Raw genomic sequence first — 57671 nt, 5'->3', positions numbered from 1 at the left:
GATGTCGGATCAACCCGGGCGGCGTCGCTGGCGCATACCCGGTCGAACCGCGGTACCTGCTATCCAGGTTCAAGCGCCCCGCCTCGGGCTTTGGGTGGGTAGAATCCAAAGCGCAATTCACGAGAAGCAAGCAAAACCTCAGACCATTCTCCATGGCCGCCTCTGCCGTGCGGTCCCACGGGGAAACCGACAACGCATTCCCGCACACGTCTCGCGGTAAATTTGGTATGCATATGCGAGGGAGAGGGGGAAACAGATGAAACACGATCCTGGCTTGCCGTCCGGCGCGACGTCGACGCTCCTGTTTCCGAAGACCTGATGCAAAAGCAAAGTAAGATCTCATGTCTTCTTCAGATGTGACCGGCTCATCCAGCCCCGCGGGCTGGGGATTGGCTGCAAAGCTGTTTACAACCCTCGTCCTTCTTGGCGCGATCGCAGTCATGGTCTCCGGGGCGCTCGGCTACTTCCGCGCCCGCGACGCTCTCGAAAAAGCAGTCTTCGACCAACTCACGGCCGCCCGTCAGACCAAGACGCGCCAGGTCGAAACCTACTTCCGCACAATCCAGGCCGAACTGCGCCTGCTTGCCGCCTCCAAAATGGTGGTCGATGCGACACGCGAGTTCCGGACCGCGGTCGACCAACTCGACCGGGCAGGCGCTCCGCCTGAACTGCGGCAGAAGGTCGGCGATTGGTATGCTGAGAGCTTCATCCCCGGCATGACGCGCACCCTTGGCAGGGAACCGGCCCTGTCGGACTACCTGCCGGTCGATGGTGCCCCCTACTATCTGCAGTATCACTACATTGTGGAAAATCCCAACCCCGCGGAGCGGCGCAAGCTTCTCGACGACGCCGGCGACGGAAGCGAATACTCCAGGCTGCACGCCATATATCATCCATTGATGCGCGCTGCGGCTACCACGGTCGGCTTTTTCGATCTCATGATTGCCGATCCCAAATCAGGTCGCCTGATCTATACGGTCGAGAAGGAGGTGGATTTCACCACGTCCCTTCAGTCGGGTCCGTACCGCAGCACCAACGTCGCGGCCGCCGTCGCCCGCTGCTCGCAGATCGCAGGCCCGTCAGCCATCTGCCTGGAGGATTTCGCCTCTTATGCGCCATCAGGCGGCGCACCGGTCGCCTTCATGGCAGCACCGGTGATTGCCCAGGGCGTCGTCATCGGCGTGCTGGTCGCGAAACTGTCGAATGATGAGATCGACAACGTCGTCACCGGTAACCGCCGCTGGCGGCAGGAAGGGTTCGGCGACACGGGTGGGGCCTATCTCGTCGGACCCGATTATCTGGCGCGTTCTGGCCCGCGGGCGTTCTACGAGAACCGGGATAGCTTCTTCGCCGACCTCAAATCCGTCGGCGCCTCGGAAGAGGAGATCGCCGTCATTCAGCGTTACGGGACACCAGTGCTGCATCAGCGCATCGACACCAAGGCCTCCCGTGCCGCGCTCGCCGGTGTCGAGGGCACGGGCGAGATCATCGGATACCGTGGCGTCCCGACGCTCGCTTCATGGGGACCGCTTGCGATTTCCGATGTCAAGTGGGCTCTCGTCGCCAAGATCGACAGCGCCGAGGCCTTCGCACCGATCGCCGAACTCCACCGGGATCTGTTGCTCGTCGGCGGACTGGCGATGCTCGTGGTCGCCGCCATCGCCGCCTGGCTTTCGCGCGCGCTGCTCGGACCGCTCCGCGATCTCACTGCCGGAGTGAAACGCTTCTCCGCTGGCGACTATGCGACCAGCGTGCCGGTCCGCACGCGCGACGAGATTGGCGAGCTCTGCTCGGCGTTCAATGGCATGGTTGAGGATCTGCACCAGAAGAATGTCGTGATCGAGAACAAGAACCGCGAGAACGAGCAGTTGCTGCTCAACGTCCTGCCGGCACCGATCGCCAATCGGCTGCGCGCTGGCGAGGAGAAGATCGCCGACGGCTTCGCCGAGGTCACGGTCGCCTTCGCAGATCTGGTCGGGTTCACGGCACTGACATCGGAAATGCCGCCGCACGATGTCGTGATGTTTCTCAACGGACTCTTCACGCGCTTCGACGTTGCCGCCAATGATCTCGGCATCGAGAAGATCAAGACGGTGGGCGACTCCTATATGGCGGTGTGCGGCCTACCCGTGCCGGTGGCCAACCACGCCGAGCGCATGGTCCGCATGGCCATCCGCATGGTCCACATTACCCGCGAGCACGCGATGGAACACAACGTCTCGATGAAGCTCAGGGTTGGCGTCAACAGCGGTCCAGTGGTCGCCGGCGTCATTGGCAAGAGTAAGTACATCTATGATTTATGGGGCGACACAGTGAACCTGGCGAGCCGCATGGAGTCTGGTGGAGTTCCTGACTCTGTTCAGGTGACGCGCCCCGTCTACGAACAGCTCAAGGACCAATTCGTCTTCGAGCCGCGCGGCGCTATCGAAGTCAAAGGCAAGGGAAAAGTGGACGCCTGGGTGTTGAGATTTTAGTTGCGGGGGCAGCTCCGATGCCGGCCTGCCCTCCACCTGTCCGCCGTCAATGGCTTTCGCCGCAGGCGCGACTGGGCGCCCTGAGGGGACCCGAATGTCCGCTTCGCGCCTCATCGCGGCCGTATAAGCCAGCTTTGCGGCTTCCTGAAAACTGACGGCGTAAGCGGCCGCGCTGGAGGTCGTCGTGCACCAGGAGCACACTATGCGAAAGCGAACCTCGCGATCTGCATTGGTCAGCGTTCGGGCAATCCCGCCAGCCTCAGAGCTTCGGCCACCTGATCTGCCCATTCCGGCATGTGTCTAAAGAAGGGCAGCGACCGATATTGGTCGATCGTGAAGCCCGGCTGGGCAGCCAGGAGCTTCCGAGCGGCCCAGCGGGCGGTCTCCAGGTCTCCGTCCATTGCCGACCAGGCGGCGAGGTATCGATAGGACATGATGATGTCTGGATGAGCGCTGATGACCTCGCGGGCGATCGCGACCGCCTGGGAAAGAGAACCTGTCTTGGCCATGGCGGTGGCCATGCCCAGCCTCATGTTGAATGTGAGCGGATCCATTGGGCTCAGTGTCATCGCCTGCTGGAATCGTTCGAGCGAGCGAGCGACTTCGCCCTTGTAGATCGCGATCCAGCCATGGCGGGCCCATGCCCACGCATTGTTTGGATCAAGCTTGAGAGCCTTCTCGATAAAGGTGGTGGCACGCTCCTGGTCGCCGCACATGCTCAAGGCTGAGCCGGCGGCGGTCAACGCGGTTGGATCATCGCTGATCGAACCCGCAGCCTCAACCGCCGCGCGCGCCTTTTCCAGCTCCCTCTCCGGCTGGTCGGTCCAAAGATACGCGGCCTTCGAGGCGTGGCACCATGCCAAAAGCGCATGCGCGCGACCATAGGCCGGATCGATCGTGATCGCCTTTTGCAGCATCTCTATCGCCTGGTTGTTGGTGTCCTTGCGGCGGCCCCAAAGGTTCGGATAGGCGCGCATGACGAGATCATAGGCCCGCAGGCTGGTCGGCGGCTTGCGCTTGGCCAGCTCGATCTCGGCGCCACGGATGGCCGGATGGATGGCGCCGGCCACCTGCGCCGCGATCCTGTCCTGGAACTCGAAAACGTCCTCGGTCGCACCCTCGTAGCGCTCGGACCACAGTTGCGCCCGCGTCTCGGCATCGACCAGTTGCACGGAAATGCGCAGCCGGTCGCCGCCCCGCCGAACAGTGCCTTCGACCATGTAAGCGACGCCGAGTTCTCTGCCGACCTCGCGCACGTCGACGAAGCGTCCCTTGTAGGTAAAGGCGGATTGACGTGCGATTACGAAAAAGTCCCGGATGCGGGAAAGCGCAGCAGTGATCTCCTCGACAACGCCGTCGGCAAAATACTCGTCGTCCGCTCCACCGAGATTGTCGAAGGGCATCACCGCCACCGACGGCTGGTCATGCGATCTGGCAGACACAATCTGAGACGGCTCAGTGTCGTGCACCGCCGCGGTCTGGCGATTTCCAGCCCGCGATTGTAGCAACACCGCCAGTGACTGCGTCTGTGCCTCGGGTTCTACGCCCAGATGCTTCTTCAGCAGCGCACGGCAGGACGCGAACTGTCGCAAGGCCGCGTTCTCCTGGCCCCTCACAGCGTGGATGCGCATCAGCGCTCGATGCGCTGCCTCCGCGGTCGGATCCGAAGCGAGCAGCCTTTCCGCGAGCCGCTCACAAGCCGCTTCGTCCGCGGATCCGGCTTCGGACTGCGCCAAGCTCAGGTGTTCCACCAACTGCATCGCTTTCTGTCGGTATCTGATCTGATACGGGCTGAACCATTCATCTAGACCGTCCGGAATGGCCTCACCCGACAGGACATCACCACGGTAGAGGTCGGCGGCGACGGCGAGGTCCGCCGTACCGCTTTCGGCGAGCTTCCGCTCAAAGAGCCAAATATCCGCCTCGTCCGGACCGGCCGTCAGCGCCACCGTCTCCTGATCCCCCTCGATATAAATGGCCGCGTCGCCGCCGGCGGGAAACCATCGCCTGATGTCGGCCAGGGCCTGGCGCAGACTGTTGCGCGCCTGCGCGTCGCCTCTTCCTGGCCAAAGCCCTTCGGAAAGTTGCTCGCGATGGCGGCCGCGACGACCCGCCAGGACCAGGGCGGCAAAAAGAAGTGCGGATTTGCGCGTTGCGAAGCGGACGGGCTGGCCCCCTCCGGAAGTCACTTCAAGACCGCCAAGCAACCGGATGCGCACAAGCCCTCTCCAGATTTCGAATACGCTAGCAGCAGAATAACATCTTCGGCAGCCGATTTAACGCGGATTTAACGGCGGCCCGCCGGGCTTTCCTCCGTGGTTCACGCCCGGCTGAACAGCCGCAAAGCGCCAGTGTGACAAGCTTCGATCGCAATCTGAAACGGGAGAGCAAGATGACTCACACGCAAGCTCGCGCCGAGACCCGCACATCGAAACGTCAGCTGCCTGGCGTAACCTCGAAAAGCGTGGCAACGGCGGTCGCCGCCTTCATCGCGTGGCGGCGAACCATTGCAGCGCGCAGGGCGATAAAAGACCTGACCCCTGATCAGTTGAAGGACATCGGCTATTCCGAGTCCCCTGCGCCAAAGTTCTTCGTCAGGGTCGGCCTCATGACGGATCTGATGTCGATGAGATAAAGTCGGCGATGATCCACGGGGCGGCGGCGCGGTGTGGCGGTGGTCGTCATCCCTGGCGACGTGGCGATTCAGAATTACGAGGCGCCTTTTCTCGGCGCCGCCGCTCTCGCAATCCGACAGCCGGTCGTCGTTCCTGCAGCCGATCAACTCGATGCGCTCGCCGATCTGTTCAACCGAGCACCGCCCGGAGCCCTGAGTCGTTCTGGCGGAGACGTTCCTCGATCCATTGCGCCGTGCGGTCGTAGGCGTCCGAAAACAACTCGGAATGCCGACTCCAATCCATGAAAGTGCTCGAAACCTGCGGACAGACCAAGACATCCTCGTCGCCGACGGCAATGTCCTGCGGCCCGTGTGCCAGGATACTCGCGGCAATAACCTGAAGCATGCTCGGAACCTGCGGCAGGCGGGCACGGCCGAAAGGGTTCAGCAGGGCGATCGCCAGTTCCGATCTTCCGGGGATGCGGTCATAGTCGATGTGGTATTTTTGCGGTCCACTGGACCCAAAGCTCACGATGACATTGGGGCCGGTCTTGAGTTCCCTCATCTGTTCCAGCGGCAAATTGTTCATGATGGCGCCGTCCACCAGCATATCGCCGTCAGCCGTAAAGAACGGCGGCAGGACACCCGGGAGCGAGCCGGATGCCCGAACGGCTTGCCAGAGTTTTCCACGACGGTGGACATGGGGCTGACGGCTGCTCAGATTGGTCGAAAGCGCAAAGAACGGAACCCAAAGATCTTCGATCAGAACGTCGCCGTATTCCTCCCGAAGGGCTCGATCGAAGGCTTTGTGATCTAGAAGCGCGAAACGCGGCCAGGTGGGGCGCCGAAACGCCCGACTCTTGACAAATATGTTGTGCGTGCCGCGGTCGATCTGCTCGGCGTCCAACCCTCTTGCGAAGCCGGCCATCATCGCCGCTCCGGAACTCGTCCCGCCGAGATAGTCGAAGCGCCCGCCCGCCTCGACGAAGGCCTTGTAAACGCCCAGATGGGCGCTGCCCAGGGACCCACCCCCCGCCGCCACGAAGCCACGTGCCTTGCAGGAAATAAATCGGACCAGGCGCTGGATATCAGACGCGTCCTCCAGCGCAACATGATGATGCTGGCCGACATGGGGGCGCTCATCGAGCCACGCAGAGGTGCCGGAGACCGCAGCCGAGCGATTGTCGTGAATTAACACAAGCCGACCGGTCGATGGTGGATGGACCGATAGCGCCAATTGCTCGGACGTGTTCAAGCGAGGCGAGGAGGACGCGTTCGCTAGCAGCAGGACGGCATCGGCCTGGCGAATGCAGACTCGTGTCCATTCATTAGGTTCTTCATCCGCGACGTAGACAACGAATTCAGCTTGCGCCTCCAGTTCGTTCAACCAGTTAAGGACCGGCTGGTCGTCGATCGGACGACCTGCGAACTTCGCGTGGACGTCAAGCCGGGAAACGAACTGAGCGCGCGTGACCGCGCCGAACTCTTGCTGTAGGTGCCCGATGAAAACCGGTGAGATGCGACTTCCGCCGGCTGCAATGATGGCAAGCGTTCGGATTTTGGCAGGTTTCTGGAGACGTGACAAAACCGCAGATTGCGTGGCGAACCGGCGCGCCAGAGATATTGTGACCGCCTCTCTCAGGTTCGGCAGAGCCTCGGCCGCCTTCTCGAAATGATTACGACTGATTTCAAGGACGATCGAATCGCGCGCTGCAAGAACAGTGGCCGTACGGGGCAGCCCTGCAAAGAAACCAATTTCGCCGACTAGTTCGCCCTGTGCGATCTCGGCGACCGAGCCAATCCGATCTCCCTTGTGTACCGTAAAGCGACCGGACAGTACGACGAAGAACCTGTCCGATGGATCGCCTTCGCGAACCAGGACCTCACCGCGCCTTAGGACCCGACGGTCGGATTCGGCAGCCAAAGCCTCGAGCGCCAGCAACGACGCACGATCGAACATCAATGTCGCCGACAATAATCTCGCGGCGAGAGAATCGGCGGAGGACATTTTGAGCCATCCGGGGAACGCATTCGCTCCGGTAATTGTATCCCGTACCGCTCGTGTTTGCAGCATCGCCGAACCGCAACGTTGCCGGCTGGAGCCCGTCTATGGATCAAAATTCTGATGTGCCGACCTTATGCGAAGCATTGGTTCACCGTGGCGTCCGCGAGGCGTTCGATCCGCGGCAACTGGTGGGGATTCGCCAGACCATCTCGAAGGCGCGCCGTCGCTGCGGACGCTTCTGACTATCCAAGGCCCGAAGCTGCCGGTCCGCTCTCGGCTCAACTGCAGCATTTTCCACTTTGAGGCGAAATAATTCTCAATTATGGTCCACCAGACTGAAGGCATGGGGGATTGCCGATGGTTTTGTCACGCAGGGGTGTCGTGATCGGTGGCCTGGCGCTGGTCGCGGCCAGTGCAACCGGCACTGTTGTTCAAGCCGCGGCGGCGGCAAAATCCTTTTTCGCCGGTACCGCCAGCGACAACAATTTTGTCTATCGCAAGACCAACTTCGCCAAGATCGACAAGAGATGGCATCGCCAGATCGTCAAGTATTTCAGCACCGAGCCGGTCGGCACGGTCGTGGTCGATACCCGCCACCACTTCCTCTACCTCATCATGGAAAACAAGACCGCCATCCGCTACGGCGTCGGCGTCGGCAAGGAAGGCTTCAAATGGTACGGCCGCGCGACGATCGACCGCCGGGCGCTGTGGCCGCAATGGGTCCCGCCCCCCGAAATGCGTAAGCGCAGGCCGGAGCTACCGCCCATGATCGAAGGCGGCGCGCCCAACAATCCGCTCGGGCCGCGCGCGCTCTATCTTTACCGCGACGGCGCCGACATCGGCTACCGCCTGCATGGCACGCTGGAGCCATGGAGCATCGGCACCGACGCTTCCAGCGGCTGCATCCGCATGTTCCCGGAAGACATCATCGACCTCTACCAGCGGTGCCCGATCGGCACTGCGGTGGAGGTCCTGCCGCACATCGCCGACCAGGCGCCCCCTTCCACCACCGTCGAATGATTGGGCGCATCATGAACCGCATGATTGAAAACACGCGCCGGCTGCTCACCGCCAGCCTGCTGGTGCTGACCGCATCCTGCTCGACCAGCAACACGCTGACCCCGCCCACGCCCGACGTCACCAACGCCGAGATTGCCGGCTTCCAGAACGTGCAGCCGGGCAGCGAGGAGGATTTTATCCTCAATGTCGGCCGGCGCACCTATTTCACGAAAGGTTCGGCCGCGCTCGATTCTGTCGCCAAGACCACCCTCGACACCCAGATCGCCTGGTTGTCAAAGTATCCGCGCTGGCTGCTCAAGCTGCAGGGTTTCGCCGACGATCCCGGCGCAAGCGAAACAGCGCTGTCGCAGCAGCGCGCCGATGCAGTGATGAACTACCTCGCCGCCGGCGGCATAGACCGCAACCGCATGTGGGCCAAGGGCTACGGCAAGGACAGGCTCGTCCGCGACTGCCCCGACAACGCCTGCAGGTCGCAGAACCGCCGCGTTGTGTCCAATCTGCGCGATGAGAGGGACGACTCGTAGGGGGCTGCTGTTTTGCTTGTCACCAAATCAGAGTCTCACAACGCGACGGAATTTACCCGTCTCTGCACTCCTGCTTGTATCATTCGTCGCCGCCCGCATTGGCTTCCGGCATAACTTGCAGCAACGGTTGCGGTGATACTGCGATCTCTCCCGTGAAGGGCCGATCGTGCGCGAGAATTAACAGAACGGATGCCGCCACGCCGGTCGCAAAACTTCCAAGAGCGATCGCCGATGCCATTCGGTTATCACTATGAACGACCGCGATCGCGAGAAGAGCACAGAAGGCTTGCAGGATCAGGCAGGCCCACTTCGTGGGGTTGACTTGTGCCGAGCTGACGAGAATCCGTTGGCGACGCGCCTCGAAGGCGTCTTCAAGCCACCTCGTAATCTCGCGCTGCGCGATCTCCTGGCCGGGATTGCTTGGCGCCAAGGCCAGCGTCGTCCGCAGCGCCTCGTTAAGCGCCGGCGGGATTATGGTGAGGGTCGCCGCGCCCTCGGCCATCAGCGGCCACTCCTGGCTCGTCGTTTCCTCGATATAGCTGCGCACTAGCATCCGTAGGCGCGCCTCGGGCTCCCCGGGAAAGCTGCTCGCCAGAACCACGACCGACCGCAATGCACTGGCCTCGCGATTGACTGCCGCATTGGCGTGATCGTTGTCGCTCCAGACCTGAGCCGCGGTGAACGCCACAAATAGGCCAAAGATGATACCGAGCGGCGGCAACATGCCAGGCGAAAGCGCCTTGAATGACCGCGCCGTGGAGCCCGCCGACAGAGCGGCGATGACTTGGTGCAAGATGAACGCGACGATATAGGTGGCCCCGAACACGACGAGAGCCATCCAGGCGAGTGGAAGAGTATGCAACCAGCCACTCATAGTAGCGCCTGCCCCATCCCCGAGAATTCGTCGTCAGGCGTTTGTAGGGCCGTCGTTCCACTCGTGGCAATGCCACTGTGTTCCATCGTGTCGACAAAACTCTATGCACCGGTGCAATCGGCTGACAACCGGCCTGTTACGCCGCGAAGTCGAACCGGCAATGGTCGTGCCGGCCATCGCAGGCGCAGTAGGTCTCCTCGCAGTCGACCGCCGTCGGATCCGCAAGGCCGAGCAGGAACGAGAAGGCACCGGTGACGAAACCTTCGAACATGTAGCAGACGCGCTGTCCGCGTTGGTGCCCGGCTTCGAGCGCGAAGATCGAATTCCTCAGGCTGATGCTGCCGCGACGCCCGGCGATATCCAGAACATCGATCGAGAACTGGCCCCAGCCGCGTTGCGACAGGCGCTGGAAATAGTGGCGGAAGGTTGCCTCGGGATCGAGGCCTTTGCCGCGCACCTGTGCCTCGCACCATTCGATGGCGGATTTCGCCGTCGCTGCGCGCAGGATGGTGCGATAGGCCTCACGGCCGAGGGCTGCCTCGACCGCGAGATGATTGTCCACCAGGAAATGCCTGGGCAGATAGACCATCGGCAGCCCGTCGGTCCGCCAGATGCCGTTTGCCTCATCGACATCGATCGGAACCGCGGGCTGCATTCTGCTCTGGCCTAGGCCGCTTGCCGCTGCGAAGCGACCGACGCCGACTGGTCCTTGTAGAGCTCGCCATCCTTCATGATGACGATGAGGTTCTTCTCATGCACCATCATGTCGAGGTCTTTTAGAGGGTCGCCATTGACCAGCAGAAGGTCGGCGATGAAGCCTTCCTTGACCATGCCGAGCTCGTCGCCAAGACCCATCACCTGGCCGCCGAGCCGTGTGCCGCACTGCAGCGCTTCGCTGGGGGAATAGCCCAGCAGGTCGACGAAGTGCTTCAGGTCGCGCGCGTTGGTGCCTTGCGGCGTCTGCGCGAAACCATAGTCGCCGCCGATCAGCGCGCGCACGCCGCGCTTACGCAGTTCGGTGTAGACCTTGCGGCTGTCGTCGAGGATGCGCTGCATGCCGAACTTCACCGCCATCTCATGGGTAAAGCCGAAGGGCTCGCCCTCATAGAGCGTGCCGTAGATGATGCCGATGGCCGGGCCGACGAAGATGCGGTCCTTGGCCGATTCGAGTGCGTCGAGCGCTTCCTCGTCAGCGGATTCGCAGTGGTAGATGACGTCGACGCCGCACTTCACCGCGCGCTTCACCGAACCGGCGGCGCGGGCATGGCAGTTGATCTTCTTGCCGAAGTCGCGCGCCACCGACACCGCCGTCATCACCTCGGCCTCGCTCATGACGGTCAGGCCGCCGTGCGCCGCGGGGCTGAGATCGTCGCCTGAGATGTTGATCTTGATGTTGTCGGCGCCTTCGCGGCAGCACAGCCGCACCGCCTTGGTGATCTCCTCGACGCCGTCGGCGATCATGCCGAAGCTCTCGTGATACATATGCTGCTGGCGCTCGTCGCCGAGACCGCCGGTGACGGTGATCTCCGGGCTGCCGGCGCGCATGCGCGGTCCGGGCAGGCGGCCGGCATTGATCTCGTTGCGGATGACGATGTCGAGCCTGAGCTTCGACGTGGCGGCGCTGTAGGCGCTGGTGAAGCCGTGGTCGAGCAAGGTCTTGGCGTTGCGCATGGTGAGCAGCAGATGCTCCTCGGGCGGGATCAGGCCGAGATCGGAATCCTTGATCGCGCCGCCGAAGGAGATGTGAGCATGGCCTTCGACGAGGCCCGGCATCAGCGTCATGCCGCGGCATTCCACGGTCGTTGCGCCCTCGCCCGACATTTGTCCGGGCGTACGCGCAATGGTGACGATGCGGCCATTGTCGACCAGCAGATCGGCCGGAAAGGCATCGGCGCCGGTGCCGTCCCAGATCATGGCATTTCGAAACATCACTCTTGTCATGACATCGTCCTTTCGCGTTTGGCGAGGGTTACTGATTGACGGCTTGCCGGGCGGCGACATCGTCGGCCACGACATTGGACAGGATGCCGACGCCTTCGAGTTCGATCTCGCAGACATCGCCATGCTTCATGAACAGTTGCGGCTTGCGCGCCATGCCGACGCCGGCCGGCGTGCCGGTGACGAGAATGTCGCCGGGCTCGAGTGTGATGGCTTCGCTGATGATCGAGATCAGCGAGGCGACATCGAAGATCATGTCGTTGGTCGAGGCGTTCTGGACGATCTCGCCGTTAAGCCGCGTCTGGATGCGCAGGCCCTTGCCGCCCGGCGGCAATTCGTCCGCCGTCACGAAGATCGGTCCGAACGAGCCGGTGCCGTCAAAGTTCTTGCCGACAGTCCATTGCGGCGACTTGGTCTGGAAGTCGCGGATCGAGGCGTCGTTGAAGATGGAATAGCCGGCGACATGGCTGAGCGCCTGCGCCAGCGGAATGTGGCGGCCGGCCTTGCCGATGACGGCTACCATCTCGCCTTCATAGTCGAGCTGGATCGAGGCTTCCGGGCGGCGGATCGCCGCGCCATGCCCGATCAGGCTGCTCGAAAAGCGGGCAAACAGGGTCGGATAGGCCGGCGGCGTAAAACCGCTTTCGATCGAGTGGTCGACATAGTTGAGGCCGACGCAAATGATCTTGCCGGGCGTCGCGATCGGCGGCAGCCATTCGACCGTCTTCGCATCGATCTTGCGACCGCAGGCCAGTTTCTCACCGGCGGCGTGCAGCGCTTGACCACCTTCGGCGATCAGTTCGTCCAACCATCCCGGAAACATCGCATCGCTGGCGTCGATGCCGCGGAACTCGCCTGTCGGCAAGACGATCGCCAGCCCAGGTCCCCGCGGCGATTTATAGACTGCAAATCGCACTGGCTATGTCCTCGTTGGTGAAGGCTGGACTTTGTTGAGAAATTATATATCTGTCAACAGAGAATATATTATTTTGCATTCTGATTTCGGGCTGGAATAATGTATCAAGGCTCCTCAATGGACGGATTCGGCCGCGGGCAAGCGAATGGCTAGGGAAGGCTCGATCAATCTCACCCAGGGCGCGTATGAAGATCTGCGCGCCGACCTGTTGTCGTGCCGGATCGCGCCGGGCAGCCGGCTCAAGGTCCAGGAACTCTGCGACCGCCTGTCCGTCAGTCTCGGCGCCATCCGCGAGGCGCTGTCGCGGCTGACCTCTGAAGGTCTTGTCGTGGCGGAGCCGCAGCGCGGCTTTCGGGCCGCCCCGATCTCGGCCGAGGACTTGCTCGACCTCACCAAGACCCGCATCCAGATCGAGACGCTGTGCATCCGCCGCGCCATCGAGGTCGGCGACGTCGCCTGGGAATCGCAGCTGGTCGCCGCGCTTCACCGGCTGTCGCGCACGCCCGAACACACGCCGGACGATCCGGTGCATTCGAGCGACGAATGGGCGACCGCGCATGCGGCCTTCCACAAGGCGCTGGTGGCCGGCTGCGACAGCCACTGGCTGCTGCGCCTGCGCGACCAGCTTTACGACCAGAGCGAGCGCTACCGCCGCCGCTCGGTCTCGCTGGCGCCAAAGGCTCGCAACATCATCAAGGAACATCAGGACCTCGCCGCTGCGTTGCTCGACCGCAATGCCGAGAAGGCCGCCGAATTGCTGGCGGCGCATCTGGCTGTCACCACCGACATCCTGCTGGCGGCGGAGGCCTCCGACCTTCCAGCGCCAAAGACGACGGTGCGGGCGTAGCGTTTCATTTCCAAATTCCTCCGGGAAACAAAACGCCGCCCTTCGCAGGGCGGCGTTTTTGCGTCACGAACTACTGGCGCAGATTGGTCCAGATCCGGTCATAGGCGCGGATCGCCTTCTCGTCGCATGACGGCGCGAACGTGATTTTCAGGTCGGCCGGCGGATTGAACTCCGGCGAGCCGCCAATGTCGGGCGCCAGGAACTTGTTCGATCCGGCGATCGCACTCTGGTAGCCGGTGTATTTCTGCTGCAGCGCGATGTTTTCCGGATCCATCAGGAAGTTCAGGAACTTCTTGGCGTTCTCGACATTGGGCGCGCTGGTCGGCACCGCGACATTGTCCATCCAGCCGACGACACCTTCCTTGGGATAGACGTATTTGACCGTCGACTTCTGCTGGCGTGTGGCCAGCGCCTTGCCCGACCATTGCTCATGCATGACCGTTTCGCCGGCAACCTGGCGCTCGACGATGCCGTCGGAATTGTAGACTTTCACGAAGGGTTTCTGCCCCTCGAGCAAGGCGTTGAGCTCCTTGAGATCAGCCGGATTGCTGTTGCACTGGTCCTTGCCGAGATAGACCAGCGCCAGCGACATCACCTCGGTCGGCGAGCCGAACATGCCGACCTTGCCCTTCAGTTCAGCCGGCGGATCGAACAGCGGTTTTAGACTGTCAGTCGGTCCCTTGTAGACGGCGGTGTCGACGGAATAGGAGGTTGTGCCCCACACCCATGGCACAGTGTATTTTGCATCGGGATCCCAGGACCGGTGCTGCCATTCCGGATCGACGTTTTTGAAGTTCGGCATCGCGCCTGCGTCGACTTCCTGGAACAGCTTCTGCTTGACGAAGATCGGCACGAAATCGTTGCTGATGATCATCACGTCATAGCCGGCGGCGCCCGAGCTCAGCTTGGCGAGCGCGGTCTCGTTGGAATCGTAGGTGTCGATGGTGACCTTGATCCCGGTCTCGGCCTCGAATTTCTTGATCATTTCGTCCGACGTGTAGTCGGTCCAGTTGTAGATGTGCAGTTCGCCGGCGTCCGCCAGCGCATGGGTGGTGATCGCGCCGAGCATGGCGGCCGCCAAGGCTAGTCCCGAAAGTCCTTCCTTCCATTTGGTCACGGTCATTCTCCTCTGGTCTGTTTTCTTATTTTCTAGGCAAATCTGTTGCGTCGTCCGACGAGCAGGGCCGCGGCGACGAAGACGATGGAAACGGCAAGCAGGATTGTGGAGATGGCGTTGACCTCCGGCGTCACGCCAAGCCGCATCATGCCGTAGATGTAGACCGGCAGCGTCGTAGAGCCGGCGCTCGACACCATCATCGAGATCAGGAAATCGTCGAGCGAAACGACGAAGGCCATGATGGCGCCGGCGGAGATCGCAGGCAGCAGCAAAGGCAGCGTGACACGGCGAAACAATCGCCACTCATCGGCATAGAGATCGCGCCCCGCTTCCTCCAGCGTACCGCCCATGTCGCGCAGCCGTGCCTGGATCGGTAGCAGCGCGAACGGGATGCAAAAGACGGTGTGGGCGATCATCAGGTTGATCAGCCCATGATGCATGCCGAGACCCGAGAAGAAGATCAGCGTGGTGATCGCCACGACGATCTCCGGCACCACCAGCGGCATCGCGATCAGCGCCGTCGCCGTGCCCCGCCCGAAGCGCAGCCGGCCGCGCTCCAATGCGATCGCGCCCGCCGTGGCGATGGCCGTCGACGCTATGGTGGCGACGATGGCGATGATGACGCTGTTGTAGGCGGCGTCGCGGATCGCGCCATTGTTGGCGACCGCGACAAACCATTTGAAACTGAAGCCGGCCCAGACGGTGACCAGCCGGCTCGAATTGAAGGCATAGATCACCAGGATCAGCAGCGGCGCGTAGAAGAACACGAAGATGAGCGCGGTGTAGGCCGACAGGCCGGGCGTGTGCCGCCAGTCGAAGGGCTTTGCTCCGTTCATCGCGGCTCCTCCTGCGCCCGGCGCGAACGGATGACGAAAACCGTCAGCACGACGACCGTCACCACGGTCGAGAGCGCCGCGCCAAACGGCCAGTTGCGCGATGAGGTGAACTGCATCTGGATCAGGCTGCCGATGAGCAGCTTCTTGCCGCCGCCAAGCAGGTCCGGCGCCAGGAACGAACCGAGCGCTGGCGCGAACACCAGCGAGGCGCCGGCCAGCGCACCGGGCCTTGCCAGGGGCCAGACGATACGGCGGAAGACAGCGGCGCGGCTGGCATAGAGGTCGTGCGCGGCCTCGATCAGCCGGGCATCGATGCGTTCCAGCGTCGAATAGATCGGCAGCACCATGAACGGCAGGAAGGTGTAGACAAGGCCGAGCAGGATCGATCCGTCATTATAGAGCAGCGGCAGCGGATCGGAGATGATGCCGGCATGGCGCAGCGCGCCATTCGCCAGCCCTTCGTCGCGCAGGATCAGGATCCAGCAATAGGTGCGGATCAACGTGTTGATCCAGAACGGCAGCGTGACCGCGAACAGAAGCACCCGCCGGCGCTCAGGCGTCTGGCAGACGATGTACCAGGCGACCGGCAGGCCTAGCACGAGGCAGATGATGGTGGTGGCAATGGCGAGGTAGATCGAGCGCAGGATGATCAGGGCGTAGCTCGGTGAAAACACCAGGCTGTCGTCGAAGTCGCGCTGGTAGAGGAACTGCAGATAGGCGTCGAAGGTCGCCGGCGCGGTCACGCCGCCATAGGGGTTGGCGGTCATGAAGGAATAGCCGACCGCCAAGAACAGCGGCAGCACCATGAAGATGCCGATGACCAGCATGGCCGGCGCAATCAGCAGCCAGGTGCGGTTCGGACCCATCTCAGTTGACCAGTTCGCGTTCGAGGTGCCGTGCCCAGTCGACGACGACCCGGTCGCCGGCCGAAAGTGCTGCACCACCGCGCGAGCGCGAGTGCAGTTTTGCCCCTTCCTCCAGCACGACTTCGTAGAGCGTGTCGGAGCCGAGGAAGGTGATGGCGGAGACCGCGCCCGTGGCGTGCCCCTTGGCGCCGTCCGATGCCGGCGACACCACGATGTGCTCCGGCCGCACGACGATCGTCTTTGCCGGATCGCGGCCAAGTGCTGCGCCTGGCAGCAGATTGGACTCGCCGATGAAGTCGGCAACGAAACGGTCCTGCGGATTGTCGTAGATGTCCCTCGGCGTGCCGACCTGCAGCACGTCGCCGCTGCACATGACAGCGATCCGGTCGGACATGGCCAGCGCCTCCTCCTGGTCGTGCGTGACCAGCACGAAGGTGATGCCGGTCTCGCGTTGCAACCGCTTCAACTCGCTTTGCATCCCCTTGCGCAGTTTGAGGTCGAGCGCCGACAGCGGCTCGTCGAGCAGAAGCACGCTGGGTTTTGGCGCCAGCGCGCGCGCCACCGCGACGCGCTGCTGCTGGCCACCCGATAGCTGTGCGGGCCGACGCGTGGCGAAGCCTTCGAGCCGCACCATCTCCAGCGCTTCCCTGACGCGCTCCTCGATCAGCGCTTTCGGCGCGTTCTGCATCTGCAGCCCGAACGCGACATTCTCGGCGACGCTCATATGCGGAAACAGCGCGTAGCTCTGGAACACGGTGTTGACCGGCCGCTTCTGTGGCGGCAGGGCAGCGACATCGCTGCCGGCAATGCGGATGGCGCCAGCACTTGGCGCCTCGAAGCCGGCGATCAGGCGCAGCAAGGTTGTCTTGCCGCAGCCCGATGGTCCCAGCAGCGTGAAGAACTCATTGTCGTAGATTTCCAAGCTGACTTCGTTCAGCGCGTGGACCGGGGCGGCGTCCCTGGTCACGAAGGATTTTGACACGCTGTGGATGTCGATCATGACCGGCACATTCCTGGACTGCATTTGAGATGGCCAAGAAGGCCATCACGGACACCTAGCACCGCACCTAAAAATTCGCTCCAAAATTATATTTGTCAACGGATAATATATTGTTTTTACGTTTCGACACGCGAATGTGTGGCGGACCCCGTTCTGACCTGTATCGGAGCCCTCGCCTTTCAGAGCACCTTGCCGCTTTCCGGGTCGACCAGGTGCATGTGGCCCATTCCGAGCGACAGCGTCGCCATCTCCCCTGGCTTCGGCGTCGCCGCCGGATCGATGCGTGCCGTCGCCTCCGCGCCGGCCACCAGCACATGCAGCAGCGTCTCCATGCCCATCGGTTCGACCACCTCGACCGGCACCTTGATGTCGACGCTATCGGGCCGCTCGCGCTGCTCGGTGATGTGCTCGGGACGCAGGCCGAATTCGAGCTCGCGTCCGACATGGCCGCCATAGCGCGCACTGCGGGCAGCCGGCACAGCAAGCGCCGTGCCATCGCCGAGCACCACTGCCAGCCTGTCGCCGCGCGCTTCGAGGCGGCACTTGAAGAAATTCATGCCGGGGCTGCCGATGAAGCCGGCGACGAAGCGGCTTGCCGGCTCATGGTACAGGTCGTTTGGCGGGCCGATCTGTTCGATGCGGCCCTTGTTCATCACCACGACGCGATCGGCCAGGGTCATCGCCTCGACCTGGTCGTGGGTGACGTAGACCGTGGTGGTGGCGACCATCTGGTGCAGCTTCTTGATCTCGGCGCGCATCTTGACCCTGAGCTTGGCGTCGAGATTGCTAAGCGGCTCGTCGAACAGGAACACTTTCGGTTGGCGCACCATGGCGCGGCCCATAGCGACGCGCTGGCGCTGGCCGCCCGACAGCTGGTGCGGCTTGCGCTGCAAAAGCTCGCTGAGATCGAGAATGTCGGCGACACGCGCAATGCGTTGCGTCACCTCGGTGTCAGGTACTTTGCGAATGCGCAGGCCGAACGCCATGTTCTGCGCCACCGTCATCTGCGGGTAGAGCGCATAGCTCTGGAATACCATGGCGATGTCGCGATCGCGGGCCGGGACGTTGTTGACGAGCTTGCCGCCGATAAGGATCTCGCCGCCGCTTGGCCGGTCCAACCCCGCCACCATGCGCAGCGTCGTCGACTTGCCGCAGCCGGAGGGTCCGACGAGGACGACGAATTCGCCCTCGGCAATGTCAAGGTCGATATCGTGAACGACCTTCAGGTTCTGATACCTCTTCGAAATCTTGCGCAGTTCGACCTCGGCCATGGAGCTATTCCTTTGCCGTGGGCGCGAACATGTCGAGCGCCAGTGCCGCGGTGCCGATCACGCCCGCGTCGTTGCCGTGCTCGGCCGCCACGATGACCGGCGGCCGGCCGGGCTTGAGCAAGACGAAATCCCGGACATTCTTGGCAATGCGATCGGTGAAGAAGGGACCGGCCAGCGACAGGCCGCCGCCGATGATCGCCGCCTCGATGTTGAGCATGTTCGACATGATGCCGATCATCTGGCCGAGCCAGCGCGCCACCTCGTCGACCACCTGCAGGGCGATCGCGTCACCTTGCTTGGCGAGATCGACGACGGTCTCGGCATCCTTGGCGTCGGTGTCCGGCTTGAGCTGGCGATAGCGATTGACCAGCGCACGTGCGCTGGCGAGGTTCTCGACCATGCCCGGCACCGGGTCGGCAATGTCGGTGCGAGCCGGGTCGAGCGAGATGCAGCCGAACTGCGGCGGCAGGCCGTCCGGGCCGTCAATGACCTTGCGATCGATGACCATGGAGCCGCCAATGCCGGTGCCGAGCGTCAGCAGCGCGAAGCGCGAGAACGGACGCCCGGCGCCATGGCGCATTTCGCCATGGGTGGCGCTGACGGCATCGTTGCGGACAACGGCCGGCACGCCGAAGCGGATGGAAAACAGTTTTGACAGCGATCCCTTGAGCAGCGCGGGGATCGCCGGGCAGCGGCCGTTGAGCATACCAGTCTCGGGGTTGGGCGTGCCCGGCACGCCGATGCCGATGGCGGCAATGTCGGGGAACGCCTGCCGCAGTTCCTCGGTCGCGTTGGTGACCAGATGAACGAAATCGGCGAACTCGATGTCGCGATGCACAGGCACAGCACCGCGTGCCAAGACCTTGCCTGAACCGTCGACGACGCCGAGCTTGACCAGGCTGCCGCCAATGTCGATTCCAACAGCGGTTACCATCACGCCTCCTTGCGGATGCGCACGTTGAGCCGCCGTCCGAGGTTGGGGTAGATCATCTTGTCCGGATCGATGCCGCGCGCGATCGCCAGCTCGCAGCCATACCATTGCAGCGGCATCGGCGCCCAGCTTCCGGCAAGCCATTGCTGCTCCGGCGCGGTCGGCCAGCTGACATCGATGTCGAAGCGCGTCGGATGACCGGAGAGGTTGAGGACGACCGTGCGCGGTCCGAGTTCGGCCAGCGCCTCGCCGAGATTGGCGGCGACCTTGGCTTCGGTCTCGGTCTGCGCGACGGCGATTACCAGGCTCTTGTCCGTCGTGCCGTAGACGTGGCCGTGCAAGGCCTCTTCGGTGTCGAAAGCAGAGGTCGGCACGCCGCTGATCTCGGCGATCTTGAGCGATGCTTCGAGCGCGGTGCCGAGATGCGTCGCCTGACCTGCGACCAGAATGTAATCGGGAACGCCGAAGCGGGCGACCAGGTCTTTTGCGGCAGCAAGACCGGTCTGCGCCGTCTGCTCCAGCTGGGCGAGCAGACCGGATACATCGATCGTCCGGTTGGCAAGCTTCGCCGCAACCGCGAGCACCGAGATGACGGTGGCGGTGTAGCCCATGGTCTTCGGACCAACCGTCTCCGGACCGATCGGCATGACGATCACTTCTGCGCCTGCCTGAGTAATCATGCTGTCGGCCTCGCCGGTGATGACAAGCGTCGGAAAGCCCATCTCCACCGACAGGCGCACAGCTTCGATCGTGGTGATACTCATACCGGACTGCGACGCCGCCAGGACCAGCGTGCGCTGGTTGGAGGCTTTGGGCGGCAGGCGCAGGAAAGCCTCCGGCTCCTTGGCGATCACCGAGGCACCGGTGCCCTCTTCCAGTGCCTCGGCGCCGGCCAGAAGCGCGTTCATCGACGAGCCGGTGCCGAGCAGCACAATCCGCTCCGGCGTCTGGCGCAGGCTGGCGAAACCGTCTAGCTCGGCACCGATCGCGGCGGGAAGCCCGGTGAGGGTCGCGGGCTGCCGGCGGATGTATTTGCCTATCTGCATGTCAGTGTTCCATCATTTCGAAATAGGTGTGCGTGGAAAATCTACTTGCTGTAGCCCTTGCTCAGGCCGCTGATGAATTGCCGCGAGAACAGGGTGAACAGCAGGACCAGAGGCACGGCGCCAAGCGTCAGTGCCGCGAGCAGCGCCGGATAGTCGTTCATGAACTGGCCGACGAATTGCTGCACGCCGAGTGTCACCGTCTGGTTCTGCCGGCTGGGCGCCAGGATCAGCGGAAACCAGAGGTCGTTCCACACCGGCAGCATGGTGAGCGCGGCCACCGCGGCGAGGCCCGGTCGGACCAAAGGCAACACGATCCAGAAAGTGCGCAATTCGCTGGCACCATCCATGCGCGCTGCTTCCTTGAGATCGGTCGGCACGGTACGGAAATAGGTGACCATCAGCGTCACCGCTATCGGGATGCTCATGGCGGTGTAGACGAGGATGAGCGCCACCAGCGTGTCCATCAGCCGCCAGGCCAGCATCATCTGGATCAGCGGGATGGTGCCGAGCCGAATCGGCAGCATGATGCCGAGCACGAACAGGCCGCCAAGCAGCGACGCCAGCCGCACGCGGTATTCGACCAGCGCGAAGGCGGCGAGCGTCGACAGCACCACGGTCAGCCCGATCGTCGTCACCGTGACGATCAGGCTGTTGCGGTAATTGACGATGAAATTGCCGCGCGTGAACACCCGCTTATAGCCTTCAAGGCTGAAGGTCTTGGCCGTCGGCAGATCGAACGGCCCACCAAAAATCGCCGGCGTCGTCTTCAGCGAATTGATAATGACGATCAGCACCGGTCCGATGGCGAGCAGCACAAAAACGATCAGCAGCGCATGCACGATGATGCGCTCGATGGTCCAGGGTTCGCGGTCCTGGCGGCGGCGGGCGGCTGGTATTGTAAGGTCCTGGGCGCTCATCTCAGCTCCTAGACCGAATAGGATTTCAGGCGGCGCTGGATCAGCCAGAAATAGGCTGCGGTCACCAGCAACACCGTGAGGAAGATGACCGTCGCGACCGCGCTACCCAGATCGAGATCGGCAAGCTGTCCGCTGGAGCCGAAGAAGGTGCGGTAGAAATAGGTGCCGAGAATATCGGTGCTGTAGTTCGGCCCGGGCGCCGATCCGTTGAGCGCGAACACCAGGTCGAAGCCGTTGAACGTCCAGATATAGGTGAGGATGGCGATCAGCCCGAATTGCGGCGCGATCAGCGGGAACTTGATCTTCCAGAAAGTCGTCCAGCCGTTGGCGCCGTCGATATTGGCGGCCTCGACCAGCTCGTTGGGTACCGCCAGCAGAGCGCTGTAGAGGAACACCATGGGGATGCCGAAATACTGCCATACCGACATCAGCGAGATGGTGGTGAGCGCGGTCGATTCCGTGCCCAGCAGCGGGAAGCCGACCAGGCCCCAGAGCGGGTTGATGATCAGCCGCCAGACGAAGCCGACGATCACCACCGACAGTGTGGCTGGGATGAACAGCAGCGTGCGGTAGATGCCTTCCGAGCGCGCCAGTTTGCCTGACGTCAGCAACGCCGCCAGCAGCAGCCCCATCGGCACTTCGACGATCAGATGGATGGCGAAATACTGCATGTTGTTGAGAAGCGCATTCCAGAAGCGGGCGCTGATGGTCGGGTGGGTGAACAGGCGCTCGTAATTGGCGAAGCCGACAAAGACGTCACCTGAAGCGCCGCTGGTCTGGAAGAAGCTCATGACGACCGAGGTCGCCAGCGGCAGCACGGCAAAGACCAGATAGACGGCCAGCGCCGGCAGCACGAACAGCAGCAGGTTTCGATAAGCGGCAGCGGGAGATATCAACGGAAAAACCTCATCTTCACGCCGGCACGAATGCGCCGGCATGCCGTCAGGCTTGCGCATGCCCTGCCTCGTGGCAAGGCATGCGCCAGGGAGTGCCGGATTACTTCTTCTGCGGTCCGTACCAGGAGGCGAGGCCGGCCTGGAGTTCGGTCGCAACCTGTTGTGGTGTGACGTCCGACTTGGTGAACATCACCTGCAGCAGGCGCCAGGTCTCGTCGTCGAGCGGCGGCGTGCCGGCGCTCAGCCGATCCAGCGCCAGACGCGGCGTCAGCTCGGCGCCCTTCTTCAGGTCGGCGAAGTCCTGCGCCAGCTTGTTCTTGTAGGTCACCGGCTTCGAGCTCATGGCGAAGAAGCCGGGCGCGGCGTTGACATAGAGCTCCTGGAACTCAGGCCCGGCGACCCAGTCGAGGAAGGTTTTTGCGGCGTCCTTGTGCGCGCTCTTGGCGTTGATGCCGATCCCCATGTCGGGCATTTCCTGGAGATAGCGCTGGTCGCCCGCCTTCGGCACCGGCGGACCGAACACGCCGACATTGAGGCCGGTCGAGGTCGCCTGGTTGATGTCCCATGAACCGTCGGGAAGGATGGCCGCTTTGCCCAGCGTGAACAGCTGCGTCATATCGGCATAGTTCAGGCTCTCCTGGCCGGAGGGCAGGAACGCCTTCCAGGCCTCGAAGGCGGCTATCGCGTCGACGAATTCCGGATCGGTCAGCTTCTTCTTGCCGTCGATCAGGCCGAGCCGGCCCTCCTCGCCTTTCCAGTAGGCCGGGCCGATCGAGTAGAGGCCGTTATAGGCGAGCTGCCAGGATTCGGCCGAACCATAGGCCAGCGGCGTGTAGCGGCCGTCCTTCTTGATTGCCGTGAGCACGTCGATGAACTCGGCGCTGGTGGTCGGCACCTTGAGGCCCAGCTCCTTGAAGATGTCGGCGTTGTAGTAGAAGCCGGCGAGCACGGCGGCGACCGGCAGGCAGTAGGTCTTGTCGTCGGCGCCGGTCCACGCCGCACGCGAGGTCTTGTCGAAATTCTCCAGGCCCGGCAGGCCTTCCAGCGATTCGAAATAGCCGCGCTTGATCCATTCGCGGTTCACATCGAACGGGCGGCAGGTGATCAGGTCGCCACCGGCGCCGCCTTCGATCTGCGACTGGATAGCGGCGTTGTATTCATTGGTGTTGATCGGCGCGAACTCGACCTTGATGTCGGGGTGCTTGGCCTCGAAGGCAGGCAAGATGGTGTCCTGCCACACCGCAATGTCCTCAGTGCGCCAGCTGTTCAAGGTGATGGTCACCGGGTCGGCAAAGGCGGCGCCGACACCGCCTGAAAACATCACGCCAAGCGTCGCCGCCAGCGGGATCGATACACGTATGGAACGCATTGTCCTGCTCTCCCTCAAGATGGTGCCTCGTGTGGATTCACGATTTTGCACTGTTGCCTCTGACCATACCTACTGATACATCTTGTGACAAGTGGTATTGTGTTGTCTTTTCTCGTCAAGGGGTCGCTGTCGGGCTGAGGGGGCATCGGATTGACGGCAAGAAATCTGGGAGGACTTGTATGATTGGAGTTGGAATTCTGGGCTCGGGCTTCATTGCCGAGACCTATGCGGACTCGCTGCTCGACGTGCGCAACGCCGAGCTGGTGGCCTGCTCGTCACGCAGTTTCGAGCGCGCCACGGCCTTCGCCAAGAAATGGGGTCCCAAGGTCACCGCTCATAGGGATATCGACGCGCTGTGCGCCGATCCGAAGATCGAGCTGGTGGTGATTGCGCTGCCCAACGAAATCCATCTCGAAGCCGTCAGAACGGCGGCAAAACACAGCAAGGCGGTCATCTGCACCAAGCCGCTGGCGCGCACCGGCAAGGAAGCGCAGGAAATCCTCGACATCGTCGAGCGCGCCGGCATCTGGCACGGCTATGCCGAATGCGCGGTGTTTTCCCCCAACATCGCCAAGGCCCATCAGATGATTCAGGCCGGCGGCATCGGTAATCTCTTGACCATGCGCGCCCGCGAAGCACATTCCGGCCCGCACGCGCCGCATTTCTGGAATGCCGAGCTCGCCGGCGGCGGCGCTTTGCTCGACATGGGCTGCCACACCGTCGAAAGCGCCCGCCATTTCTTCGGCAAGGACAATGAGATCACCGAGGTGATGGCGTGGGGCGCTACACTGGTCCACGGTGATAAGACAACCGGGGAAGATACGGCGATCGCGCTTTTGAAATTCGCCGGTGGCCAGCTCGCCACCATCGAATCGTCTTGGATCGAGAAAGGCGGCATGCAGCTTCGCCACGAACTGGTCGGCTCCGCCGGCCGCATCGTCACCGACACGTCGGTCGGTCCGGTGTGGGGCTTCATCGAGAAGCCGGTGGGCTATCTCGTCGAGAAGGCCGATGCCGAGACAGGGTGGGTCTATCCGGTGCCCGAGGAGACCCGCGCCTATGGTTTCTCGCAACAGATGCGCCATTTCGTCGACCATTTCGCGGCGGGAACGACGCCGCTGGAAACCTTCGAGGACGGCGTTATCGTCAACCACATAATTGACGCCTGCTACCGTTCGATGCGAACGGGCGTATGGGAAAAGATCAAGGGGTGACCATTATGGAGGGCTCGCCACTGCAATCGGACGGACCCGAACCACTCTGGCGGCAGGCGGCCGACGCGATCTTGCAGGAGATCGCCAGCGGCAAGCTTGCGTCTGGCGCGCGCCTGCCGGCCGAGCGCGACCTGTTCACGCGCATGTCGATATCGAGGGTGACCTTGCGCCGAGCCTTGCAGAGCCTCGTCGAGGAAGGCGTGCTGACGCCCTCGCACGGGCGCGGCTGGTATGTCTCGGCCAAGGTGCCGAAGGAATTTCCCAACACGCTGGAATCCTTCAGCGAGACCGCCAAACGCCTCGGCCTGACGCCCTCCTCCGACGTGTTGCGCGCCGAGCATGCGCCGGCCTCGCTGGACGAGGCCGAGGAGCTGTCGATCGCGCCGGGTGCTGCCCTTTTCCACCTCGAGCGCATCCGCCGCCTCGACCAGGTCCCGGTCGCTGTCGACACCTCGTTCTTTGCCGCGAACCTCGTTCCCGATCTCAGCCGCATCGACTTTAGCAACGCGTCGCTGTTCGGCCTGCTGATCGATGCCGGCGTCGACCTGGCGCGCGCCGAAACCACGATCGAGGCGCATGATGCCGATCCTGTTCTGGCGCGGCATCTCGACATCGACGTCGGCAAATCCACCTTGGTGATGCGCCAGCTCATCGTCGACGCCGCCGGCCGGCCGCTACTGTCCTCGACCATCCGCTACGCCGGCGACCGCTACCGCTTGCGCACCTCATTTTCACGCACAGGGCGGGCCCCGGGCCGCAATCCCTGAAACAGTGGCGCGTCTCGTTGCCTGGGCTTCCTATTGCCGACGCAACGACACGGACGGTGGCAACCGTCGCCATGCTGCGGCACAGCGCTGCCTGGTCCCAGGCGCGGACCTCTATCAAAGCCTGCACATCCCCGTTCACAGCGAAACCGGTGAAGAAGACCGGAAGCGGCGCCGCCGTTGGCCTTGGCATTGTGCTTGACTATGCTGGCCGCGCCATCCGCCGGACGCGAACGGACCAGAGCAGTTCCGCGAAAAGTGTGAAACGATTTTCCCGGGAAAAGCGCGTGGGGCTTTCCCATCGCAATTGTCTCAAAGTCAAAGAGATGGAGCGGTTCAACGTGTCGGTGAACGATTGACAGCTCTAGGCCTTTTGTCCGGGTTGGCATGGCTGGACACGGGCGGCTAAGGCTGGAAATGTGATTGCGTCTTCGCTGCCGGGGGGCTGGCCGGAGGACGAGGAGGATGGCGCTGAATTTCGAATATATTGCCGGCCATCCGGCGCTGCATCGTTGTGTCCAGGCGCAGTCGAAGGCGCTGCTGCACATCTATGAAACGAGCCCGCGCCTGGCCGCCGTATTCGCCACGCAACAGCGTTGGCTGTTGGCTCACACCGGCCTTGCCCTGCATTTCGCCCGCGACCCGCGCGATCCCCGCACGGAACTTACCCTTGCCCGCTTCATCGATGCCGTGCTCCGCTATTCCGTCGCCAGCCGCAACACGGCCGAGGCCTTCATCAAGGAGATGCTGCACTATCACATCATCGAATACCTGCCGCACACCGGTGACGGACGCGCTCACCCGTTTCAGGTGACGCCAGCGACGCTGAAGGAATTCGATGGCTGGGTGTTTGCGCATCTGCGCACACTCGACGGCCTCGACGGCGGCAACCGCCTCACCGTGTTTCTCGAGCAGCCCGGCATGATTGCCAGGCTGCAGCCGCTGGTGGCGGAAGGCCTGCTCTCATCCAGCCCGGTGCGCGAGCCCAAGCAGACCTTCTCGCTGTTCATCTGGCTCAACAATGGCGGCATCGTCATGGATTGGCTGATGTCCGGCATCGACCCTGACAATGCCGGCGTCGACCAGATCCCGACCAGCGTGGTTTCGGTCGGCGAATTCGCCAGTTGGTTGAAACTCTCGCGCACCCATCTGGCGCGCAAGTTGCGCGACGCCGAAAAGCTCGGCAGCGTCGGCTGGATGGGCCGGCGCGGCCATTCGGTGATGTGGGTCTCGAACAGCTTCTACCAGGAATACATGACCGTCCAGGCCGCCAAACTTGCGGTCATCGATGCCGCTTTCGAGGCCTGTCGCCCGATGCAAAAGGCTGGCTGAACCTCCACGCTCACAGCTCTTCGGACAGATAATCATACCACTTGCCAAGACCTGGCAGCCGAACAGCTTCTACCAGGAATATATGAGCGCGCAGGCCGTCAAGCTCGCCATCAGCGATGCCGCCTTCGCGGCATCGCTTCCATCATCCGCAAGCGGAACGATCCGGGCCGACCTGTTGATCCTTCCCGACTGAATCGGGATGGATCAACGGGTCAGGGAAGCCGGCGCACCGCATCAATCGATGTCGAACGACACGCCCTGTGCCAGCGGCAGCGCGTTGGAATAGTTCACCGTGTTGGTGGCGCGGCGCATATAGGCCTTCCAGGCGTCCGAACCGCTCTCGCGACCGCCGCCGGTCTCCTTCTCGCCACCGAAGGCGCCGCCGATCTCGGCGCCCGATGTCCCGATGTTGACGTTGGCGATACCGCAATCCGAACCGTCGACGCCGAGGAAGCGCTCGGATTCCTGCAGGTCGCGGGTGAAGATCGACGACGACAGACCGGCGCCGACCGCATTGTGCTCGTCGAGCACGGCGTCGAAATCGGAGTATTTCATCACATAGAGGATCGGCGCGAAGGTCTCTTCGGTGACCGGAGACACCTGCTTCGGCATTTCGACCAGCGCCGGATGCACGTAGTAGGCGTCGGGATGGCCGTTCTCGACCCGCGTGCCGCCGGTCACCTTGCCGCCGTGAGCGGTGGCTTCCTTGAGCGCTTTCTGCATGGCGTCGAAAGCCGCCTTATCGATCAGCGGACCGACCAGCGAGGAGGTCTCCAGCGGGTTGCCGACGGACACACTCTCATAGGCCTTCTTCAGCCGCGGCAGCAGCGCGTCATAGACGCTGTCATGCACGAAGAGACGCCTGAGCGTCGTGCAGCGCTGGCCGGCGGTGCCCATGGCGCCGAAGGCGATGGCGCGCAGCGCCATGTCGAGATCGGCGGTTGGGCAGACGATGCCGGCATTGTTGCCGCCGAGTTCCAGCACGGCGCGCGCAAAGCGCTTGGCCAGCCTTGGGCCGACATCTCGGCCCATGCGCGTCGAGCCGGTGGCCGAAACCAGCGGCACCTTGGGATGATCGACGAGGATCTCGCCGACGGCGCGGTCGCCGATCAGCACCGGCGCCAAGCCCTGCGGCGCGTCAGCGCCGAAGCGCTTGACCGCGCGCGCAAAAATCGCCTCGCAGGCGAGCGCTGTCAGCGGCGTCTTTTCCGACGGCTTCCACACCACCGCATCGCCGCAGACCAGCGCAAGTGCTGCATTCCACGACCACACCGCGACCGGGAAGTTGAAGGCCGAAATGACGCCGACAACACCGAGCGGATGCCAAGTCTCCATCATGCGGTGTCCCGGACGCTCCGTGGCGATGGTCAGGCCGTAGAGCTGGCGGGACAGGCCGACGGCGAAATCGCAGATGTCGATCATTTCCTGGACTTCGCCGAGGCCTTCGGACGGAATCTTGCCGACCTCGATCGACACCAGCCGGCCAAGCTCAGCCTTGTGCGCGCGCAATTCCTCGCCGAGCAGCCGCACCAGTTCGCCGCGCCGGGGGCCCGGCACCATCCGCCAGGCCTGGAACGCCTTGTGGGCGGCATCGATGACCTTGGCCGCCTCAGCCGGTGAAATCGTCTTAAGCGCCGCGATCTGCTCGCCCGTCACCGGGCTGCGCACGATGAGGTCGCCGCCGCTAAGCGCGCCCTTGGCCACGCCCAGTTTCGCCAGAAGTTCAGCCGTTTCCTTCGCTATCGTCATTTTTATCCCTTTCAGATCCGCTCGCCATCAGGTGGCGGCGGTCGAGCCTTCGCGCCACGTCGCCTGCGTGCCGCAGGCACGTCGGGCGCTGTCATGGCGTGGCATTACTCGTTTCAGGGGAAAATCGCCACCCCGGCATGGTCCAAGCCGGGATTGCACGATTGAGCCAGCAGTCTTCAGTGCGCTGTCTTCGCGGGGGCCTTCACGGCGCCGTCTTTCATCAACCGGTCGATGTGCATGCGGATATGGGCGGCTTCCGCCGCCGTATTGGCCAAAGCAATCGCACGGTCGAAGGCGACGCGCGCCTCCTCGCCGCGGTCGAGCTGCATCAGCAAGCCGCCCTTGAGGCCGAAGAAGTGGAAATAGCCGGACAGCCGCTCGCCGAGCGGCTCGATCATGGCAAGGGCAGCTTCCGGGCCGCGCACCTTGGCGACCGCAACCGCGCGGTTCAGCGTCACCACCGGCGATGGCTGCATCCTTTCTAGCAGGCTGTAGAGCAGGTCGATCTCGGTCCAGTCGGTCTCTTCGGACGTTGCCGCCCGCGCATGCAGTGCCGCGATCGCCGCCTGCACCTGATAAGGCCCGGGCTTCTGGTGGCGCAGCGCCTTGTCGACCAGCGCCAGCCCCTCGTCGATCATCTTGCGGCTCCACAGCGAGCGGTCCTGGTCGTCTAGCAGCACGATCTCGCCATTCTCATCGAAACGGGCCGGCGCACGCGCATGCTGGAGTAGAAGCAGCGCCGTCAGCCCCATGATCTCCGGTTCGGTCTGGAACAGCCTGAGCAACAGCCGCGCCAGCCGGATCGCCTCCTCGCAGAGCGGCGCGCGCGCCGGCGCTTCGCCGCTGTTGGTCGAATAGCCCTCGTTGAAGATCAGATAGACCATGGCCGCAACGGCTGCGAGCCGCTCTGAGCGCTCGACCGCGCCCGGCGTCTCGAACGGCACGCCGGCGTCGGCAATGCGCGCCTTGGCCCGGGTGATGCGCTGCTCCATGGCGCTTTCGCCAACCAGGAAGGCGCGCGCGATCTGCTTGACGGTTAGCCCGGAGACGATGCGCAGCGCCACCGCAATCTGCTGCGTCGCCGGCAGGTCCGGATGGCAGCAGATGAACAAGAGCCGCAATATGTCGTCGCGGTAATGCGCGCCGTCCAGCCGCTCGGCAATATCGCTCTCGGCATCTTCCAGGTCCGAGATCTGGTCTTCTTCCGGCATCGGCGCCTGCTTGGCGCGCTTGCGCACCGCATCGATACCGGTGTTGCGGCCGACAAAGATCAGCCAGGCCGTCGGATCGCGCGGCGGCCCGTTCTGCGGCCAGTTCTTGAGTGCCCTGAGACACGCGTCCTGGAAAGCCTCCTCCGCCGTATCGAGATCGCGGAAATAGCGCAGCAGCGCACCCATCGCCTGCGGGCGGGCGGCTGAGATCGCGGAGCTGATCCAGGAAAGGTCGGTCATTTCAAAACTCGGGTTGGGTCGAACACGGAAACCGGCCGGATCTCATAGGATCCGCCGCTCGGATTGACCTCGGACAGCTCGCGCGCAAAGTCGACGGCCTCGTCAAGATCGGCGCATTCCAGCGTGTAGAAGCCGAGGAACTGTTCCTTGGTCTCGGCAAACGGCCCGTCGATGACCACCGATTCGCCCTTGACCTGGCGCAGCGTTGTTGCGGCGGTGGTGGGCAGAAGCCGTGCCACCGGGCCAAGCCGGCCGGCCTTGGCGTATTTTTCCTGTACAGTCAGGAGTTTCGCCATCACCTCGTCATCCTGTGCCTTGCTCCAGGAGGAGACGACATCTTCGGAGGCATAACAGAGGATAGCGTAGAGCATGGGACGTCCTTTTCTCTCATCAAAGGACGAAACAGTAGGGCCTATGCCGACATGGCGTCGACAAAAAAGTTAGGGCAATTTTTCAGCCTTCGCCTGCCTTCAGCCATCGCAGCACCAGCGCCTCCTCGTCGTCGAGACCGTCTATGGATCGTTTGCGTTTGTTGGCTTCGGTCATTTCGCTAAGCAGCCGCCCTTCCACCCAGGCTTTGAAGACTTGCGGATGAATGTAGCATTTGCGGCAGACGGCGCGCGTGTTGCCCAATCGCTCGGCCACCTTGTCGATGACGGTATTCATCACCCGCTTCACCCCGGCCTGGCTTTCGGGAAGTTCCGTCTGCGCAAACAGCGACGCGGCATGAATGGTACCGCCCCAGGTGCGGAAATGCTTGGAGCTGAAATCAGCGCCGACAGCGTCGCGGATGTAGCGGTTGACATCGTCGGAGCGTACAGGATGCCTCGCCCCGTCCTCGTCCAGATACTGGAACAGCTTTTGGCCCGGTATATCCTGCGCGCCACGCACGATCCGAGCGATGCGGCGGTCGACCAGCTTCAACTTCCATTCCTTGCCCGATTTGCCCTTGAAGGCAAAGCGCAGGCTCGATCCCTGGATATCGACATGGCGGTCCCGCAGGGTCGTCAGTCCAAAACTCTTGTTGTCGCGGGCATAGGCTGCATTGCCGACACGGATCATCGTGTTGTCGAGTAGCCAGACGACTGCCGCCACGACGCGCTCTGCCGGCAGGCCCTGGCGGCGCAGATCGGCATCGATGCGGCGGCGCAGCTCCGGCAGGCTTTCGGCAAAAGCGACAAGGCTCGAATATTTGGCGCCGTCACGCTCCGCGGCCCACAGCGGATGGTAGCGGTATTGCTTGCGCCCGCGCTGGTCGCGGCCGGTCGCCTGGATATGGCCGGCGGGATCGGGCGAGATCCACACATCCGTCCAGGCTGGCGGAATGGCCAGCGCCTTGATGCGGGCGATGGCCCCCGCGCTCACGGCCTGCCCCTTCACGCCTTTGTACGAAAATCCCTCGCCCGCCTTCAGGCGGCGAATGCCCGGCTCACTGTCGCTGACATAGGTAAGCGAGGCCTGATCGGCAGAGGCCTGCGCGCCATTCCTCGGCGTGTCATCGTCGCCCTGTCCGGCAACAGATCGGCCCGGTGGCGCCCCGGATTTGTCCAGCATGCCCGCTCCACGAGATTTTCTCGTAGATAAGCGCCGGACAAGCCACTGGTTCCGCCGTCAGACCTTTTCCAGCGCAACCGGAATGACGTCGACGGCCTGGTCGCCGACCTGTCCGCCGGTGGTTTTCAGCACGCCGACGATCGGCGCCACGTCGGAATAGTCGCGGCCGTAGCCGACGGTGATGTGGTCGTTGCTGGCCCGCATGCCATTGGTCGGGTCGAACTCCTGCCAGCCGGCATCGCGCCCGCACCACACCTTGACCCAAGCATGCATGGCGTCGGCGCCTTCGAGCCGCGGCTTGCCCTTCGGCGGAATGGTGCGCAGGAAGCCGCTGACATAGCCGGCCGGAATGCCCAACCCGCGCAAGCCGGCGATCATGATGTGGGAGAAATCCTGGCAGACGCCACGCTTCAAACGGAAGGCGTCGCTGGCCCTGGTATGAACGGTGGTCGCTTCCCCATCATAGGTGAAGTCGCGGTGGATGCGGTTGCACAGATCGATGGCCGTGCCGACCGTCGAGCCGCTGGCGCTGCCGCGTGCATAGGCGGTGATCGCCGCATCGATGCCGGCATGATCGCTGGCCGTGAGAAAGTGATGCGGTGCGTCGGGCGCCAGTGACCGCACCGCGCCGAGTTCTTCCCTCAGGCGCTGCAAGTCGGGCGACACGTCGAGCCCAGGCTCCGGCCGCGACACCGACACGCGCGCGCTCATTCTGATATCGAGCCCGTCATGGACATCGCGAAAGGCGATCGCGGTAACATTGTTACCGAAGAAATCGGTAAAATCGGTGCGCTCCGACGGGGTCGGCACAAACGAAAGCGAGGCTGCGACCACACGCTGCATGCCGGCAATGGTCTGCGGCAAAACACGCACCTGATGCCGGCTGCCACCGGCCGCGGCGTCATAATCGTAGCTGAGATGAAGCCTGATATCGTACAGCATGTTAACCGAAGTACGCTTTGGCGAGGCTGTTGTAGAGGTTGCCGATCTCGGTGGCGAGATCGTCCAGCACCTCCGCCGACATCTCCGATGGTTCCATGACGGCAATTGCCGTGTTGAGCTGCAGGATTTCCTTGGCCGCCACCGACATGTGCCCCTCCGGGCCAACCGACGGCAACAGGCCGATCTCGGCCTTCAGCCTCTCGAGCTGGAACAGGATCGAGCGCGGGTTGAGCGGGTCGAGCGCCAAAAGGTCGATCACCGTGCGCCGCCCGGCCCGCACCGGATACTGCCGGCGATGGGTCATGACGCTGTCGCCGATCTCCAGCATCATGTCGAGCGAGCCGTCCGGCGCGCCGGAGCGGGTGAGACGGGCAAGTGTGCGGGCAATCTGGATGCCGCGCTCGATGCGCCGGCCTATCTCGAGGAAACGCCAGCCGGTGAAACGGTACATGTTCTCATGCAGCAGGCCGGAAAAGCCGGCGAGCTTGCGCAGCATCACCGTCATCGCCCGTGTCGCATCATCGCCCGGCGCCACCGTCGTTGCGAATTGGTGGATTGTCTTCGACAGGTCCTTGAGCGCCAGCCAGCCGTCGGGCGAAAAGCGGTCTCTGATCTGTCCGGCGCTGTAGACGGCGCTGTCGAGCGTGCCGATCAATCCGGGTGGAATGGCCGATTCGAGATCAATGCCGAACGGTTCTACATAATCCCTGACATCGACGAGCAGCGGCATGTCCGGATCGGACGTCTCGGCCAGCCGCACATGATAGGCGCGCAGAATGCGCACCGTGTCTTCAGAGCGCTCGATATAGCGGCCGAGCCAGGTCAGGTTTTCCGCAGCCCGGCTGGGCAGGCTGCCCGGCATGGTGCGGGCAAAACTGTCATGCTCCTGCGGCAGCAGCGTTTCGCGTTCCACCGGCCGGTCGCTGACCACCCAGACGTCGGCCGCCTGGCCGCCGCGCTGCATGGCAATGGCCGTTGGGTCGAGCGACAGGCCGACGCGGGCGAAACCACCCGGCATCACCGTCCAGCCCTCCGGCGTGCGCGCCAGATAGACGCGCAGGCTCGCCGGCCGTGGTTCCAGCCAGCCGCCGACATAGACCGGCGTCGTCGACAGCGTCACCGCTTCCTGGCCGACGAAGCCGCCGCCGTCGCTCTCGATGCGCGCAATCAGTGCGGTGCGTTCTTCCGGCGTCAGCGCCGAACCGAGCCTGGTCTGGTCGTCGTCTTCGAAGGCAAGCCGCGTCGACAGTGCCGGGCCGACCACCATGCGGTCGAGATTGGCAAGCACATGCCGGCGTTCGCTGTCTTGCCCGCACCACCAGGTGGCGACGCTGGGCAAGAGAAGCTCCTCGCCGCGCAATGCGCGCGAAATCTTGGGCAGGAAGGCGAGCAGCGCCCGGGTTTCCATCAGACCCGAACCCAGCGCATTGACCGTCGAAACAGCGCCGCGGCGGATCGCCTCGACCAGTCCTGGCGTGCCGATCTGCGAGTCTGGTCTGAGTTCCAGCGGATCGGCGAAGGCGGCATCGAGCCGCCGCCACAGCACGCTGATCGGCATCAGACCGGAAACCGTGCGCACCATCAGCTTGCCGCCGGAGACGGTCAGGTCCTCGCCCTCGAGCAGCATGATGCCGAGATAGCGGGCGATATAGGCATGCTCGTAATAGGTCTCGTTGAGCGGCCCCGGCGTCAGGATGGCGACGCGGCCGTCATTCTCCTTGGCCATGCCGATCAGCGCATCGCGAAAGCGGCGGAAGAAGCCGGCCAGGCGATGCACATGCATCTCGCCATAGATGTCGGACAGCGCGCGCGTGGTGGCGACGCGGTTTTCCAGCGCAAAGCCGGCGCCCGACGGCGCCTGCGTTCGGTCGCCCAGCACCCACCAGCTTCCGTCCGGACCACGGCCGAGCTCGAAGGCGCAAAAATGCAGGAAATGACCGCTGGCCGGCATTGTGCCGGCGACCGGCCGCAAATATTCAGGGCTCGCCGCAATCAATCCCGCCGGCAGGATGCCCTTCTCGATCAGCCGGTTCGGCCCATAGATATCAGCGACTATCTCCTCGAACAGGTCGGCCCGCTGCACGAGGCCGGCACTGATTTCGGCCCATTCCTTGTCCTCGATCAGAAGCGGGATATGCGCCAGCGGCCATTCCCGCTCATTGGCGCCGGCCTTGTCGTAGACGCGGTAATAGACGCCGGCGTCGCGCAGATACTGGTCGGCGCGGGCGAAGCGCTGGCCGAGCTTTTCGGGGCCTAGTTCCTCCAGCGCCTCGATGAAAGGGGCCCAGGCCGGACGCGGATTGCCTGAGGCATCGACCATCTCGTCGACGACGCCGTCAATCGGCTGGTAGTGCTCCAGCAGACTGTGCCTCAGCGGCTTGCCGCGTATCTTTTTCTGATTCCCCTTTGCCATTGCTGATCAGAGTCTGGGTGGCCGCCTGAGGTCAAGGGTCATCGGGAAGTCTTCAGAGGGTTCTTCGTTGCGCAGCACATAGGCCGACGGCGTGTGGCCGCGCGGCTCGAAGCGGGCAAGACGCCGCGCCTCGGCCTCATTGCCGTTGACCGGGAAGGTGTCGTAGCTGCGCCCGCCGGGATGCGCGACATGGTAGACGCAGCCGCCGACCGCCCGTCCCGACCAGCGGTCGTAGATGTCGAAGACCAGCGGCGTGTTGACCGGCAGCGCCGGATGCAGGCCCGACGCCGGCTGCCACGCCTTGAAGCGAACACCCGCCACCGCGACCTCGCGGTTGTCGGTCACCTTCATCGGCACGACGCGGCCGTTGCAGACAATCGCGTGGCGTTCCGGGTTGAGGCCTTCGGTCCTGACCTGCAGCCGTTCGACCGAGGAATCGACGAAGCGCACGGTGCCGCCTATGGCGCCTTGCTCGCCCATGACATGCCACGGCTCCAGTGCCTGCCGCAGTTCCAGCTTGATGCCGGCATGCTGGACCTCGCCGCAGAACGGAAAGCGGAATTCGAGCTGGGCGTCGAACCATTCGGGACGGAACTCGAAGCCGTTGAGCTTGAGGTCGTCGAGCACGTCGAGGAAATCCGCCCAGACATAATGCGGCAGCATGAAACGATCATGCAGCGAGGTACCCCAGCGCACGAAGCGGCCGTCGAGCGGGTTTTTCCAGGCGCGGGCGATGATCGCACGCACCAGCAATTGCTGAGCCAGCGACATGCGCGCATTGGGCGGCATCTCGAAACCGCGGAACTCGACCAGGCCAAGCCGCCCGGTCGGCCCATCCGGCGAAAACAGTTTGTCGATGCAGATTTCGGAGCGGTGCGTGTTGCCGGTGACGTCGGTGAGCAGATTGCGAAACAGCCGGTCGACCAGCCATGGCAAGGGTGCATTGCCCTGGTCCGGGTGCGGCACCTGCGCCATCGCGATTTCGAGCTCGTAGAGCGAATCGTGACGCGCCTCGTCAAAGCGCGGCGCCTGGCTCGTCGGGCCGATGAACAGTCCGGAAAACAGATAGGATAGCGAGGGACGCCGCTGCCATTGCAGCACCAGGCTCTTCAAGAGATCGGGCCGGCGCAGGAACGGACTGTCATTGGGCGTTGCGCCGCCGACGACCACATGGTTGCCGCCGCCGGTGCCGGTGTGGCGGCCGTCGATCATGAACTTGTCGGCGCCAAGCCGCGTCTGCCGCGCCTCCTCATAGATCGCCGTCGTCGTCGCCACGCAATCCTGCCAGTTTGCGGCCGGGTGGATGTTGACCTCGATGACACCGGGATCGGGCGCCACGCGGATGACATTGAGGCGCGGATCGTGCGGCGGCCCGTAACCTTCGATATGCACGGGCAAGCCGATCGCCTTGGCCGCGTTTTCGGCGGCTGCGACCAGTTCGAGATAGTCTTCCAGCGCCTCGACCGGCGGCATGAACACGCAGAGCCGCCCGTCGCGCGGTTCGACCGACAGTGCCGTGCGCACCGCGCCGCCGATCTCGGTGATCTCCTGCTCGACCCGATCCTGCTGACCGGTCGTCGCGGTGAACGAAATCGCCTGCTGGCGCCGTGCCATTTCGTCGGCGCCTTCCAGTTCGGCCGGAGCGGCGGAAGGCAGGATCGCTTCCCGCGCCGGCAGCGGTCCACGCGGCAGTGACGGATCCACCGGCACGATATAGGGGAACTGTGCTGGCGGCACGTAAGGCAGCGTTCCCAGCGGCAAGCGATAGCCGACCGGCGAATCGCCCGGCACCAGGAACAGCCGCCCGCGCCTGGTCTTCCATTTCTCCGAACGCCAGCGCTGGCCGGATGCCTGGCTGTTCCAGCGCTGCACCGGCAGCACATAGCCCGACGGTTTGGTCAGCCCGCGCTCGAAGACTTTCGCCATGCGGCTGCGCTCTTCCGGATCTTCCAGCTTGGAGTTGGACGGGTCGACATTGTCGGGCAGTTTGCCTTCCTTGAGCAGCCATTCGGCCGGGTCCTCATAGGCTTCGCTGACCATCGCCTTGTCGATGCCAAGTTCACCGGCGATTGCCGTCAGCAGGCTTTCGGCCTGCTGCGGTCCGACCTTCGCGTCGCTCTTTTCGCGCGCGATCAGCGACGGGTCGCTCCACACCGGCTGACCGTCGGTGCGCCAGTAAAGCGAGAAGGTCCAGCGCGGCAGGCTCTCGCCCGGATACCATTTGCCCTGGCCGTAATGGAGGAAGCCGCCCGGCGCGAAACGTTCGCGCAATCTGCGGATCAGCGCATCGGCCTTTTCGCGCTTGGTCGGGCCGACGGCGGCGGTGTTCCACTCGGCCGACTCGAAATCGTCGATGGAGACGAAGGTCGGCTCGCCGCCCATGGTCAGCCTGACATCGCCTGCCTGGAGCGCTGCATCGACCTTATTGCCCAGCGCATCCAGCGCCTGCCAGCTTTCATCGGAGAATGGCTTGGTAATGCGCGGATGTTCGGCGATGCGGTCGACCCGCATATCGAAGCCGAACTCGACATTGGCAAAGCTCGCCATGCCGGAAATCGGCGCCGCATTGCGGAAATGCGGCGTTGCCGCCAGCGGCACATGGCTTTCGCCGGTGAGCAGGCCCGAGGTCGGGTCGAAGCCGATCCAGCCGGCGCCCGGAATATAGACCTCGCACCAGGCGTGCAGATCGGTGAAGTCCACGGCGGTTCCGGCCGGGCCATCGAGCGCGACCAGATCGGGCTTCAGCTGGATCAGATAGCCGGAGACGAAACGCGCGGCGATGCCGAGGTTGCGCAGGATCTGCACCAGCAGCCAGCTCGAATCCCGGCACGAGCCTTTTTTCGCGGCCAGCGTCTCCTCCGGCGAGAAGACACCGGTTTCCATTCGCACGATATAAGCGATCTCGCGCTGCAGCCGCGCATTGAGGTCGACAACGAAATTGACGGTGTTGGTCGGGCTGCGGTCAATGGTTTTCAGAAAGGCGGACAGCAGCGGCCCCGCCGATTCCGGCGTGCGGTAGATGGCGAGATCGTCCCTGATCTCTTCCGGATAGTCGAACGGGAAGGTCTCGGCCGCCGGCTCGACGAAGAAATCGAATGGATTGTAGACCGTCATGTCGGCAACCAGATCGACCTCGATCTTCAGCTCCGTCACCGGTTCGGGAAAGACGAACCGGGCAAGGAAATTGCCGTAAGGGTCCTGCTGCAGATTGACGAAGTGATTTGCCGGCCCGACCTTCAGCGAATGGCTGAGCACCTTGGTGCGGGAATGCGGCGCCGGCTGCAGCCTGATGACCTGGGGCCCGAGAACCACAGGCCGGTCGTATTTATAGTGGGTCAGGTGGTAGACGGCTGCCAGAATTGCCATGGGGCCCCGGAGATCGGCGTTTCAAACAAATTCGCCGAACCCTGACACATCTGCCGGGCATTCTCCAAGCACAGATGTTGCGGTGCACCTAATTTAAGCAGCCGAAGCCGGCTCAGAAGAACGCCTGGATGCCCGTCTGCGCCCGGCCGAGGATCAACGCGTGCACGTCGTGCGTGCCTTCATAGGTGTTGACCGTCTCCAGATTCTGCGCGTGGCGCATGACGTGATAGCCGATCTGGATGCCGTTGCCGCCATGCATGTCGCGGGCCTGGCGGGCGATGTCGAGCGCCTTGCCGCAATTGTTGCGCTTGACGATCGAGATCATCTCCGGCGCCATCTTGCCTTCGTCCATCAGCCGGCCGACGCGCAGAGAACCCTGCAGGCCTAGAGCGATCTCGGTCTGCATGTCGGCGAGCTTCTTCTGGAAGAGCTGCGTGCCAGCGAGCGGCTTGCCGAATTGCTTGCGGTCGAGGCCATACTGCCGCGCGCGGTGCCAGCAATCCTCGGCGGCGCCCATCGCGCCCCAGGAAATACCATAGCGGGCGCGGTTGAGGCAGCCGAATGGGCCGCCAAGCCCCCTGGCGTTGGGCAGCAGCGCATCTTCGCCGACCTCGACGCCTTCCATCACCACCTCGCCAGTGATCGAAGCCCGCAGCGACAGCTTGCCCCCGATCTTGGGCGCCGACAGCCCCTTCATGCCCTTTTCCAGCACGAAGCCATGGATTTCGTCCTTGCCGTTCTCGCCCTTGAGCTTCGCCCAAACGACGAACACGTCGGCGATCGGCGCGTTGGAGATCCACATTTTGGAGCCGGAAAGTTTGTAGCCGTTCGCCGTCTTCTCGGCCCGGGTCTTCATGCCGCCGGGATCGGAACCGGCATCCGGCTCGGTCAGGCCGAAGCAGCCGATCCATTCGCCCGAAGCGAGCTTCGGCAGGTATTTCTTGCGCTGCGCCTCGGAGCCATAGGTATGGATCGGATACATCACCAGCGACGACTGCACTGACATCATCGAGCGATAGCCGGAATCGACACGCTCGACCTCGCGCGCCACCAGCCCGTAGGTCACATAGTTGGCGCCGAGCCCGCCATATTCCTCGGGGATGGTGATGCCGAGCAGGCCGGCCTCGCCCATCTCGCGAAAAATGCCGGCATCGGTCTTTTCCTCAAGATAGGCCTCCTCGATGCGCGGCGCCAGCTTGTCGGCCGCGAACGCCGCAGCGCCATCGCGCACCATGCGCTCGTCCTCCGAAAGCTGGTTCTCGATCAGGAAAGGGTCTTCCCAGACGAACGCGTTTTTGTCGGCGGCCATGGCTCGGTCTCTCCCAGCGAAAATCTTGATTGCCCGGGCTTATCCGCCTCTGCCTCGCAAAAATCAAACGAAATTGCATCACCGATCAATGAGGTTTAGTAATGGGTTATGAACGTCCAGCGCCGCCTTTTGCCGAGCACCAGCGCCCTTGCCGCCTTCGAGGCGGTGGCCCGTCTTGGTTCTTTCACCGCCGCCGCCCAGGAACTTGACCTGACCCAGGGCGCTGTCAGCCGGCAAATCAGCATGTTGGAAGAGCAGTTCGGCCGCAGGCTCTTCGAGCGCGACAGCCGCAATGTCAGGCTTTCCACGGCGGGTGAAATCTACGCCGAGGCGGTGCGCGCAGCACTTGGCCAGTTGCGCGATGCAGCGCTGGGATTGATGAGCAATCGGCATAGTGGCATGCTGAACCTTGCCATATTGCCAACCTTCGGCACGCGCTGGCTGATGCCGTTGATCCCGGATTTTGTCGCCAAGAACCCCGACATCACCATCAATTTCGTCACCCGCATCGGCCGTTTCGATTTCGCCCGCGAGCGGCTCGACGCCGCCATCCATCATGGCCAGCCTGACTGGCCGGACGCCGACTCCACGCTTCTGATGCGCGAAACCGTGATGCCGGTGGTCTCGCCCGAATTTCTGGCCAGCCGCGCCATCACCACTGCGGCCGATATCAGCCGCCTGCCGCTGCTGCACATGGCGACACGTCCAGGCGCCTGGAGCGAATGGTTCGAAGAGCAAGGCCTCAGCGCGCCGACCGGCCCCGGCATGCAGTTCGAGCAATTCGGCACCGTCGCCCAGGCCTGCATGGCCGGACTTGGCGTCGCGCTCCTGCCGCAGGTCCTGATTGCGGGAGAGTTGCAGCGCGGCCAGCTCGTGCCGACACCGGGACAGCCGATGCAGAGCCGCAGTGCCTACTATCTCGTCGTTCCGCACGACAAGCGCGGCCACCCGCCGGTCGCCAGCTTTCGCGACTGGCTGCTGGGTCGGGTCGACAAGGAGCCGGCTGTTCTGGCGTGGTAGTTACTTCCGCTTCATCGCATCGGCCAACGCTGCGCCGAACGCGCCTTGTTGCGCAGGCCGTGCGGGCTGGCGCTGCGGAGCTGGCGAACGTGGCGCCGGCTTCCCGCCGCCATTGTCGCGCGGCCCTTTCGAGGCACCGCCCTCGCCGCCATCCTTGCGCATGGAGAGCGCAATGCGCTTGCGCTTGATGTCGACATCGACCACGCGCACCTTCACCACATCGCCGGCCTTCACCACCTCATGCGCATCCTTAATGAAGCGATCGGCCAGTTGCGAGACATGCACCAGTCCGTCCTGGTGCACGCCGATATCGACGAAGGCGCCGAAGGCGGCGACGTTGGTGACGGTGCCTTCGAGTAGCATGCCGGGCTTCAGATCCTTGATGTCATCGACTCCGTCGGCGAAGGTCGCCGTCTTGAAACCGGGACGTGGGTCGCGGCCGGGCTTTTCCAGCTCGGCAATGATGTCGCGCACGGTCGGCAGACCGAAGCGTTCGTCGACGAAGACGCGTGGGTCGAGCGCCTTGAGGGCTGCACTGTCGCCCATCAGCGCGCGCACATCGCGGCCACAGGCGGCGACGATCTTCTTGGCCACGCCATAGGCTTCCGGATGCACGGACGAAGCGTCGAGCGGCTCGCTGCCATTGGCAATGCGCAGGAAGCCGGCGGACTGTTCGAACGCGCGCGGCCCGAGCCGCGCTACCTTGAGCAGGTCCTTGCGGCTGGCGAACGGTCCGGTCGCATCGCGATGCGCGACGATGGCATCGGCTAGCGATGCGCCAAGCCCTGACACGCGGGCCAAAAGCGGCGCCGAGGCGGTGTTGAGATCGACGCCGACGGCATTGACCGCGTCCTCCACCACCGCTTCCAGCGAACGGCCGAGACGGTATTGGTCGACATCGTGCTGGTATTGGCCGACGCCGATGGACTTCGGCTCGATCTTGACCAGTTCGGCGAGCGGATCCTGCAAGCGCCTGGCAATCGACACCGCGCCGCGCAACGACACGTCGAGGCCCGGGAACTCCGCTGCCGCCGTGGCCGAAGCCGAATAGACCGAAGCGCCGGCCTCGCTGACGATGACCTTGAGCGGCTTCGGGCCTGCACCGGCCGGCATATCGGACAGCATATCGGCAACCAGTTTTTCCGTCTCGCGGCTGCCGGTGCCGTTGCCGATCGAGATCAGCTCGACCTTGTGCTGGCGGATGAGTGCGGCGAGTTCGACCTGCGTGCCGCGCACATCGTTCCGCGGCGGGAACGGATAGACCGTCGTCGTCGCCACCAGCTTGCCGGTGCCGTCGACCACCGCGACCTTGACGCCGGTGCGGATGCCGGGATCGAGCCCCATGGTCGGCCGCGAACCGGCGGGCGCTGCCAGCAGCAGATCTTTCAGGTTGCGGGCAAAGACATGGATCGCCTCTTCCTCCGCCCGCTCGCGCAGATCGCGCATCAGGTCGAGCGTCAAATGCAGCGACAGTTTTATCCGCCACGTCCAGCCCGCGACCTCCATCAGCCAACGGTCGCCCGGCAGGCTGGCGCCGATCGCATAGGCATTGGCGATCATCCGTTCGACCGGCTTCACCGGCGAGGCATCGTCGGCGTCGACCTCGATGTCGAGCGACAGCACTTCTTCGTTGCGGCCACGCAGCATCGCCAGCGCGCGATGGCTAGGCACATTGGCCCAGCGTTCGACATGGTCGAAATAGTCGGAGAATTTCGCCCCCGCCTCCTGCTTGCCGTCGACGACACGGGCACGCATGAAGGCGCGCTCCTTCATGTAGGTCCGCAACTTGCCGACCAGATCGGCATTTTCCGCGAATTGCTCCGACAGTATGTCGCGCGCACCTTCGAGTGCTGCCTTGGTGTCAGCCACTTCCTCGGTGACATAGGCCAGCGCTGCCTCGGCGGGCACCAACGAACGGTTGGCGAGGATCGCCTCAGCCAGCGGCCCCAGCCCGCGCTCCCGGGCGATCTCCGCCTTGGTGCGGCGCTTGGGCTTGTAGGGCAGATAGATATCTTCGAGCTCCGCCTTGGTGACGGCAGCTACGATCTTGGCTTCAAGCTCCTCGGTCAGCTTTCCCTGCTCGCGGATGGAACTGAGGATGGTGTCGCGCCGCGCATCGAGCTCGCGCAGATAGGCTAGCCGCTCGGCAAGGTCGCGCAGTTGCGTGTCGTCGAGTCCGCCGGTGACCTCCTTGCGGTAACGCGCCACGAACGGCACCGTCGCCCCCTCGTCGAGCAGCCCGATAGCCGCAGCCGCCTGCTCGGGCCGCGCGCCGATCTCGGCCGCGATGATGGCTGCGATGCGCTTCATGTCGGATGCCATGTCGTTCCTGCTCTCTTCAAAAAGAGCGGCGACCATAGGCGCTGACATCCAGTCCGCCAACTGTCGCTTTTTCACCGGCGCGAGAGGTCCACAGGAAAGCACGTTGCAACTCGGCCGGCCACTGCACGGAACGATTGTTACCGAAAGTCGGCGCCGCCCCTCACCTGCCTGCCGGCATCCTCTCCCCGTTTAGTGACGGGGAGAGGGGCGCTGTCATCGACGGGTTCGCCGACTACGCACGTTGCAGGAAGAACGCCAAGGCTGCGGGCAAGCCCTTCTCCCCGTCACTATACGGGGAGAAGGTGCCGGCAGGCGGATGAGGGGCAGCGCAGACTTCGACAATCGGATAAGATTGCCCGTCAGACCATACGGCTCAGCGCTTCAAAGAAGGCAACGATCTCGCGTTCGAGCGCATGGTCCTCGGGCACCGGCTGCGACCCCATTTTTGCAATCACAACTTCCGTCTTCGGGTCGACGTAGAGCCATTGGCCGTGGATGCCAATGCCGCAATAGGCGCCGTTTTCGTGCCCCGTCTGGTACCATTTGTTGCGATACCGGCCCTTCGGGAACAGATGCACCATGGTCCCGCGCTGCCAGGCTTCCGCACTGCCGCCGGTAACGACTGTATCGCGCACCCAGGCTTCCGGTACGATGCGCCGGCCATTGGCCGTTCCGCCCTGCCGCATCATCTCACCGATGCGTGCGAGATCGCGCGGCGTCACCGAAATGCCGCCGGCGGTGCGTGCCGTGCCTTCCATGTCGACGCCGATCGAGGCCTCGCTGACGGCGCCAAGCGGCAGCCACAGTTTTTCGCGCATCAGGTCCGGGAAGCGCTGTCCCGAAGCGCGCTCCAGCAGGATGCCGAGCAGATCGGAATTGGGCGAACGGTAGCGGAAGGTTTCGCCATGCGGCTCGGCAAGCCGCTGCAGCGTCAGGATGAATTCGCGCAGGCTTTCCGTGCCGCCGCCCGGATTCCACAGCGTCGCGCGGCGATAACGGGCAAAGGCGCTTTCGGGATCGAGATAGGCCTCTTCGAAATCGAGGCTGACGCTCATGTCGAGCACATGCCGGCAGCTCGCATCGGCATAGGCCGAGCCAATGGCCTCCGGAATGTACCGCGTCACAGGCGCTTCCGGATCGAACACGCCCTCGCCTTCCAATATGCCGGCGACAATGGCGGTGACCGACTTGCTGATCGAAAAGATGATGTGGCGCGCACCGAAATCCATATTGGGCGCGAACCAGTCGCCAATGATCTTGCCGCCCTTCATCACCGTGAGTGCATCGCTGCTCGAGCGCGCCAGGAATTCGGCCACCGTCTCCGGCGCGCCGGCGACGGAGACCTTTTCGCCGAGCAGGCTGCCCATGTCCCGCGCCGGCGCTTCGACGCTTCCCGGCGTCGCCGCCACGGGAGCGGTCGGCACCAGTTCACCTAGGTTCTGGAACGACCACCGGTTGAACGGGTTTTCGCGCCAGTTGGAAAGCAGCACCTCGTTACGGGCAAAGCCGTAGCGGGTCTCGAACGCGGTCTTGCCGGTCATGAACGTTTCCTCAAAGGGATGGTTTGTGTGGTTTCAGCCAAGCGCCTTGGCGATGGCGTGCACCGCGTTCAGCGTCGCCACCGAATAGGCAACATTGCTGAAATCCGGATAGGTCGAAAGCTTGACCACGACCATGCTGGTGTCCCAGTCGATATGGATCATTTGCCCGAACACGCCCCGGCACATCAGCGCACGCGAGCGCGGATTCTCGATCCAGAACTGGTTGCGGTAGCTGCCTTCCGGCAGGCTCGGATTGAAGTCCGGCCCATGCCTGCCATTGCGCGTCGCCTTGATCCAGTCGGCCGGCACGATGCCGCGGCCATTGTCGAGGATCAGCTGGCCGAAGCGGGCGTAGTCGCGCAGCGTCGCGTTGAAACCGCCATCGGCCAGCGCATAGCCGGCGCTGTCGACGGTGAAGCAGGCGCTCTCGTCGGCGCCAAGCTTTTGCCAGAGTTCCTCCGAGACCAGCTGCGCCAGCCGCTTTCCGGTCACCCGTTCCATGATGAAGGCCAGCACATCGGTTTCGATCGAGCGGTACTCGAACGCGGCGCCGTGCGGCCGCACCTTGTCCTTCAACCGCAGGATCAGTTCGAACAGATGCGACGGCCATTGGAAGGCCGGATCGCTGCCCGGCGGCACCGGCTTCCAGCCGGTGGCGACATCGACCTGGCCGATGTCGGAATAGCGGTCGGTGTATTCCTCGGAAAAGCGCACGCCGGTGGTCATGTCGAGCACATGCTGCACGCTGGCGCCGGCCCAGCCGGTCTCGCCGAGTTCCGGCAGATAGGCGGTCACCGGTTTGGCAGGATCGATCAGGCCGCGCCCGACCAGAATGCCGAACACAGTGCCGGTGACCGACTTCGCCATCGACTGCGACAGGTGCAGCGTGCGCTCGTCCATGCCGTTGAAGTAGCGCTCATAGGCAATCTTGCCGTTCTTCAGCACCAGGAAGCCGTCCGCATAGGTCTCGTCGAGCAGGCCGGCGAGCGTTGTCGGGCGACCCGCACTGTCCTCCACCGGCAGCGCATCGAGATCGATCTCTGCCCGTTCGAGACGATGGCGATGGCCATTGCCGCGCCAGACCTCGATGGTCGGCAGGAATTCGCGGATATGCTGGAACGCCCAGCGGTTCCATGGCGGCCGGTCCCAGTCGAGCTTTGGCGGCACCATTTGCGGCGGCGACCCTTGCATGATCGGCGGCCGTGGATCGCTGTTGCGATAGGAGTCCATGAAAGCCATTCCGGAAAAGAAGAGACCCGGCGACAAAGACCGCCGGGTCTCTCAAGAAGCGGTTACTTCTGCAGTTCGGTCCAGATCTTGGTGTAGATGTCCTGGATCTCCGGCGCGCACATCTTCTGGAATTCGCCCTGTGCCTTCGCAGCCTCCGGAATGACAACCTCCGGCGCGTCCTTCATGTCGGCCGGCATGTACTTGTCCGAGCCCGTGATGGCATTGGCGTAGCGGTGGAAGGCCGAGAGGCCGGCCGCGTTTTCCGGATCCATGATGAAGTTCTGGAACAGCTTGGCGTTCTCGACGTTCTTGGCTTCCTTCAGAACGACGACGTTGTCGCTCCACAGGCCGTAGCCTTCCTTCGGATAATTGTAGTGGATGGCCGGATTGGCCAGCCGCTGGCGCAGCGCCGAACCGTTCCAGTCGCTGGTCGCCTTGAAGTCGCCGGCGCCCATCTTCTCGATGGTGTTGTACTCCATGGCGATCCAGTTCGGCTTGGCTGCGACAAGCGTATCGCGCACCTTCTTCAGCACCGTCTTGTCATCGGTGCATTGCTGGCCGCCGACATATTTGATCGCCGCGAAGATAACGTCATTCATCTCGGGAACGACATTGGTCTTGCCCTTCAGCTCATCCGGCGTGTTGAAGATGATGCCCCACGAGTCGGCTGGTCCCTTGTAGGCATCGGTGTTGACGACGACACCGACAGTGCCCAGCGCCCACGGCACGGAATATTTGCGGCCGGGGTCGAAGTCGGGATTGGCCCATTCCGGCGCGACGTTCTTGAAGTTTTCCATCTTGCCCGGGTCGGTTTCCTGGACGAGGCCTTCCTTGATCCAGATCGGCACGTAGGTCTGCGACGGCACGGCAATGTCGAAGCCGGTGCCGCCCTGGCGCACTTTGGCGAGCGCCGTATCGTTGGAATCGTAGTCGGTGATGGTCACCTTGATGTTGTATTTGGCTTCGAACTTCTTGATCACGTCGGGGCTGGTGTAGTTGCCCCAATTGTAGATGTTCAGCTCGCCATCGGCGCGGGCCAGGCTCGTCGTTGCGAGCAGCGCCAACCCCATGGCGGCCGTCGTTGTCTTCCAGTTCATGGTTTTAACTCCCATTATTGTCGGTTCAGTCTCGTTTCCTGCTGACGAAGAAAAACAACGTGACGATCGCGACCGAAAGCAGCAGGAAGGCGGTCGATATCGCGTTGATCTCAGGCGTGATGCCGCGGCGGATCTGGCCGAGCATGTAGGTGGGCAGCGTGTCCTGCCCGCCGGATTTGACGAACTCGGTGATGACGACGTCATCGAGCGAGATGACGAAGGCCAGCATCAGTCCGGCCAGGATGCCGGGCCACAAAAGCGGCAGCGTGATGCGGCGGAAAGTCTTCCACGGCGTCGCGTAGAGATCGGCTGCGGCGCGCTCCAGCGTCAGATCCATGTTCTCCAGCCGCGCCCGGATCGGCAAATAGGCGAACGGAATGCAGAAAGCCGTATGCGCGGCGATCAGATAGCCGAGGCCGGAATAGCCGGTGAAGATTTTTATGCGCGAGAAGAAGATCAGCAGCGCCACGCCGGTGACGATCTCGGGCACCATCAGCGGCTGGTTGATCGCCGCATATTTGAAGGTAAGGCCCGGATAGGGCGCCGTGCGCGTGGTGGCGAGCGCGGCCATGGTGGCAAAGATGGTCGACAGCACCGCCGCGGTGGCGCCGATCTGGAACGAGCGCAGCGTTGCGTCGATGACTTGCACGTTCTGCCACGCCGACTGGAACCAGCGCATCGAAAAGCCGCCCCATTCGGACGTCGAGTTCGCCGCATTGAAGGCATAGGCGACCAGCACGATGATCGGCAGATAGAGCACGATGAAACAGGTCGCGGCGATCGCCGTGAAGCCGGTCTGGTGCTTGATGGAAAAGTTGCTAGCCATGTCGAACCCCCGACTTGCCGGCGTTGCGCACATAGGCAAGCAGCGCCACCATGACGATGATCATCACCGTGATCGACAGCGCCGAGCCGAGCGGCCAGTTGCGGCCCTGCCCGAACTGCAATTCGATCAGATTGGACAGCATCATGTTCTTGCCGCCGCCAAGCACGCTCGGCGTCACATAGGCGCCGAGCGCCGGAATGAAGACCAGGATGGAGCCGGCGATGACGCCGGGCTTGACCAGCGGAAAGATGATCTTCCGCAGCACCTTGAAGCGTGTCGCGTAGAGATCGTAGCCTGCCTCGACCAGCCGGAAATCGAGCTTCTCCATGCTGGCATAGATCGGCAGCACCATCAGCGGCAGATAGACATAGGCCATGCCGATCAGGATCGCCGTGTCGGTGTAGAGGATCTGCACCGGCGCCGAGACGATGCCGAGCTTGATGAGGATGGTGTTGATGATGCCTTCGTTGCGGATGATCTGGAGCACGGCGAAGGTGCGGATCAGCAGGTTGGTCCAGAACGGAATGGTGATCAGGAACAGCCAGAGATCCCTGGTCTTCTCGCTGCGCGTCGCCATGAAATAGGCGGTAGGAAACCCGAGCGCCAACGTGGCGATCGTCGTTACCACCGCAAGCTTGATCGAGCGCCAGAAAATGGTGACATGCGCCGCCGCAAGCGAAAGCGTATCGTCGAAAATGTCGCGTTCCATGAACACCGACAACCAGGCATCGGGCGAAAACTGCCACTTGACGTCGCCATAGGGGCCGGGCGTCAGGAACGAGTAGATCAGCACGATCAGCAAGGGGCCGGTCGCGGCGAGGAAAATCACCAGCAAAGCTGGCGCTGACAGCAGCCAGCGGTCGCGCACGTCACGCCGCTCCGCTGCCTTGGCGACTTCTTCCGCGGTCGCCATGATCAGTCCTTCAGCACTTGCGCGGCGTCGTTGCCGATCATGATGCCGACCTGGCCACCCTGCACGATGCCGTCACCGGCGCCGCGGCTGTTCTGGCGGCGTACGATGAACGGTTCGCCACCGGCAAGGCGCAGATGGAAGTGCGTGTCGGTGCCGAGATAGACGATGTTCTCGACGGTGCCCGACAGCGACGCGCCGGGGCTGGCCGCACCCAGCTGCGCATGTTCGGGACGCACCACAATGGTGACCTTGCCGCTGGGGCTGAAACCGTCCGGCAGCGAGGCCGGGATTTCCGTGCCAGAGGACAACTTCACCGTCGCCCGGCCACTGGTAACGCCGACTACATCGGCCTTGAGGAAGTTGGACTCGCCGATGAAGTCGGCGACGAAGCGCTCGGCCGGCCGGTCGTAGATATCGCGCGGCGAGCCGACCTGCAGGATCTTGCCCGACGACATCACCGCGATGCGGTCCGACATGGTCAGCGCTTCTTCCTGGTCATGGGTGACGAAGATGAAGGTGATGCCGGTCTCGTGCTGCAGCCGCTTCAACTCGATCTGCATCTCCTTGCGCAGCTTGTAGTCGAGCGCCGAGAGCGGTTCGTCGAGCAACAGCACCTTGGGCTGCGGCGCCAGCGCACGGGCCAGTGCCACGCGCTGCTGCTGGCCACCGGAGATCTGGCTGGTGCGCCGGCCTGCCAGCGCCTCCATCTTGACCAGTTTCAGCATCTCGGCGACGCGCGCCTTGATCTCGGCCTTCGGCTTGCCCAGCATTTCGAGGCCGAAGCCGATATTGTCGGCGACGGTCATGTGCGGGAACAGCGCGTAGGACTGGAAGACGGTGTTGACCGGCCGCTTGAATGGCGGCAGCGGCGCAATGTCCTGGCCGTAAAGCAGGATTTCGCCGGCGGTTGGAAAGTCGAAGCCGGCAATCAGCCGCAGCAACGTGGTCTTGCCGCAACCGGATGGGCCCAGCAGGGTGAAGAACTCGTTCTCGCGGATGGATACCGAGACCGTGTCGAGGGCCGCGACCTGCCCTTCCCCTGATCCGAAAATTTTACTGACGTTTACGACTTCAATTGCATTCCGATCCGGTTTTTCCGGCACGATACGCCTCACTGTTGACCCCGCTCTTGTCGGCGGAGTTTTTCCCCTGTTCGATGTGACCACACGGCCGGTAGGTTGGCAAGTCCGGCATTGAATCACAGTTCAGTCCGTCGATTCGTCTTGCAAGCCGCAGGCTTTGCAAGCCGCATGCCATTGTCAGGCCTGGTAGGTGACCTTGCCACCGCAGACCGTCGTCACCGGGCGAACCTTGTGCAATTCGGCCGGCGCCGTCTTCTCGATATCCGCCGACAAAACCACCAGATCCGCCATGTAGCCGGGCTTCAGAACGCCTTTGCGCTGCTCGGCGAATTCGGCGTAAGCGCCCTCGACCGTGTAGGCGGCGACCGCTTCCTGCAGCGAGAAACCCTGGTCGGGATCGCCGTCTGCCCATGGTTTGCGCAGCAATGCCGCCTGGATGCTCAGGATCGGGTCGATCGCCGCCACCGGCCAGTCGGAAGCGAACACGACATGGGCGCCAGCTTCCTTCAAGGTGCGCCAGGCATAGCTCAGCGGCCAGCGGTCCCGCCCGATGCGCGATACGGTCGGCTCAAGCGGAAAATCCATGGCTCCGGGCGGATGCGACGGCTGCATGGACGCGATGACGCCGAGTTCGGCGAAACGCGGCACATCGGCGGCGGTGGTGACCTCGATATGCTCGACCCTGTGCCGGCTGTCGCGCTTACCATTGGCCTTTTGCGCCGCCTGGTAGCCGTCGAGCACCGCACGTACCGCACCGTCGCCGATCGAGTGCACGGCGATTTGCAGCCCGCGTTTGTCAATTGCGGTGGCGAGATCGATGAATTGCTGCGGCGTAAACAGCGGCTCGCCGACCCAGTCGGGCCGGTCGGCATAGGGCTCGACCATGACCGCCGTCCAGGAATCGAGCACGCCATCATAGAACACCTTGACCATGCCCGATGACAGCCATTCGCTGTCGTAGCGCTCGGCCATGACGGAGGCCTTCTCCAGCATGTCGAGCGTCATGAAATTCTTGTAGTGGAACGGGATCTTGACGCGGCAGGGCAAGCCCTCCTCGGCACCGATCTCGGCCAGCAATTCGAGCTGGTAGAGATTGCCGTCCATGTTCTGGATCGAGGTGATGCCGTGGCGCGCGCACCAGGCAAGGCCGCGCCGCATGATGTCACGGTCGGCGGCCCGTTCCGCGGCCGACGGCATCGGGTCGGGCTCGCCGCCGGTCGACAGCCCCAGCCGCACCCGGCTTTCGCCGGCAAGATCGAGCACCGGACCGAACGCCTCGCCCTCGCGCAATTCACCGGCAGCCAAGCCATCGTCGCCCATGACGATCTCGTTGCCCGGACCAAGCATGCGGCCCTGCAGAATGCCGGCCATCTCCAGCGCTTTGGTGTTTGCCCACATCGTGTGGTGATCGGGCGCCGCCATGCAGAAGGGACGGTCCGGCAAGATGGCGTCGAGATGGTGGCGCGTCACCCGCTCGTCGCCGAGCACGGTGTAGTCGACGCCCTGCCCGACCAGCATGTTCGCCTCGGGCCGTGTCGACGCATAGTCGCGGATCGCCTTTTGCAGCGCCTCGAAGCCGTGGATACCGCCAAGCTGAAGATGCGCGAGCTCGGCCCCGCCTGAGAACAGATGCATGTGGGCTTCAATAAAACCGGGCAGGACCGAGCCGCCCTTGGCGTCGATAACCTTGGTGGCCGATCCCTTGAGCTCTTCGATGGCGGCGCGGCTGCCAATGGCGATGATGGCGCCGTCCCTAACGGCAATGGCCTCGGCGGCGGGATTGTCATCGTCCATGGTCTGCACGCGACCATTGATGACGATCAGATCAGCACCCGCACCCGTGACAGACATCGCGACTCCGCGCTTTTGACGACTGACTGAGACCGACAACCCTCTTGTCCGACAAGCCTCCACTCCGCTGGAGCGGCGCTATCGGACGAAAACTGATGCCAGTGCGCTGTTTTGAAATTCCCCTTGTGATCTCCGAAAACAGCGTGGATAAAAGAATGCGACTAATTATTCGCGTTTGTCAACGTGCCGAATTTCGAATGTATTGTGGACAACATCCGGCGCTTGGGACGGGCGAACGAGGGCATCGGGACGTGAAGCGCAATCTCAGCCGTGAAACCAGGATGGCGCTCGAACCGCGCAAGCAGCCGCGGCAGGAACGGTCGAGCAAGGTGGTCGACCGGATTCTCGACGCGGCGCTGACGCTGACGCGCGAGCAAGGAACCAAGACACCGACGACGCTGGCCATTGCGCAGCGCGCGGGCCTGTCGGTCGGTTCGGTCTACCAGTACTTCCCCAACAAGGAAGCCATTCTGCTCGATCTCGCCCGGCGCTGGCTGTCATCCTTTCCCGAGGTGATCGCCAGGCGCATCGAGGTGACGCCGCCCACAAACCGCGACGAGTTTCGCCAGGAAGTGCGCAAGCTCTTCATCGATACCTCCAAAATATATCTCGAGAACGCCACCCTGATGCCGGTGATCGAGGCGATATCCGGCAATGCCGACCTCAGGCCGATCCAGGACGAATATGACGAACAGATCATCGCGCTCTACGCCGCATGGCTGCAGCATGTGAACCCGGCCCTTGAAGACAAGATCGCCAGCCGGCTCGGCGTGCTTATGATGGATGTCGGACACGCCTGCCGACTTGTGGGGCTGAAACGCGACCGCAAGACATACGACCTCATCGAGGACGATGTGGAAAGAATGTGGCTCGCTTTGGTGACCCCCTATCTCAACCTTGACTGATTTCGCACTTCGAGAGGAATTTTATGAAGACTGTCTATTCGCCGCTTCACGCCGGCCATGCCGGCCAGATGGAATTGGTCACATCTGCCATCGTGCCGGGCTTCGAAAAGCCGTCGCGGGCCGAGTTCATCAAGGCGCGGGTCGAGAGCGAGAAGCTGGGGCCGATCATCGGACCGGTCGAGCATGATCTCACCGCCGCCAAGCGCATCCACAAAGCCGACTACATCGACTTCCTGCCCACCGTCTGGCCGGAGTGGAAGGCCGCCGGCCTGAGCGGTACGGCCATGCCCTTCACCTGGCCGACGCGCGGCCTGCGCGGCGACGTGCCGCCGAAGCGCGTCGATGCCTTGCTCGGCTACTATTCCTTCGACGCCGGCGCCACCTTCGTCGAAGGCACCTGGACCGCGATCAAATCGTCCTATGATGTGGCGCTGACCGCGGCAGCCTTGGTCAAGGGCGGCGAGCGGTCGGCCTTCGCGCTTTGCCGCCCGCCGGGCCATCACGCCGGCGCCGGCTTCATGGGCGGCTATTGCTACATCAACAACGCGGCCGTTGCCGCCCAGTGGTTCCTCGACCAGGGCGCCACACGCGTTTCGATCCTCGATGTCGACTACCACCACGGCAACGGCACGCAGGAGATCTTCTATGACCGCGCCGACGTGCAGGTTCTCAATCTGCACGGCGATCCGATGGTCGAGTACCCCTTCTTCCTCGGCCATGCCGATGAGCGCGGCGCCGGCGCCGGCGAAGGCTTCAACATCAACTACCCCATGCCTTTCGGCACCGACTGGGAGAGCTGGAACACCTCGCTGGAGGACGCATGCGCGAAACTCGCCGCTTATGCACCCGACATTGTCATCGTCTCGCTTGGTGTCGACACGTTCGAGAAGGACCCGATCAGCCAGTTCAAGCTGAAAAGCCCGGACTATCCGAAGATCGGCCGCCGCATCGCCAAGCTCGACCTGCCGACATTGTTCGTCATGGAAGGCGGTTATGCCGTCGAGGAGATCGGAATCAACGCCGTCGGCGTGCTGACCGGCTTCGAAGACAAGTAGCCCCTATTGGGCGGCTCCGGCCGCCCCACAGTTCCAACTAGGCAGCAACGCCCGGGTTCGGTGCGACCACCGGAACGACCGGCTTTCGCGACCGGCCGATCCTGTAGACTATCACCGCCGCGATCACACCTGCCGCCAGGATCCCGACCGCCAGCACCGGACGGTACCAGAACCAGGCGATGGCGATCGTCGTCGTGCCGACCAGGATCGCCAGGACGAAGGCGATGATGCCGGTGCCCATCCGCGCCATGCTGCCGAGGAAGGGTATGACGTCGAGGATCACCCCGATCGGGCTGAGGAACAGCGCAAAGCCGATGGTCAGCAAAAGCAGGCCGGCGCCGCGCAGCAGCCAGGTGATCAGCGTGTTGGCGCTCACCGCGTCGGCAAACATCTTCTCGGCCGGCACGTTGTCGGTATCGACGATCAGCAGCGCATCGCCCGCTTGCGTCTGGTAGGGTTCGAAACGGCTGCCGGCCTGGCGCGCGACGATGCTGACCACGCCAAGCGGCGCCAGCTCGTAGCCGATGCGATAGTCGCCCAAGGCGGGCGTTGTGTTGTCCGCGCCCAGATAGATCTTGCCGTCGACGATGCTGAGCGGTTTCGTGCCGGTATAGGCAGCCTTTATCGCCGCCGACTGATCGGCAGATAGCGAATAGTCCTTGTCGCCCTCGATGCGATCCAGCACCGGCGTATCCAGATCGAAGGCGACAAGCTTGCCCTGCGGGATCTGGAAACTGCGGCCGTAGATCGCCATTGACGGATTCTGATGGCCGTCCGGCTTCTTGAAGTCCGACGAGTCGATCTGACTGTCGTCCCACACTTTCGAATAACTGTAGGTCGTCACCGTCTCTTCGCCGCCGCCGAGCTTCTTCGTCGTCTCCGACTTGGACTCTTCCTTCCACTGATACATCTCGACGCTGCGCGACAGCCGCAGCCCTTGCGCCGCAATGCCGAAATCCGGATCCGCCAGGCCGCTGTCCGCTGTCACTGGGCCGCTGACATGGACCAGCTTGCCTTCATTGGCAGCATCGACGCTGTCGGCGCCGACCGAGACCACCGCGCCCGACCCTTCGGCCAGCGAGCGCGCCGTTTGCACGGCGCGGCCCTCGTTCCAGAACAGCCCGATCACCATCAGCACGATCAGGATGAGGCCGAAGATGACCCCGCCGACCGCACGCTTGATCCGCCCGAACCACGAGACGGATGTGACTTCCCTAAATGAATCGCTCATCGTTTCCCCCGAAACAAAGTTACCCCAAGATTTCAACGCGGCCGGCGGCCGCGCGTTTAACCCATCAATCGGCGTGGATCTGCGCGCCGCAATCCCTGTCGCCGGCGCAGGAGTGCACCGCCCGTGTCGTGCCGCCATCGCCGACCCGCCACGGAGAAGCCGACAGTGACGCCTGCCGCTTGTTGCCGAGAAGATCAAGCGCCCGCATCGCCGTCTGCTCTTCCGTCTCCTCACGCTTGACAACCTGCACATCTCTAAGGCCGATCGCGGCAAGCTGCGGCATCACCACATCAGGATCGCCCGCCACCACGATCGACCCGACGCCATAGCGCAGGTTCATCACCACCTTCGGCGCACGATGGTCCGGCACCAGCACCACCTGCAGCCCCGTTGTCGAGCGCATAGGTGACGATCGGCTCGGCCTTGGCTGGCGCTGCCGCATCGGCAAAAACCGCAAGCACCACCGTGAACGCCAGGAAAACCTGCTTCATGATTACCCCCGATGCTGATGGCCGCGAAGCAAGCGCCGCCAAATCCGCCGTCTACGACCAAAGGGATGCCCAGCCCAGTCAGCCGCCGAGAAACCTATCGGAATCGATCCGCTCTCGATACGGCAGTGTCGCAACACCCTCAGGCTTTTTCGTGTCGGCGTTTCGGTTCGCTTGAGGCGGAAAAGCGCCTCGGAGTCCGCCTCTGAGTCGCCTGAGTCCAAAAAAAACGTTTTTGTCAAATCGCGTTTGATGTCGGATTCATCTGCGGGTAGATTAGACCCGAATCAGCCGGTCCTTGGGGGGCGCGGCGACCACCCAAAGTCTCAAGTTCCGGCCTCTGACCGGCACCAGACGCGGACGGCTTCGCGTTCCCTGATGGATTCGGCGATCGGCGCGACCGCCGCGCCCGCGTGAGTGCTTCGTAAACGTGATGCGTCTTCAAGTTCGGCCGCTGGTGACCCCAGCATCCGGGCTCAAGAAAAGATTCCGGCCATGACATACAACCAAAGCATCCAATGAGCAGCTCCGCCGCGCTTCTCCAATCCGATAGTCTAGGCTCGCGCCTCGCGTCCCGCGGCGATCTCACCTCCTTTTTCATGCAGCTTGCCGCCGAGATCGGCGCCGACAGCTATATGCTCGTCGCCATCGTCCACGACCAGGACCGCAACGACGCCCGCATCGTCTCCTCAAACTGGATTTTCGACGCCATCGAACTGATCGGCAAGCGGCTGATCGCCGGCCTCGCTCAGGGGCCGCTGACCGTAGCACCGGGCATCCGCCCGAAGCCGTTGGTGGCCGCCGAAGCGCCCAATGCCGGCGGGCTGCTCACCGGCGAAGAGGCGCGCCTGCTCGACGTGCTTGGCCATGCCGAAGTCTATTCGCTGCGGCTCAATGTCGGCCGCCAGCGGCTGTTTGCCTTGTTCTCGGCGGCCGAGGCCGGCAAGATCGACCAGCCGGCACTGATGAAAGCGCAGCTGAAGTGCTGCTATGCGCTGTCCACCATTCCGCAACTGGTCGCCGCCGCCGCCATGCAGGACCCGCTGTCCGACCGCGAGCGCGAATGCCTGTTCTGGGTGTCGGAAGGGAAGACCACCGACGAGGTCGCGGTGATCCTCGGGGTCTCCTCGAACACCGTCAACAGCTACATCACTCACGCCATCCAGAAATTCGCGGCCTCGAACCGCGCGATGGCCATCGCCACGGCGATCAGGAGCGGCATCATTTGAAACACGCTGATATCAAGGCGGCTGCCGAAGCCCTTTTCAACGAGCAGCGCAACCCGTTCGGCGCCTTCTCCATCGGTTCCGAAACGCATCATGCCGTCACCATCCCGGATGCGGTGCGCCGCTGCCGCTGGATCGCCGTCGACATCAACGCGTCGGCCTTCGGCCTCTATTTCGTCAGCCCTTCGCCGGAGCGGGCGCGCCTGGTGCCGAGTTTCGATTCCGACTATCCGGCCACCGCTGTCGCGACCAAGTTCATCGCCGGCGCCAATGGCGAGGAGATGGTGCGCCACAGCGGCACTTCCACGGCACCGCGCTGGTGGGCCGATGACGGCATCGCCGGCTCGGACGCCGTGTTCCTGAATCTCGCCTGGGCAGAGCGCGCAGCCCCCCTGGCGCCGGGCACCAACGGCATTGCCTTTCCCGTCCATGCCGATCGCGGCCATTGCGGGCTGGTGGTGTTCCTCGGCTCGACGATCGCTCTGCCGGAGGACACGCTCTACGAAATCCACGCCCGCTGCTTTTCGCTGTTCGCCGCCGTTGCCCGCATTCGTCCCAACGATGCCAGCCGGATGCGGTCGATCTCCAAGCGCGAGCTGGAATGCCTCAAGCTGACCGCCAACGGCAACACCAGCGAAGAGATCGCCAGGCTATTGAAGCTGTCGGTGCACACCGCCAACCAGTATCTCACCCAGTCGACGCAGAAGCTCAATGCGGTCAACCGCAACCAGGCGGTGGCCAAGGCATTGCGGCTGGGACTGATCGAGTGATCAAGGCCTGCCTTCAGGCTGGCGTGCTCAGACGATTGGGATAACGGACAAAATCAGCGATAGGCGAGCGGCTCGGTCCGGCGGATGCGCGCCTCTTCGATCACCGTTTCCAGCAAGGCGGTGTTGTGCTCGGGGTCTTCACCGGGCTTCTCGAACGACACATAGTTGACGGCGACCGAAGACCTCTCCTCGCTCAGCGTCAGCTGGAAATAGACGGTCACACCCGGCGGCCTGAGCTCGAGATCAAGCACGATGCGCGGGCTGCCGCTCCAGTCGACATGCGCTTCGCCGCCGTGGCCGAGCCGCAGCGTGCCGGGCAGGAAATAAAGTTCCACCGCCGAATCCACGAGATCCGACAGGCAAGCGAAATGCTCCAGCCGGATGAAGGCGATGTAGTCGGCGACATCGATCAGGCGCAACTCGTCCACCACCTGCTCGATAGCCTTGGCGACGATGAGTTCGCGGGATTTCGCGTGCGGTTGGCGGTTCATGAAATTTGTCTCCGCTCAGCCTTTTTCGAGTAGACGATCCGCACCAGTTCGGCGACGGCCTGGTAGAA

At 63.4% G+C, this 57671-nt stretch carries 51 protein-coding genes (1 of these 51 only partly in view); 15 read left to right on the top strand and 36 right to left on the bottom strand.

Annotation, left to right across the window (positions count from 1 at the left end; translation table 11 throughout):
- Positions 1-341 precede the first annotated feature (341 nt).
- Positions 342-2474: an adenylate/guanylate cyclase domain-containing protein gene (locus AC04SH_RS17920; protein WP_488576018.1), complete on the top strand. Its 2133-nt coding sequence runs from the start codon at positions 342-344 to the stop codon at positions 2472-2474.
- Positions 2475-2707: 233 nt separating this feature from the next.
- Here the strand turns inward: AC04SH_RS17920 and AC04SH_RS17915 are convergent, their stop codons facing one another.
- Positions 2708-4693, bottom strand: coding sequence for a BTAD domain-containing putative transcriptional regulator (locus tag AC04SH_RS17915; RefSeq protein ID WP_477232983.1), 1986 nt, complete (start codon positions 4691-4693; stop codon positions 2708-2710).
- Between the two features lie 173 nt (positions 4694-4866).
- On the opposite strand from AC04SH_RS17915, the gene AC04SH_RS17910 reads away from it, so the two are divergent.
- Positions 4867-5109 (top strand): DUF1127 domain-containing protein, encoded by a 243-nt coding sequence (locus AC04SH_RS17910; protein WP_142865988.1) that lies wholly within the window; start codon positions 4867-4869, stop codon positions 5107-5109.
- Between the two features lie 169 nt (positions 5110-5278).
- Here the strand turns inward: AC04SH_RS17910 and AC04SH_RS17905 are convergent, their stop codons facing one another.
- Positions 5279-7096, bottom strand: coding sequence for a patatin-like phospholipase family protein (locus AC04SH_RS17905; RefSeq protein WP_488576017.1), 1818 nt, complete (start codon positions 7094-7096; stop codon positions 5279-5281).
- A 354-nt stretch (positions 7097-7450) separates the two neighbouring features.
- Here AC04SH_RS17905 and AC04SH_RS17900 point away from each other — a divergent pair, with 354 nt between their 5' ends.
- Together AC04SH_RS17900 and AC04SH_RS17895 are read left to right on the top strand one after the other, a co-directional pair.
- Positions 7451-8113, top strand: coding sequence for a L,D-transpeptidase (locus tag AC04SH_RS17900; protein WP_477232985.1), 663 nt, complete (start codon positions 7451-7453; stop codon positions 8111-8113).
- Positions 8114-8124: 11 nt separating this feature from the next.
- Positions 8125-8637, top strand: coding sequence for an OmpA family protein (locus AC04SH_RS17895; RefSeq protein WP_477232986.1), 513 nt, complete (start codon positions 8125-8127; stop codon positions 8635-8637).
- Positions 8638-8716: 79 nt separating this feature from the next.
- Here AC04SH_RS17895 and AC04SH_RS17890 read toward each other — a convergent pair whose 3' ends face one another.
- The 4 genes from AC04SH_RS17890 to AC04SH_RS17875 all read right to left on the bottom strand — a co-directional run bounded on the left by AC04SH_RS17890 (position 8717) and on the right by AC04SH_RS17875 (position 12365).
- The gene (locus AC04SH_RS17890) at positions 8717-9511 is read right to left on the bottom strand and encodes a bestrophin-like domain (protein WP_488576016.1); all 795 of its coding nucleotides are present in this window, start codon (positions 9509-9511) and stop codon (positions 8717-8719) included.
- 136 nt (positions 9512-9647) lie between these two features.
- The gene (locus tag AC04SH_RS17885) at positions 9648-10166 is read right to left on the bottom strand and encodes a DUF5943 domain-containing protein (RefSeq protein ID WP_488576015.1); all 519 of its coding nucleotides are present in this window, start codon (positions 10164-10166) and stop codon (positions 9648-9650) included.
- An 11-nt stretch (positions 10167-10177) separates the two neighbouring features.
- Positions 10178-11452: a metal-dependent hydrolase family protein gene (locus AC04SH_RS17880; protein WP_477232989.1), complete on the bottom strand. Its 1275-nt coding sequence runs from the start codon at positions 11450-11452 to the stop codon at positions 10178-10180.
- A gap of 28 nt (positions 11453-11480) precedes the next feature.
- A complete protein-coding gene (locus AC04SH_RS17875; RefSeq protein WP_488576014.1) occupies positions 11481-12365 on the bottom strand; it encodes a fumarylacetoacetate hydrolase family protein in 885 nt (294 codons plus the stop codon).
- A gap of 145 nt (positions 12366-12510) precedes the next feature.
- Between AC04SH_RS17875 and AC04SH_RS17870 the strand changes: the two genes are divergently transcribed.
- On the top strand, positions 12511-13212 hold the full coding sequence (locus AC04SH_RS17870; RefSeq protein ID WP_488576013.1) for a GntR family transcriptional regulator: 702 nt from the start codon (positions 12511-12513) through the stop codon (positions 13210-13212).
- A gap of 70 nt (positions 13213-13282) precedes the next feature.
- Here AC04SH_RS17870 and AC04SH_RS17865 read toward each other — a convergent pair whose 3' ends face one another.
- From AC04SH_RS17865 to AC04SH_RS17820, 10 genes are all read right to left on the bottom strand, one after another.
- On the bottom strand, positions 13283-14329 hold the full coding sequence (locus AC04SH_RS17865; protein WP_488576012.1) for an extracellular solute-binding protein: 1047 nt from the start codon (positions 14327-14329) through the stop codon (positions 13283-13285).
- Between the two features lie 32 nt (positions 14330-14361).
- Positions 14362-15165 carry an ABC transporter permease gene (locus tag AC04SH_RS17860; protein ID WP_488576011.1) on the bottom strand — a complete coding sequence of 268 codons (804 nt, stop codon included), beginning with the start codon at positions 15163-15165 and terminating at the stop codon, positions 14362-14364.
- Positions 15162-16031 (bottom strand): ABC transporter permease, encoded by an 870-nt coding sequence (locus AC04SH_RS17855; RefSeq protein WP_488576010.1) that lies wholly within the window; start codon positions 16029-16031, stop codon positions 15162-15164. Before AC04SH_RS17855 ends, AC04SH_RS17860 begins: the two co-directional genes overlap by 4 nt.
- A gap of 1 nt (position 16032) precedes the next feature.
- Positions 16033-17055 carry an ABC transporter ATP-binding protein gene (locus AC04SH_RS17850; protein WP_488576009.1) on the bottom strand — a complete coding sequence of 341 codons (1023 nt, stop codon included), beginning with the start codon at positions 17053-17055 and terminating at the stop codon, positions 16033-16035.
- A 155-nt stretch (positions 17056-17210) separates the two neighbouring features.
- Positions 17211-18302, bottom strand: a complete 1092-nt coding sequence (locus AC04SH_RS17845; protein ID WP_488576008.1) for an ABC transporter ATP-binding protein — start codon at positions 18300-18302, stop codon at positions 17211-17213.
- Between the two features lie 4 nt (positions 18303-18306).
- A complete protein-coding gene (locus AC04SH_RS17840) occupies positions 18307-19236 on the bottom strand; it encodes an ROK family protein (protein ID WP_488576007.1) in 930 nt (309 codons plus the stop codon).
- On the bottom strand, positions 19236-20279 hold the full coding sequence (locus tag AC04SH_RS17835) for an SIS domain-containing protein (protein ID WP_488576006.1): 1044 nt from the start codon (positions 20277-20279) through the stop codon (positions 19236-19238). The genes AC04SH_RS17840 and AC04SH_RS17835 overlap by 1 nt, the downstream gene beginning before the upstream one ends.
- 41 nt (positions 20280-20320) lie before the next feature.
- Positions 20321-21196, bottom strand: a complete 876-nt coding sequence (locus AC04SH_RS17830; RefSeq protein ID WP_488576005.1) for a carbohydrate ABC transporter permease — start codon at positions 21194-21196, stop codon at positions 20321-20323.
- Positions 21197-21204: 8 nt separating this feature from the next.
- On the bottom strand, positions 21205-22152 hold the full coding sequence (locus AC04SH_RS17825) for a carbohydrate ABC transporter permease (RefSeq protein WP_488576004.1): 948 nt from the start codon (positions 22150-22152) through the stop codon (positions 21205-21207).
- A gap of 40 nt (positions 22153-22192) precedes the next feature.
- On the bottom strand, positions 22193-23461 hold the full coding sequence (locus AC04SH_RS17820) for an ABC transporter substrate-binding protein (RefSeq protein WP_477232999.1): 1269 nt from the start codon (positions 23459-23461) through the stop codon (positions 22193-22195).
- Between the two features lie 179 nt (positions 23462-23640).
- On the opposite strand from AC04SH_RS17820, the gene AC04SH_RS17815 reads away from it, so the two are divergent.
- The 4 genes from AC04SH_RS17815 (at position 23641) to AC04SH_RS17800 (ending at position 26771) form a co-directional block, all read left to right on the top strand.
- Positions 23641-24675 carry a Gfo/Idh/MocA family protein gene (locus tag AC04SH_RS17815; protein WP_488576003.1) on the top strand — a complete coding sequence of 345 codons (1035 nt, stop codon included), beginning with the start codon at positions 23641-23643 and terminating at the stop codon, positions 24673-24675.
- A gap of 5 nt (positions 24676-24680) precedes the next feature.
- Positions 24681-25442 carry a GntR family transcriptional regulator gene (locus tag AC04SH_RS17810; protein WP_488576045.1) on the top strand — a complete coding sequence of 254 codons (762 nt, stop codon included), beginning with the start codon at positions 24681-24683 and terminating at the stop codon, positions 25440-25442.
- Positions 25443-25498: 56 nt separating this feature from the next.
- Positions 25499-25798 (top strand): hypothetical protein, encoded by a 300-nt coding sequence (locus AC04SH_RS17805; RefSeq protein ID WP_488576002.1) that lies wholly within the window; start codon positions 25499-25501, stop codon positions 25796-25798.
- A 106-nt stretch (positions 25799-25904) separates the two neighbouring features.
- Positions 25905-26771 (top strand): hypothetical protein, encoded by an 867-nt coding sequence (locus AC04SH_RS17800; protein WP_488576001.1) that lies wholly within the window; start codon positions 25905-25907, stop codon positions 26769-26771.
- A gap of 234 nt (positions 26772-27005) precedes the next feature.
- Here AC04SH_RS17800 and amaB read toward each other — a convergent pair whose 3' ends face one another.
- The 8 genes from amaB to AC04SH_RS17760 all read right to left on the bottom strand — a co-directional run bounded on the left by amaB (position 27006) and on the right by AC04SH_RS17760 (position 39555).
- Positions 27006-28520, bottom strand: a complete 1515-nt coding sequence (gene amaB / locus AC04SH_RS17795) for an L-piperidine-6-carboxylate dehydrogenase (protein ID WP_488576000.1) — start codon at positions 28518-28520, stop codon at positions 27006-27008.
- Between the two features lie 176 nt (positions 28521-28696).
- Positions 28697-29971 (bottom strand): RNA polymerase sigma factor, encoded by a 1275-nt coding sequence (locus AC04SH_RS17790; protein ID WP_488575999.1) that lies wholly within the window; start codon positions 29969-29971, stop codon positions 28697-28699.
- Complete coding sequence (locus AC04SH_RS17785; protein WP_488575998.1) at positions 29968-30342, bottom strand: YciI family protein; 375 nt, start codon at positions 30340-30342, stop codon at positions 29968-29970. The genes AC04SH_RS17790 and AC04SH_RS17785 overlap by 4 nt, the downstream gene beginning before the upstream one ends.
- A gap of 82 nt (positions 30343-30424) precedes the next feature.
- Entirely contained in the window at positions 30425-31525 is a 1101-nt protein-coding gene (locus AC04SH_RS17780) for a DNA topoisomerase IB (protein ID WP_488575997.1), read from the bottom strand.
- Between the two features lie 57 nt (positions 31526-31582).
- Complete coding sequence (locus AC04SH_RS17775) at positions 31583-32467, bottom strand: transglutaminase family protein (protein WP_488575996.1); 885 nt, start codon at positions 32465-32467, stop codon at positions 31583-31585.
- 1 nt (position 32468) lies between these two features.
- Positions 32469-34880, bottom strand: a complete 2412-nt coding sequence (locus AC04SH_RS17770; protein WP_488575995.1) for a circularly permuted type 2 ATP-grasp protein — start codon at positions 34878-34880, stop codon at positions 32469-32471.
- A gap of 6 nt (positions 34881-34886) precedes the next feature.
- Entirely contained in the window at positions 34887-38246 is a 3360-nt protein-coding gene (locus AC04SH_RS17765) for a transglutaminase family protein (RefSeq protein ID WP_488575994.1), read from the bottom strand.
- Between the two features lie 112 nt (positions 38247-38358).
- The gene (locus AC04SH_RS17760) at positions 38359-39555 is read right to left on the bottom strand and encodes an acyl-CoA dehydrogenase (RefSeq protein ID WP_477233008.1); all 1197 of its coding nucleotides are present in this window, start codon (positions 39553-39555) and stop codon (positions 38359-38361) included.
- A 108-nt stretch (positions 39556-39663) separates the two neighbouring features.
- On the opposite strand from AC04SH_RS17760, the gene AC04SH_RS17755 reads away from it, so the two are divergent.
- The gene (locus AC04SH_RS17755; protein WP_488575993.1) at positions 39664-40575 is read left to right on the top strand and encodes a LysR family transcriptional regulator; all 912 of its coding nucleotides are present in this window, start codon (positions 39664-39666) and stop codon (positions 40573-40575) included.
- Here the strand turns inward: AC04SH_RS17755 and AC04SH_RS17750 are convergent, their stop codons facing one another.
- The 8 genes from AC04SH_RS17750 to AC04SH_RS17715 form a co-directional block, all read right to left on the bottom strand.
- The gene (locus AC04SH_RS17750) at positions 40576-42897 is read right to left on the bottom strand and encodes a Tex family protein (protein ID WP_488575992.1); all 2322 of its coding nucleotides are present in this window, start codon (positions 42895-42897) and stop codon (positions 40576-40578) included.
- Positions 42898-43256: 359 nt separating this feature from the next.
- Positions 43257-44438, bottom strand: coding sequence for a serine hydrolase domain-containing protein (locus tag AC04SH_RS17745; protein WP_488575991.1), 1182 nt, complete (start codon positions 44436-44438; stop codon positions 43257-43259).
- A gap of 33 nt (positions 44439-44471) precedes the next feature.
- Positions 44472-45668 (bottom strand): serine hydrolase domain-containing protein, encoded by a 1197-nt coding sequence (locus AC04SH_RS17740; RefSeq protein WP_488575990.1) that lies wholly within the window; start codon positions 45666-45668, stop codon positions 44472-44474.
- A gap of 62 nt (positions 45669-45730) precedes the next feature.
- The gene (locus tag AC04SH_RS17735) at positions 45731-46765 is read right to left on the bottom strand and encodes an ABC transporter substrate-binding protein (RefSeq protein ID WP_488575989.1); all 1035 of its coding nucleotides are present in this window, start codon (positions 46763-46765) and stop codon (positions 45731-45733) included.
- A 25-nt stretch (positions 46766-46790) separates the two neighbouring features.
- The gene (locus tag AC04SH_RS17730; protein WP_477233014.1) at positions 46791-47591 is read right to left on the bottom strand and encodes an ABC transporter permease; all 801 of its coding nucleotides are present in this window, start codon (positions 47589-47591) and stop codon (positions 46791-46793) included.
- The gene (locus tag AC04SH_RS17725) at positions 47584-48504 is read right to left on the bottom strand and encodes an ABC transporter permease (RefSeq protein WP_112559356.1); all 921 of its coding nucleotides are present in this window, start codon (positions 48502-48504) and stop codon (positions 47584-47586) included. The genes AC04SH_RS17730 and AC04SH_RS17725 overlap by 8 nt, the downstream gene beginning before the upstream one ends.
- Before the next feature lie 2 nt (positions 48505-48506).
- Positions 48507-49607: an ABC transporter ATP-binding protein gene (locus AC04SH_RS17720; RefSeq protein WP_488576044.1), complete on the bottom strand. Its 1101-nt coding sequence runs from the start codon at positions 49605-49607 to the stop codon at positions 48507-48509.
- 156 nt (positions 49608-49763) lie between these two features.
- On the bottom strand, positions 49764-51437 hold the full coding sequence (locus AC04SH_RS17715) for an amidohydrolase (protein ID WP_488575988.1): 1674 nt from the start codon (positions 51435-51437) through the stop codon (positions 49764-49766).
- 251 nt (positions 51438-51688) lie between these two features.
- Here AC04SH_RS17715 and AC04SH_RS17710 point away from each other — a divergent pair, with 251 nt between their 5' ends.
- Together AC04SH_RS17710 and AC04SH_RS17705 are read left to right on the top strand one after the other, a co-directional pair.
- Entirely contained in the window at positions 51689-52342 is a 654-nt protein-coding gene (locus AC04SH_RS17710; protein ID WP_488575987.1) for a TetR/AcrR family transcriptional regulator, read from the top strand.
- Positions 52343-52365: 23 nt separating this feature from the next.
- Complete coding sequence (locus AC04SH_RS17705) at positions 52366-53397, top strand: histone deacetylase family protein (RefSeq protein ID WP_488575986.1); 1032 nt, start codon at positions 52366-52368, stop codon at positions 53395-53397.
- 37 nt (positions 53398-53434) lie between these two features.
- Here the strand turns inward: AC04SH_RS17705 and AC04SH_RS17700 are convergent, their stop codons facing one another.
- The gene (locus tag AC04SH_RS17700) at positions 53435-54628 is read right to left on the bottom strand and encodes a TMEM43 family protein (protein WP_488575985.1); all 1194 of its coding nucleotides are present in this window, start codon (positions 54626-54628) and stop codon (positions 53435-53437) included.
- Between the two features lie 64 nt (positions 54629-54692).
- Positions 54693-55031 carry a hypothetical protein gene (locus tag AC04SH_RS17695; RefSeq protein ID WP_477233021.1) on the bottom strand — a complete coding sequence of 113 codons (339 nt, stop codon included), beginning with the start codon at positions 55029-55031 and terminating at the stop codon, positions 54693-54695.
- A gap of 2 nt (positions 55032-55033) precedes the next feature.
- On the opposite strand from AC04SH_RS17695, the gene AC04SH_RS17690 reads away from it, so the two are divergent.
- The 3 genes from AC04SH_RS17690 (at position 55034) to AC04SH_RS17680 (ending at position 57112) form a co-directional block, all read left to right on the top strand.
- Positions 55034-55294: a hypothetical protein gene (locus AC04SH_RS17690; protein ID WP_488575984.1), complete on the top strand. Its 261-nt coding sequence runs from the start codon at positions 55034-55036 to the stop codon at positions 55292-55294.
- Positions 55295-55634: 340 nt separating this feature from the next.
- Positions 55635-56345 (top strand): helix-turn-helix transcriptional regulator, encoded by a 711-nt coding sequence (locus AC04SH_RS17685; RefSeq protein ID WP_488575983.1) that lies wholly within the window; start codon positions 55635-55637, stop codon positions 56343-56345.
- Entirely contained in the window at positions 56342-57112 is a 771-nt protein-coding gene (locus AC04SH_RS17680; protein WP_488575982.1) for a helix-turn-helix transcriptional regulator, read from the top strand. Before AC04SH_RS17685 ends, AC04SH_RS17680 begins: the two co-directional genes overlap by 4 nt.
- Before the next feature lie 53 nt (positions 57113-57165).
- Here the strand turns inward: AC04SH_RS17680 and AC04SH_RS17675 are convergent, their stop codons facing one another.
- Positions 57166-57603, bottom strand: a complete 438-nt coding sequence (locus AC04SH_RS17675; RefSeq protein WP_112559347.1) for a hypothetical protein — start codon at positions 57601-57603, stop codon at positions 57166-57168.
- Positions 57600-57671 carry the end of a flagellar biosynthesis protein FlhB gene (gene flhB, locus AC04SH_RS17670; protein WP_488575981.1) on the bottom strand. 1011 nt of this gene lie beyond the right edge of the window, so only the last 72 of its 1083 coding nucleotides appear in the window; the start codon falls outside the window, past its right edge — the gene reads right to left on this strand; it ends in the stop codon at positions 57600-57602. The genes AC04SH_RS17675 and flhB overlap by 4 nt, the downstream gene beginning before the upstream one ends.

The sequence above is a fragment of the Mesorhizobium sp. CNPSo 4688 genome, assembly GCF_057784295.1.
The sequence above is the reverse complement of the archived record's forward strand: the minus strand, read 5'-3'. Positions and strand labels throughout refer to the sequence as shown.

What these genes read in the sequence shown, in the direction of transcription:
- AC04SH_RS17815 (WP_488576003.1), top strand. Translation starts at nt 23,641, where the DNA reads ATGATTGGAGTTGGAATTCTGGGCTCGGGCTTCATTGCCGAGACCTAT.
- AC04SH_RS17770 (WP_488575995.1), bottom strand. Translation starts at nt 34,880, where the DNA reads ATGGCAAAGGGGAATCAGAAAAAGATACGCGGCAAGCCGCTGAGGCAC.
- AC04SH_RS17845 (WP_488576008.1), bottom strand. Translation starts at nt 18,302, where the DNA reads ATGGCCGAGGTCGAACTGCGCAAGATTTCGAAGAGGTATCAGAACCTG.
- AC04SH_RS17810 (WP_488576045.1), top strand. Translation starts at nt 24,681, where the DNA reads ATGGAGGGCTCGCCACTGCAATCGGACGGACCCGAACCACTCTGGCGG.
- AC04SH_RS17895 (WP_477232986.1), top strand. Translation starts at nt 8,125, where the DNA reads ATGAACCGCATGATTGAAAACACGCGCCGGCTGCTCACCGCCAGCCTG.
- AC04SH_RS17695 (WP_477233021.1), bottom strand. Translation starts at nt 55,031, where the DNA reads ATGCGCTCGACAACGGGGCTGCAGGTGGTGCTGGTGCCGGACCATCGT.
- AC04SH_RS17750 (WP_488575992.1), bottom strand. Translation starts at nt 42,897, where the DNA reads ATGGCATCCGACATGAAGCGCATCGCAGCCATCATCGCGGCCGAGATC.
- AC04SH_RS17765 (WP_488575994.1), bottom strand. Translation starts at nt 38,246, where the DNA reads ATGGCAATTCTGGCAGCCGTCTACCACCTGACCCACTATAAATACGAC.
- AC04SH_RS17885 (WP_488576015.1), bottom strand. Translation starts at nt 10,166, where the DNA reads ATGCAGCCCGCGGTTCCGATCGATGTCGATGAGGCAAACGGCATCTGG.
- AC04SH_RS17790 (WP_488575999.1), bottom strand. Translation starts at nt 29,971, where the DNA reads ATGACCGACCTTTCCTGGATCAGCTCCGCGATCTCAGCCGCCCGCCCG.
- AC04SH_RS17830 (WP_488576005.1), bottom strand. Translation starts at nt 21,196, where the DNA reads ATGAGCGCCCAGGACCTTACAATACCAGCCGCCCGCCGCCGCCAGGAC.
- AC04SH_RS17705 (WP_488575986.1), top strand. Translation starts at nt 52,366, where the DNA reads ATGAAGACTGTCTATTCGCCGCTTCACGCCGGCCATGCCGGCCAGATG.
- AC04SH_RS17910 (WP_142865988.1), top strand. Translation starts at nt 4,867, where the DNA reads ATGACTCACACGCAAGCTCGCGCCGAGACCCGCACATCGAAACGTCAG.
- AC04SH_RS17730 (WP_477233014.1), bottom strand. Translation starts at nt 47,591, where the DNA reads ATGGCTAGCAACTTTTCCATCAAGCACCAGACCGGCTTCACGGCGATC.
- AC04SH_RS17820 (WP_477232999.1), bottom strand. Translation starts at nt 23,461, where the DNA reads ATGCGTTCCATACGTGTATCGATCCCGCTGGCGGCGACGCTTGGCGTG.
- AC04SH_RS17825 (WP_488576004.1), bottom strand. Translation starts at nt 22,152, where the DNA reads ATGCGCAAGCCTGACGGCATGCCGGCGCATTCGTGCCGGCGTGAAGAT.
- AC04SH_RS17760 (WP_477233008.1), bottom strand. Translation starts at nt 39,555, where the DNA reads ATGGCCGCCGACAAAAACGCGTTCGTCTGGGAAGACCCTTTCCTGATC.
- AC04SH_RS17715 (WP_488575988.1), bottom strand. Translation starts at nt 51,437, where the DNA reads ATGTCTGTCACGGGTGCGGGTGCTGATCTGATCGTCATCAATGGTCGC.
- AC04SH_RS17755 (WP_488575993.1), top strand. Translation starts at nt 39,664, where the DNA reads ATGAACGTCCAGCGCCGCCTTTTGCCGAGCACCAGCGCCCTTGCCGCC.
- AC04SH_RS17745 (WP_488575991.1), bottom strand. Translation starts at nt 44,438, where the DNA reads ATGACCGGCAAGACCGCGTTCGAGACCCGCTACGGCTTTGCCCGTAAC.
- AC04SH_RS17835 (WP_488576006.1), bottom strand. Translation starts at nt 20,279, where the DNA reads ATGCAGATAGGCAAATACATCCGCCGGCAGCCCGCGACCCTCACCGGG.
- AC04SH_RS17725 (WP_112559356.1), bottom strand. Translation starts at nt 48,504, where the DNA reads ATGGCGACCGCGGAAGAAGTCGCCAAGGCAGCGGAGCGGCGTGACGTG.
- AC04SH_RS17860 (WP_488576011.1), bottom strand. Translation starts at nt 15,165, where the DNA reads ATGAACGGAGCAAAGCCCTTCGACTGGCGGCACACGCCCGGCCTGTCG.
- AC04SH_RS17870 (WP_488576013.1), top strand. Translation starts at nt 12,511, where the DNA reads ATGGCTAGGGAAGGCTCGATCAATCTCACCCAGGGCGCGTATGAAGAT.
- amaB (WP_488576000.1), bottom strand. Translation starts at nt 28,520, where the DNA reads ATGACGATAGCGAAGGAAACGGCTGAACTTCTGGCGAAACTGGGCGTG.
- AC04SH_RS17850 (WP_488576009.1), bottom strand. Translation starts at nt 17,055, where the DNA reads ATGCAGTCCAGGAATGTGCCGGTCATGATCGACATCCACAGCGTGTCA.
- AC04SH_RS17900 (WP_477232985.1), top strand. Translation starts at nt 7,451, where the DNA reads ATGGTTTTGTCACGCAGGGGTGTCGTGATCGGTGGCCTGGCGCTGGTC.
- AC04SH_RS17735 (WP_488575989.1), bottom strand. Translation starts at nt 46,765, where the DNA reads ATGAACTGGAAGACAACGACGGCCGCCATGGGGTTGGCGCTGCTCGCA.
- AC04SH_RS17785 (WP_488575998.1), bottom strand. Translation starts at nt 30,342, where the DNA reads ATGCTCTACGCTATCCTCTGTTATGCCTCCGAAGATGTCGTCTCCTCC.
- AC04SH_RS17740 (WP_488575990.1), bottom strand. Translation starts at nt 45,668, where the DNA reads ATGGACTCCTATCGCAACAGCGATCCACGGCCGCCGATCATGCAAGGG.
- AC04SH_RS17775 (WP_488575996.1), bottom strand. Translation starts at nt 32,467, where the DNA reads ATGCTGTACGATATCAGGCTTCATCTCAGCTACGATTATGACGCCGCG.
- AC04SH_RS17675 (WP_112559347.1), bottom strand. Translation starts at nt 57,603, where the DNA reads ATGAACCGCCAACCGCACGCGAAATCCCGCGAACTCATCGTCGCCAAG.
- AC04SH_RS17855 (WP_488576010.1), bottom strand. Translation starts at nt 16,031, where the DNA reads ATGGGTCCGAACCGCACCTGGCTGCTGATTGCGCCGGCCATGCTGGTC.
- AC04SH_RS17780 (WP_488575997.1), bottom strand. Translation starts at nt 31,525, where the DNA reads ATGCTGGACAAATCCGGGGCGCCACCGGGCCGATCTGTTGCCGGACAG.
- AC04SH_RS17840 (WP_488576007.1), bottom strand. Translation starts at nt 19,236, where the DNA reads ATGGTAACCGCTGTTGGAATCGACATTGGCGGCAGCCTGGTCAAGCTC.
- AC04SH_RS17890 (WP_488576016.1), bottom strand. Translation starts at nt 9,511, where the DNA reads ATGAGTGGCTGGTTGCATACTCTTCCACTCGCCTGGATGGCTCTCGTC.
- AC04SH_RS17920 (WP_488576018.1), top strand. Translation starts at nt 342, where the DNA reads ATGTCTTCTTCAGATGTGACCGGCTCATCCAGCCCCGCGGGCTGGGGA.
- AC04SH_RS17800 (WP_488576001.1), top strand. Translation starts at nt 25,905, where the DNA reads ATGGCGCTGAATTTCGAATATATTGCCGGCCATCCGGCGCTGCATCGT.
- AC04SH_RS17905 (WP_488576017.1), bottom strand. Translation starts at nt 7,096, where the DNA reads ATGTCCTCCGCCGATTCTCTCGCCGCGAGATTATTGTCGGCGACATTG.
- AC04SH_RS17685 (WP_488575983.1), top strand. Translation starts at nt 55,635, where the DNA reads ATGAGCAGCTCCGCCGCGCTTCTCCAATCCGATAGTCTAGGCTCGCGC.
- AC04SH_RS17880 (WP_477232989.1), bottom strand. Translation starts at nt 11,452, where the DNA reads ATGACAAGAGTGATGTTTCGAAATGCCATGATCTGGGACGGCACCGGC.
- AC04SH_RS17700 (WP_488575985.1), bottom strand. Translation starts at nt 54,628, where the DNA reads ATGAGCGATTCATTTAGGGAAGTCACATCCGTCTCGTGGTTCGGGCGG.